Source organism: Prevotella histicola (assembly GCF_055385135.1).
In genome coordinates this window covers 980,417-1,038,087 of sequence record NZ_AP043793.1, presented here as the reverse complement: position 1 = coordinate 1,038,087, position 57,671 = coordinate 980,417, and the positions used below count along the sequence as shown (strand labels likewise).

42 protein-coding genes, 1 tRNA gene and 3 pseudogenes (1 of these 46 cut by a window edge) are annotated in these 57,671 nt (G+C 41.2%); 22 read left to right on the top strand and 24 right to left on the bottom strand.

From position 1 onward, the window contains the following. The 5 genes from ACZ48L_RS04325 to ACZ48L_RS04305 form a co-directional block, all read left to right on the top strand. Positions 1 to 447: the final stretch of a TonB-dependent receptor plug domain-containing protein gene (locus ACZ48L_RS04325; protein ID WP_025791840.1), read on the top strand. It extends 1,962 nt beyond the left edge of the window; 447 of the gene's 2,409 nt are visible here — the last part of the coding sequence; its start codon lies beyond the left edge, outside the window; it ends in the stop codon at positions 445 to 447. Between the two features lie 15 nt (positions 448 to 462). Next, positions 463 to 1,920: a hypothetical protein gene (locus ACZ48L_RS04320; RefSeq protein ID WP_025791841.1), complete on the top strand. Its 1,458-nt coding sequence runs from the start codon at positions 463 to 465 to the stop codon at positions 1,918 to 1,920. A gap of 16 nt (positions 1,921 to 1,936) precedes the next feature. Continuing rightward, positions 1,937 to 3,343 carry an acyl carrier protein gene (locus ACZ48L_RS04315; RefSeq protein ID WP_008824056.1) on the top strand — a complete coding sequence of 469 codons (1,407 nt, stop codon included), beginning with the start codon at positions 1,937 to 1,939 and terminating at the stop codon, positions 3,341 to 3,343. A 68-nt stretch (positions 3,344 to 3,411) separates the two neighbouring features. Further along, a complete protein-coding gene (locus ACZ48L_RS04310; protein WP_025791842.1) occupies positions 3,412 to 4,482 on the top strand; it encodes a DUF4876 domain-containing protein in 1,071 nt (356 codons plus the stop codon). 313 nt (positions 4,483 to 4,795) lie between these two features. After that, complete coding sequence (locus ACZ48L_RS04305; protein ID WP_148295442.1) at positions 4,796 to 5,671, top strand: hypothetical protein; 876 nt, start codon at positions 4,796 to 4,798, stop codon at positions 5,669 to 5,671. Positions 5,672 to 6,180: 509 nt separating this feature from the next. Here ACZ48L_RS04305 and ACZ48L_RS04300 read toward each other — a convergent pair. Beyond that, on the bottom strand, positions 6,181 to 6,519 hold the full coding sequence (locus tag ACZ48L_RS04300) for a MerR family transcriptional regulator (protein ID WP_008824059.1): 339 nt from the start codon (positions 6,517 to 6,519) through the stop codon (positions 6,181 to 6,183). Between the two features lie 178 nt (positions 6,520 to 6,697). Here ACZ48L_RS04300 and alaS point away from each other — a divergent pair, with 178 nt between their 5' ends. From alaS to recA, 10 genes and pseudogenes are all read left to right on the top strand, one after another. Continuing rightward, entirely contained in the window at positions 6,698 to 9,364 is a 2,667-nt protein-coding gene (alaS, locus tag ACZ48L_RS04295; protein WP_025791844.1) for an alanine--tRNA ligase, read from the top strand. A gap of 290 nt (positions 9,365 to 9,654) precedes the next feature. Next, positions 9,655 to 10,017 (top strand): BlaI/MecI/CopY family transcriptional regulator, encoded by a 363-nt coding sequence (locus ACZ48L_RS04290; protein ID WP_025791845.1) that lies wholly within the window; start codon positions 9,655 to 9,657, stop codon positions 10,015 to 10,017. 72 nt (positions 10,018 to 10,089) lie between these two features. After that, entirely contained in the window at positions 10,090 to 11,523 is a 1,434-nt protein-coding gene (locus ACZ48L_RS04285; RefSeq protein WP_025791846.1) for a M56 family metallopeptidase, read from the top strand. 106 nt (positions 11,524 to 11,629) lie between these two features. Then, positions 11,630 to 12,583 carry a tetratricopeptide repeat protein gene (locus ACZ48L_RS04280; RefSeq protein ID WP_025791847.1) on the top strand — a complete coding sequence of 318 codons (954 nt, stop codon included), beginning with the start codon at positions 11,630 to 11,632 and terminating at the stop codon, positions 12,581 to 12,583. Positions 12,584 to 12,976: 393 nt separating this feature from the next. After that, entirely contained in the window at positions 12,977 to 13,447 is a 471-nt protein-coding gene (locus ACZ48L_RS04275) for a DUF1648 domain-containing protein (RefSeq protein ID WP_008824065.1), read from the top strand. Positions 13,448 to 13,543: 96 nt separating this feature from the next. Continuing rightward, on the top strand, positions 13,544 to 14,191 hold the full coding sequence (locus ACZ48L_RS04270; protein WP_025791849.1) for a DUF6621 family protein: 648 nt from the start codon (positions 13,544 to 13,546) through the stop codon (positions 14,189 to 14,191). 160 nt (positions 14,192 to 14,351) lie between these two features. Beyond that, a pseudogene (locus ACZ48L_RS04265) lies at positions 14,352 to 14,771 on the top strand (endonuclease domain-containing protein); the annotation flags it as partial. A 102-nt stretch (positions 14,772 to 14,873) separates the two neighbouring features. Further along, positions 14,874 to 16,097, top strand: coding sequence for a saccharopine dehydrogenase family protein (locus ACZ48L_RS04260; RefSeq protein ID WP_314695404.1), 1,224 nt, complete (start codon positions 14,874 to 14,876; stop codon positions 16,095 to 16,097). Positions 16,098 to 16,101: 4 nt separating this feature from the next. After that, positions 16,102 to 16,422: a TfoX/Sxy family protein gene (locus ACZ48L_RS04255; RefSeq protein WP_025791851.1), complete on the top strand. Its 321-nt coding sequence runs from the start codon at positions 16,102 to 16,104 to the stop codon at positions 16,420 to 16,422. Positions 16,423 to 16,456: 34 nt separating this feature from the next. Next, a complete protein-coding gene (gene recA / locus ACZ48L_RS04250; protein ID WP_008824069.1) occupies positions 16,457 to 17,476 on the top strand; it encodes a recombinase RecA in 1,020 nt (339 codons plus the stop codon). 1,202 nt (positions 17,477 to 18,678) lie between these two features. Here recA and ACZ48L_RS04245 read toward each other — a convergent pair. The 4 genes and pseudogenes from ACZ48L_RS04245 to ACZ48L_RS04230 all read right to left on the bottom strand — a co-directional run bounded on the left by ACZ48L_RS04245 (position 18,679) and on the right by ACZ48L_RS04230 (position 21,471). Further along, a complete protein-coding gene (locus ACZ48L_RS04245; RefSeq protein WP_025791853.1) occupies positions 18,679 to 19,233 on the bottom strand; it encodes a hypothetical protein in 555 nt (184 codons plus the stop codon). Positions 19,234 to 19,322: 89 nt separating this feature from the next. Continuing rightward, a pseudogene (locus ACZ48L_RS04240) lies at positions 19,323 to 19,415 on the bottom strand (IS982 family transposase); the annotation flags it as partial. 37 nt (positions 19,416 to 19,452) lie between these two features. Then, the gene (locus ACZ48L_RS04235) at positions 19,453 to 19,917 is read right to left on the bottom strand and encodes a hypothetical protein (protein ID WP_242401719.1); all 465 of its coding nucleotides are present in this window, start codon (positions 19,915 to 19,917) and stop codon (positions 19,453 to 19,455) included. A 1,212-nt stretch (positions 19,918 to 21,129) separates the two neighbouring features. Next, on the bottom strand, positions 21,130 to 21,471 hold the full coding sequence (locus ACZ48L_RS04230; RefSeq protein ID WP_025791856.1) for a hypothetical protein: 342 nt from the start codon (positions 21,469 to 21,471) through the stop codon (positions 21,130 to 21,132). 272 nt (positions 21,472 to 21,743) lie between these two features. On the opposite strand from ACZ48L_RS04230, the pseudogene ACZ48L_RS04225 reads away from it, so the two are divergent. Then, positions 21,744 to 21,839 (top strand): annotated as a pseudogene (locus tag ACZ48L_RS04225) (pyridoxamine 5'-phosphate oxidase); the annotation flags it as partial. A gap of 197 nt (positions 21,840 to 22,036) precedes the next feature. Here the strand turns inward: ACZ48L_RS04225 and ACZ48L_RS04220 are convergent. The 7 genes from ACZ48L_RS04220 to ACZ48L_RS04190 form a co-directional block, all read right to left on the bottom strand. Further along, positions 22,037 to 22,795 (bottom strand): copper homeostasis protein CutC, encoded by a 759-nt coding sequence (locus ACZ48L_RS04220; RefSeq protein WP_025791858.1) that lies wholly within the window; start codon positions 22,793 to 22,795, stop codon positions 22,037 to 22,039. A 149-nt stretch (positions 22,796 to 22,944) separates the two neighbouring features. Next, on the bottom strand, positions 22,945 to 25,542 hold the full coding sequence (locus ACZ48L_RS04215; protein WP_025791859.1) for a transglutaminase-like domain-containing protein: 2,598 nt from the start codon (positions 25,540 to 25,542) through the stop codon (positions 22,945 to 22,947). Between the two features lie 397 nt (positions 25,543 to 25,939). Next, a complete protein-coding gene (locus ACZ48L_RS04210) occupies positions 25,940 to 28,420 on the bottom strand; it encodes an outer membrane beta-barrel family protein (protein WP_025791860.1) in 2,481 nt (826 codons plus the stop codon). Positions 28,421 to 28,455: 35 nt separating this feature from the next. After that, a complete protein-coding gene (locus ACZ48L_RS04205) occupies positions 28,456 to 28,836 on the bottom strand; it encodes a GntR family transcriptional regulator (protein ID WP_025791862.1) in 381 nt (126 codons plus the stop codon). Between the two features lie 172 nt (positions 28,837 to 29,008). Next, positions 29,009 to 29,812 (bottom strand): hypothetical protein, encoded by an 804-nt coding sequence (locus ACZ48L_RS04200; RefSeq protein WP_025791863.1) that lies wholly within the window; start codon positions 29,810 to 29,812, stop codon positions 29,009 to 29,011. A 20-nt stretch (positions 29,813 to 29,832) separates the two neighbouring features. After that, entirely contained in the window at positions 29,833 to 30,564 is a 732-nt protein-coding gene (locus ACZ48L_RS04195) for a GIN domain-containing protein (protein ID WP_025791865.1), read from the bottom strand. A gap of 18 nt (positions 30,565 to 30,582) precedes the next feature. Then, positions 30,583 to 31,404 carry an ABC transporter ATP-binding protein gene (locus ACZ48L_RS04190; protein ID WP_008824083.1) on the bottom strand — a complete coding sequence of 274 codons (822 nt, stop codon included), beginning with the start codon at positions 31,402 to 31,404 and terminating at the stop codon, positions 30,583 to 30,585. A 770-nt stretch (positions 31,405 to 32,174) separates the two neighbouring features. On the opposite strand from ACZ48L_RS04190, the gene ACZ48L_RS04185 reads away from it, so the two are divergent. Beyond that, on the top strand, positions 32,175 to 33,578 hold the full coding sequence (locus ACZ48L_RS04185; protein WP_008824084.1) for a C1 family peptidase: 1,404 nt from the start codon (positions 32,175 to 32,177) through the stop codon (positions 33,576 to 33,578). Positions 33,579 to 33,615: 37 nt separating this feature from the next. On the opposite strand, the gene ACZ48L_RS04180 is transcribed toward ACZ48L_RS04185, so the two are convergent. Beyond that, the gene (locus ACZ48L_RS04180; RefSeq protein WP_025791866.1) at positions 33,616 to 35,247 is read right to left on the bottom strand and encodes a RagB/SusD family nutrient uptake outer membrane protein; all 1,632 of its coding nucleotides are present in this window, start codon (positions 35,245 to 35,247) and stop codon (positions 33,616 to 33,618) included. Between the two features lie 30 nt (positions 35,248 to 35,277). After that, positions 35,278 to 38,013 (bottom strand): SusC/RagA family TonB-linked outer membrane protein, encoded by a 2,736-nt coding sequence (locus ACZ48L_RS04175; protein WP_464722027.1) that lies wholly within the window; start codon positions 38,011 to 38,013, stop codon positions 35,278 to 35,280. A gap of 163 nt (positions 38,014 to 38,176) precedes the next feature. Between ACZ48L_RS04175 and ACZ48L_RS04170 the strand changes: the two genes are divergently transcribed. Next, the gene (locus tag ACZ48L_RS04170) at positions 38,177 to 41,350 is read left to right on the top strand and encodes a glycoside hydrolase family 2 TIM barrel-domain containing protein (protein ID WP_464722026.1); all 3,174 of its coding nucleotides are present in this window, start codon (positions 38,177 to 38,179) and stop codon (positions 41,348 to 41,350) included. Positions 41,351 to 42,030: 680 nt separating this feature from the next. Here ACZ48L_RS04170 and ACZ48L_RS04165 read toward each other — a convergent pair. The 5 genes from ACZ48L_RS04165 to rsfS all read right to left on the bottom strand — a co-directional run bounded on the left by ACZ48L_RS04165 (position 42,031) and on the right by rsfS (position 47,082). Beyond that, positions 42,031 to 42,726, bottom strand: a complete 696-nt coding sequence (locus ACZ48L_RS04165) for a SprT-like domain-containing protein (protein WP_044113892.1) — start codon at positions 42,724 to 42,726, stop codon at positions 42,031 to 42,033. Between the two features lie 22 nt (positions 42,727 to 42,748). Further along, a complete protein-coding gene (locus ACZ48L_RS04160; protein WP_025791870.1) occupies positions 42,749 to 43,513 on the bottom strand; it encodes a porin family protein in 765 nt (254 codons plus the stop codon). Between the two features lie 224 nt (positions 43,514 to 43,737). Then, positions 43,738 to 44,601, bottom strand: a complete 864-nt coding sequence (locus ACZ48L_RS04155; protein ID WP_008824090.1) for a phosphatidate cytidylyltransferase — start codon at positions 44,599 to 44,601, stop codon at positions 43,738 to 43,740. An 8-nt stretch (positions 44,602 to 44,609) separates the two neighbouring features. Continuing rightward, a complete protein-coding gene (gene ftsH, locus ACZ48L_RS04150; RefSeq protein ID WP_219449310.1) occupies positions 44,610 to 46,670 on the bottom strand; it encodes an ATP-dependent zinc metalloprotease FtsH in 2,061 nt (686 codons plus the stop codon). 52 nt (positions 46,671 to 46,722) lie between these two features. Continuing rightward, positions 46,723 to 47,082, bottom strand: coding sequence for a ribosome silencing factor (gene rsfS, locus ACZ48L_RS04145; protein WP_008824092.1), 360 nt, complete (start codon positions 47,080 to 47,082; stop codon positions 46,723 to 46,725). 609 nt (positions 47,083 to 47,691) lie between these two features. On the opposite strand from rsfS, the gene ACZ48L_RS04140 reads away from it, so the two are divergent. Together ACZ48L_RS04140 and ACZ48L_RS04135 are read left to right on the top strand one after the other, a co-directional pair. Next, positions 47,692 to 47,762: transfer RNA gene (locus tag ACZ48L_RS04140), tRNA-Gln, on the top strand. A gap of 102 nt (positions 47,763 to 47,864) precedes the next feature. Continuing rightward, a complete protein-coding gene (locus ACZ48L_RS04135; protein WP_025791873.1) occupies positions 47,865 to 48,251 on the top strand; it encodes a rhodanese-like domain-containing protein in 387 nt (128 codons plus the stop codon). Positions 48,252 to 48,557: 306 nt separating this feature from the next. Here the strand turns inward: ACZ48L_RS04135 and ACZ48L_RS04130 are convergent, their stop codons facing one another. The 5 genes from ACZ48L_RS04130 to ACZ48L_RS04110 form a co-directional block, all read right to left on the bottom strand. Beyond that, entirely contained in the window at positions 48,558 to 50,453 is a 1,896-nt protein-coding gene (locus tag ACZ48L_RS04130; protein ID WP_025791874.1) for a DUF349 domain-containing protein, read from the bottom strand. 158 nt (positions 50,454 to 50,611) lie between these two features. Next, on the bottom strand, positions 50,612 to 51,538 hold the full coding sequence (locus tag ACZ48L_RS04125; RefSeq protein WP_025791876.1) for a magnesium transporter CorA family protein: 927 nt from the start codon (positions 51,536 to 51,538) through the stop codon (positions 50,612 to 50,614). 292 nt (positions 51,539 to 51,830) lie between these two features. Then, positions 51,831 to 52,961, bottom strand: coding sequence for a BPL-N domain-containing protein (locus tag ACZ48L_RS04120; RefSeq protein WP_025791878.1), 1,131 nt, complete (start codon positions 52,959 to 52,961; stop codon positions 51,831 to 51,833). Between the two features lie 629 nt (positions 52,962 to 53,590). Next, positions 53,591 to 55,045, bottom strand: a complete 1,455-nt coding sequence (locus ACZ48L_RS04115; RefSeq protein ID WP_025791880.1) for an aminoacyl-histidine dipeptidase — start codon at positions 55,043 to 55,045, stop codon at positions 53,591 to 53,593. Between the two features lie 35 nt (positions 55,046 to 55,080). Beyond that, positions 55,081 to 56,118 carry a lysylphosphatidylglycerol synthase transmembrane domain-containing protein gene (locus ACZ48L_RS04110; RefSeq protein WP_025791881.1) on the bottom strand — a complete coding sequence of 346 codons (1,038 nt, stop codon included), beginning with the start codon at positions 56,116 to 56,118 and terminating at the stop codon, positions 55,081 to 55,083. 78 nt (positions 56,119 to 56,196) lie between these two features. Here ACZ48L_RS04110 and rsmA point away from each other — a divergent pair, with 78 nt between their 5' ends. After that, entirely contained in the window at positions 56,197 to 57,003 is an 807-nt protein-coding gene (gene rsmA / locus ACZ48L_RS04105) for a 16S rRNA (adenine(1518)-N(6)/adenine(1519)-N(6))-dimethyltransferase RsmA (protein ID WP_025791882.1), read from the top strand. A 3-nt stretch (positions 57,004 to 57,006) separates the two neighbouring features. Then, positions 57,007 to 57,492 (top strand): GAF domain-containing protein, encoded by a 486-nt coding sequence (locus ACZ48L_RS04100; protein WP_025791884.1) that lies wholly within the window; start codon positions 57,007 to 57,009, stop codon positions 57,490 to 57,492. Positions 57,493 to 57,671 lie beyond the last annotated feature (179 nt).

Below are 57,671 nucleotides of genomic sequence, written 5' to 3'. Positions count from 1 at the left end.
GGTGGTGACATAGAAGCCACAGTCAAACCTATAGACAGACTGACCTTTGTTGCCAAAGGTGAATGGATGTTTGCACGTAATATCACGCATAATGACTGGTTACCTTTCATGCCTTCTGACCGTTACGGACTCTCTGCAACTTATGACCTTCCGCTGACAAAAGATTACAAATACCGTTCAACACTGTCGTTGTCAGGGATATATGTCACTAAGCAGACACGCTTTGACCCAGATAAAGACCTCGTTCCAGACTCTCCACCAGCTTACTTCTTGCTGAATGGTACGGCAGAGTTCCGCATCGCTTTACCTATGAAACGAGAATTGAAGTTCATGATTGTCGGTGAGAATATTCTTAATGCACTCTATAAAGAATACACAGACCGCTTCAGATATTATGCACATGAGCGTGGAGCAAACTTCTCTTTACGTACATTGTTTAAGTTTTAAATAGCTGATAAGAATATGAAACAGAATAAAGATATACGGCTTTTATTTGCTATAATAGCATCAGTACTTCTCTTTGGTAGCTGTTCCAACGATCAAGTAGACGACTTTTTCAAGAAGGTAGTACAGGCTCCAGCCTCATCAATAGAACGTGATGTGAAAGGACACGAGCAGATTTATGCCGTCCATGCCATCCTAAGGATGGGATATAAAGGAGGAATGATTGGTGTCGGACCTGATGGTAATGACTCTGTTCGGGCGTATAATACATATCATGTTGTCAATGGTGAACTACCAGTTCCTGTCATGCAGGAGATAGATATAGCCAAGGATGATGATGGACAGATGACGATTACTACAGAGCGTGACTGCTTTGATGTGATTGCTTCTGACGATATCTATTACGGATTGGAGCTGAAGTATTACGATCAGAATGGTATGTTGATTAATCATCAGTTCTCTGGTTATCCCTTTACGAAGGATAATGAGGGCTATAGTATCCCTGATGAGGATAACGCTACGCTGCTTGTTCATCAGCACTTCTTCGGTATTGGCAATGCTTCGCTGAATAAGGAGGTGACAGACAGCACTGCTTCAAACGACAAACAGCAGGCAACAGGATTGCAGATGGCTTATCCACGTTCGCTTTCATCGCAACCTACATATTATGATCGATATACTTTCCGTATGAAAGATGGCAATCCTGAGCCTGCTACAAAGTTCTCTACTTCGAACATCTATGCGCCAGAAGGATTTACATTAGGGCAGAATCAAGTTCCATTCAATAACAATCTCGCATGGAAAGCCATTGAAGTGTCGGGAAAACCAGAGGCATTACAGCCTTACGCCTTTGACGGAAAGACGTACCATCTCTATAAGACTATCGACCCGATGGAGCTGAACAAGATTACACCAGAGCTGTTTACATACGAGTATCGCGATACAGACCCTGTTGAAGAAGACCTTGGTAAACTCTTCACCGAGGCATATAACGATGACTTCACCGACCCTGATACTGATGCTCCACGTCAGCGTTATGGACATACCGTAGGCTTTCTCCGTCAGAAACGTAGCTTAGATGTGGGGGCAGACATGGATAGATTAGGCTTCAAAGGTATCATGCAGTTCCATATGTCAGATGTTGCTTTCCAACTACAGGTGCGTATCTGCCATATTCTGAACAAGGGACAGCAACACGTTGGTGAGTCGGAGAAACCTGCAAAGTACTGCAATACAAATAACAGTGAGCATAGTTTCTTATGGGATTTCAACCAGATACAGCCAGGATGGGATAGCTTCGACATTGATTATCCACTCTCGGTACGCGTGATTGCGAATGCGAAAGATGGGGAGGAGAAATGCTTTAATGACGTGAAGCGGTTCTATCCACAAGTTGATAAGACACGTCTTTGGCGCATGTTAACACAACCACAGGACTTCTTCTCACAGTATAGACAGAACGTAGTATTGATGTAAAAAGAGCAAAGGAAAGATGAATAAAATATTTAAGAGCATACTATTAATAGTAACTGTTGGTCTGTCCTTCACCTCATGTGACGACTTTGTATTTGGTAATGTGCATGTTGATTACAATGAGAATCCGTTAAATAGTAAGGGTGTAGCACATAGTGGGGCTGATAAATATGTGGATAGCTTGTCGAAAGTGAAGGTGTCTGGCGATATGGCAAATCCTGATGCTGATGGTGCTTTCAACGGTTGGGCAACTTGTCTGGCTATGTTTAAGGAGGGACACTCTCATGGTGACGGTATGATGCACGGTAACTTCGTTTATCAGAATGCACCCTGGAAGCAGGAAGAGTTCGTACTTATCCATAACAATACAAGCCAATGGCCAACGGTAGAGGTGCAACGGCAGAGTACAGTGACCTATCTCGAGCAGAGCGAAGGAAAGATGGGGCCTGATTATATCCGCATCATAGGTGGTAAACTAAAGCGGTGGGGCTTGTGTCTCTACTTCTTCAACAAGGAAGGAAAGCTAATGAATGATGATATTCTTGAGCATTCTGACGAATATCAGATATTCTTTACGGTGAGTGAAGTAGACGATAAAGGCAACCCATACGAAGTGATGGACTGTCGAGGAACATGGAAACCCAATAAAGATAAGTTCGGTGATTGGAAGAAAGGTGGAACAGTTGACACTACACCTGTACCTTCTCCGCTCTTTGCCAATACGTCAACATGGAAGCAAAGGGCTGAATTGACACCAAAGATATTTGAATATACTTATCGTGACACGTGGATTCATAATGCAATGGCTGACGGTGCACGTGAGTTATTCAACCAACGACTGCTGCCACCACTTACTCGTGAGGATGCCGATTGGGCTGTTGCACCTTATGATCAGGACCGTGTGGGACTGAAAGGTCACTTCAACTTTGATATAGAAGCCGATGAGAATGATGCGCTTCATCAGGAATGGCCACTCGAGATTACACGTCGAGTAGATCCAGCAACAGGTGAGCCAGGCCGCTATAGTCGTCCGTCTTATCTGCTCCCTAAGTTTTATCTCTCTGTGCGCATCATGAAATGTCCGAAAGGAAAGAAGGCTTTGATACCGAAAGATGAGTATCTCAACCGGCATTCCACCTATGTCTTCCGTAGTCCATTCATCTGTGCAGAGGCTTATAACCCCGATGAACCGAAGGAGTATGGGGCTGATTCGGAATGGAAAGAACTCTTCCGATTCAATATTCCAATAAAAGTTTTCTGTAGTAGTTTCGATACTGACCCGACAACGATTGACCCTAATGACCCTCTCTACTTCTATATGGGACACGAAATAGGCTTGTCATCGCTCGATGCATTAGAGGCTGCACAGAATGTTCAAACACATGGCATTGGTGGAGGATCAGGCTTTGGAAACTGGTTCTTATAGGTTATTGAGCAGTTTCAGGTGTTGGGACTAATCTATGATTATAGGACAAAAATATAAACGCATAAAAGATGATGAAACAAATGATAGAGAAAAAGATAACAGCATTCCTGCTTTCGGGTTTGATAACGTTGAGCTTAGGTAGCTGTACACGTAATGAAATGCCTGTCAAACAGTCTACTTCGAAGACAAAATTAGACCATCTGATTATTAAGGAGGTGTTCTATGTCGGACATTATTGGTACCGTGACGTCAGGGCCTGGGGTATGAAGAACCTGAACCAGATGTATAATGATGATCAGTATATCGCAATCTTTAACCCAACAGATGAGGTGAAGTATCTTGATGGACTGGCACTTTGTGATAATGCTATTGACCCAAGCAAGGCGATTCAGTTTGCACCGAAGGACGACTTTGTTAATCGTTATTATGGTGCATCAGGTATCTCTTACTTTCCTGGTACGGGTACTGATTATCCTGTTAAGCCTGGGCAGACCATTATTGTGGCTAAGTATGCCATTGACCATAAGGCGCAATTCGAGTCTGAACTGGAGGGAGAGGACCTTAGTATGTATGGTGGGTTGGATGCTTTTCTTGATTTGAGGAAAGCTGATTTCGAGTGGACGAATATTAATTATGATTCTGGAAAGAAGAACAATCCAGACGTTCCCGATCTTAATGCTATACTAACAGTGACGGATGCAAGCGGGAATGTTGGTCCGGAACATGAGTTCTCAAACGTTTCAGAGAGCAATGGTATCGCACTGATAAAACTTCCTTGGACACCAGAAGAGTTCAAAAAGAACCTGACTGACACCAAGGATGGAAAGGGTTATCTGCATTATATTACTGTTACGAGTAGTGCTTTTGGTGATTTCTATGCTATTGAGATACCGTTCGAGAACGTCATTGACTGTATCACCATCTGTCCACGTCGTATGTTCCAGATGCGCCCCAGCAAGCTTGATCGAGGTTATAATGCTGTTACTGACGTTTCCTTTGCTGGTTTGAAGCAGAGCGATTACCCCATTTACTCTGGTCTTTCTTTACAACGTAAATGGGATGGTAAGAAGTTTGTTGACGATAACAACACTACTGCCGATTTCGAAGTAAAGCGTGCTTCATTGTCGAGGAAGAAGTAATGAAAGCAACAATAGCAACAGGGAATATCTATTTCTCCCAACTCCCCCTCTCTGAATGGAGAGGGGGGTTGGTTGTTTATACACTCCTGCTCTTTCACTGGTGATCCAATAATTTCTTATGTACATTAGCACAGTCTTTCTACTTTCTCCACCTTCCATTGAATGTTGTTAGAGGATAATCTCGCAATTAAGGTTATTTAAGATGAAGTGAAGATGAGAAACAGAAAATCGTGCATATCTTTGTTAACAATTAGTTTCTCTTGAAGAAACACATTAGCTATTGACCAACTATTATTAACAGAAAAATATTATTATGAGACTTAAAAGCATTTTGTTTGCAACTATGTTGCTTTTATGTGGACTATCGTTCACTGCATGTGATAATTCTGACCCTGATGAGCAGAAGCCATCTCCCATTGAAACGCCATCTTATACAATGGATGCTGCAAAGTATGAAATAACAGATGCCAGTTCCGCTTACAAAGCAGTAGAGCTAACAGAAGCTGGCCGTTATATCATTGTCATGAAAGGGGCTTCACCAAGTAATACAGATTCTGACGACTTGTATATAACAGGGCATTTCTCAAAGAATAATAATGTATATGTTTTACAAGAATTAGGCGAATTAACCATTACTAAAGCTGGTAATTCCTATTCTTTACTCCTAAATGTAAATGGACGACAGGTACAACTTTCTGCTACGAAGGTTACACCAATACCCTCTGGTCAAGCTACAGATTATCTCTGTCGTACGTGGAGATTTATAAAGATGCACATTGTAGTAAAGTATGATGGTCAAACAGTGTTTGATGGAACTTCATCATCAAGCGCAGAACTCAGCAATGCACTTAGAAAGGCGATAGATAGGTTTGAGAAGTCAGATAAACTTAAAAATACCAAAGAGGTACAACTAGGCTTGGCTGAGGAGGAATTCCCAAAGACCATTACTTTCACCCATGCTGGGACATATTTCATAGCCTATAAAGATCCAAAAGAGAACATATTAAATTATTGGAATTGGCTTAATGTTGAAGAAAAATTAATAGGATTCTCTGAAGAAAAGGTAGATCTCTCTTCTAAAAGTGCAATCACAGCTGACTTTACCAACAATCAGTTGATATTAAGCGAAACTGAAAAAGAAAGAAACGAGACCATAATAACAACCGTTACACTCAATCAAGACAAATGATATAGGAATAATCATTTAGAATGATAGGTATAAACATTGTTGTGTAATTATTCTGAAATCTCTGCAAAATTATATTCTAGAATAGAAGGTGCAATACAACTTACTGATGTATGAGTATTGTCTTACTGTATAGATTATAGTTCTGCAGAGATTTCTGTTTGAACTTTTCATGGGTATATAATGAAAAATCCCTCCCTGGTGCGCTGTCCTATGGGAAGTGTGGCGGCTTCAAATACTCTAAAGTTAATCTTTTATTTCTATTTCCTATAGTTTCTATGATAAAAGTATTTTATGAGCTTTATAATATAGAATTATAGAGAATCTTAATACCTAATATTATTTTAAAATTCACTTGCGCCACTAGTTTTGCTATCATAAGTAGCCTAATATGTGCTTTTTACACTATGTGCAAAAAGTGATAGCAACCAAAAATAAAAAAGGGTAGGAGATAAACAGGCTGTGAGGACCTGTACTAAGCATGAAAAAAGCTCAGTATGATAAGAGCCTTTTTATACCAAACTGTCAAGTTGTTTCTTGAGTTCTTGTAGTTGATCACGTACTGAAATGAGTGATTCCATTACCTTCTGGCTCTTGTCAGCACCCTTACGGTTTTCCTGGATCATCTTGCGTGCAGCAGCAATCTTGAAGCCACGTACTTTGACAAGATTATAGATGACTTTTATCTGTTCAATATCCTTCTCCGTATACTGTCGTACACGGTTGCCCGTAGTCTTAGGGCGGAGGTGTGGAAATTCCGTTTCCCAATACCTTAGCAGACTCTCCGTAACGTTTATTTGTTGCGCTACTTCTTTTATTGAATAATACAATTTATGTGGATTCTCTGCCATGTCTTAGTTTCTTTTAAATCAATTATTTACACAAATCAGCTGCTATATGCTATTTAGTAGTTTACTTCAAAGCGAAGTTTTTCCATATTCATCAGCTTAATTGTTTGCAAAAATACTCAAAAGTCAGTATCTTTGCAACACTTTTAGGTAGAAAAATTGAATTAAATATAAAATAAAGATGATGACAGCAAACGAAATCCGCGACTCTTATTTGAAGTTCTTTGAGTCGAAAGGACATGTTATCGTACCGTCTGCCCCAATGGTTATCAAGGACGACCCTACGCTGATGTTTACTAATGCTGGTATGAACCAGTGGAAAGATATTATTCTTGGAACAAAGGAACCAGAGCCACGCCGTCGTACGGACTCACAGAAATGCTTGCGTGTAAGTGGTAAACATAACGACTTGGAAGAGGTGGGGCGTGATGCAGCACTTAGCCATCACACAATGTTTGAAATGTTGGGTAACTGGAGTTTTGGCGACTATTTCAAGGAAGGAGCTATTGATTATGCTTATGAGTACCTTGTTGATGTGTTGCATCTTGACCCTAAGGACCTTTACGTAACAGTCTTTGAAGGCGACAAGGCAGAAGGTATCTCACGTGATGATGAGGCTGCCAGCTACTGGGAGAAGCACTTCCCCAAGAATCATATTGTTAATGGTAACAAGCATGATAACTTCTGGGAGATGGGCGATACAGGTCCTTGTGGTCCATGTTCAGAGATTCATATTGACTTCCGTTCTGATGAAGAGAAGGCAAAGGTATCTGGAGAGGAGCTTGTAAACAAGGATCATCCACAGGTAATTGAGATATGGAACATCGTATTCATGCAGTTCAACCGTAAGGCTGATGGCAGTCTTGAACCTCTGAAGATGCATGTAATTGATACGGGTATGGGTTTTGAACGTCTGGTTCGTTTGATGCAAGGCAAGAATTCAAACTATGATACCGATATCTTCACACCTGTAATTGAGGAGATTGAGCGCTTATCAGGAAAGAAATACAACCACACTTTCCCAGAAGGTCCTAACGGTGAAGGCATCAATGAAGAGCAGAAGGTAGATATCGCTATGCGTGTTGTTGCCGATCATCTGCGTGCTGTTGCATTCTCCATTGCTGACGGTCAGTTGCCAAGCAATGTCAAAGCAGGTTATGTTATCCGTCGTATCCTTCGTCGTGCCGTGCGTTATGCTTATACGTTCCTCGGTCAGAAAGAAGCCTTTATGTACAAGCTGATCAATGTTTTGGTGCATGAGATGGGTGTCGCTTACCCCGAATTGACTGCACAACGTGAGCTGATTGCACGTGTGATGAAGGAAGAGGAAGACTCTTTCCTCCGTACTTTGGATAAGGGTATTAGCCTGTTGAGTGGTGCTATGGACGAGTTGAAGGCACACGGTAAGACCGAGTTGGATGGTAAAGAGGCTTTCCGTCTGTTTGACACCTATGGTTTCCCACTCGATTTGACAGAACTTATCTGTGGAGAGAATGGCTATACCGTTGATGAAAAGCAGTTCAATGAGGAGATGGCACAACAGAAAGCGCGTGCCCGTAATGCTGCTGTCGTTGAGAATGGTGACTGGGAAGTGCTGCGTGAAGGCGAACAGGAGTTCGTTGGTTACGACTATACCGAGTATGAATGTCACATCCTCCGTTATCGTAAAGTGACACAGAAGAAGAATAGTTTCTACGAGCTTGTTCTTGACTACACACCATTCTATGGAGAGATGGGTGGCCAGGTTGGCGACCAAGGTGTACTTGTTAGCGAGGATGAGACCATCAATGTCATCGATACTAAGCGTGAAAACAATCAAAGTATCCATATAGTAAAGGAATTACCAAAGAATGTTGAAGCCGACTTTATGGCTTGTGTGGATGTAGAGAAGCGTGATGCATCTGCTGCTAATCACACTGCGACTCACCTGTTGGACTATGCTTTGAAACAGGTTCTTGGTGATCATGCAGAGCAAAAAGGTTCTTACGTTAGTCCAGACACGCTCCGTTTTGACGTTTCTCACTTCCAGAAGATCACCGATGAGGAACTTCGCCAAGTGGAGAGACTTGTTAACGGAATGATTCGTGCTGATTTTCCTATGGACGAACACCGTGACACACCTATGGAAGAAGCAAAGAAGATGGGTGCTGTAGCCCTCTTCGGTGAGAAGTATGGCGATAAGGTTCGTGTTGTTCGCTTCGGTCCAAGTTGTGAGTTTTGTGGTGGTATCCACGCGAAATCAACAGGTCGTATCGGTTTCTTCAAGATTGTTGGAGAGAGCAGTGTGGCTGCTGGAGTACGCCGAATAGAAGCTATGACAGGTGAAACATGCGAGAATGCAATCTATGCACTCGAAGATACGCTGCGTGATTTGAAGGCAATGTTCAACAATGCTAAGGATCTTAAGGCTGTTCTCACCAAGTTTGTTGAGGAGAACGATGCCATGAAGAAGGAGGTAGAGCGCTTCCGTGCACAGGCTCTTGACCGTGCTGCTAAGTCCTTGGTAGAGCGTGCTGAGACGATGAATGGTGTACATGTCGTTAAGGCAGTATTGCCAGTTGATCCTGCTTCAGCTAAGGATATTGTTTTCAAGGTGCGTGAAGCATTACCAGAGAACTTGGTTTGTGTACTGGGATCAGTATATGAAAATCGTCCTTTACTGTCTATCATGCTCAGTGATGATATGGTAAAGAATCACGATCTCAATGCTGGTAAAATCATCCGTGAGGCTGCTAAGCTTATCAAAGGTGGTGGTGGTGGTCAGCCACACTACGCACAAGCTGGTGGTAAAGATGCTGATGGTATCAATGCGGCAGTTGAAAAAGTAGTGGAATTGCTCGGCTTATAATCACATTATTATATATCGGACAAATAGAGGATATTCCTGTTTTGGAGTATCCTCTATTTTTTATTCTTCGTATTTATGGGCTCAATGGAGAATGAGTCGTCTGTCTATTCCCTTATATTCATAGTGTAAAACAGCTTTTTTATCTTGTCTTTAGTGGTTACTAATAATTCGTATTAATCTGAGTTTTAGCCTAAAAAGTTTCTTTGTTAGTAATCTTTAACGTTGTGAACTTGACTTTGTTACGAATTAATCGTAAGTTTGCAGCAGAATAATAGAAACGTATTTTGATGATGGAAAAACTGACTAAGCAAGAAGAAGAAGTAATGTTGCATGTATGGAAGTTGGGTAGTTGTACCACAAAAGAGATCCTTCAGCAGTTGGATGAGCCCCGTCCGCCTTATACAACGATAGCTTCTGTGATGAATAATCTAAAGCGAAAGGGTTATTTGAATGCAGAACAGCACGGTCTTACGTATCATTTTTCGCCACGGATAGCCCAGTCTGAATATAAATCTGATTTCATGCGTAGTTTTGTTGGTAATTACTTTAAGAATTCTTTCCGTGAGATGGTTTCATTTTTTGCGAAAGAAGAGGATCTCTCTCCTGAAGATTTGAAAGAAATTATCAATGAGATAGAAAGCGGCAACGACTAAGCTTATCAGGTGAAGGGAGAACTCCTACAGAACAAACCGATATTATTTACCTAAAATATAACATACAGAGCCATGTATTTTTTGAAGTTAAATATAGCATTTATCATCCTATTTGCTTTTTATAAGCTAGTATTTTCGAATGATACTTTTTTCTCTTGGAGAAGGATTTCACTGTTGGGACTGTATGTTGTTGCCCTCTTAGTGCCAGGCTTAAACTGTTCTTATTGGTTGAATAAGAGCGTGGAAATGTCCTCTGTGGCTAATGAATATGCCAACGTTGTACTTCCTGTAGTGACTATAACACCCAATAATGGCACATTACAGAATTGGGAAGCTATCGTTACAATAGCTTATTGTGTGGTAGCTTCACTATTGTTTTTACGCTTTTTGTGGCAGTTGTTTTCCATATTTATGCTAAGACGCAGATGTAAAACAGAAGAAGTGTGTGGCGAAAAGGTTTATTTATTAGATCAAGGAGAAGGTCCATTCTCATTCTTCAGTTGGATTTTTATGGACCCAAAGAGGCATAACCCAAAGGAATTAGACGAAATTATCACACATGAATTGCTTCATTGTCGACAATATCATTCCCTTGATATTCTTATTACGGAGCTGTTTTCCATTGCTTTTTGGATAAATCCATTTGTCTGGTTACTGAAACGAGAAGTGAGATTAAACCTTGAATTCCTTGCGGATAACAGTGTCTTGACGAGTGGTCTTGATAGTAAGGAATACCAATACCACCTGTTAGGGTTGGCTTATAGAAAGAATGTAGCTACAATTTCAAATAATTTTAATGTTTTACCTCTTAAGAAACGTATTAAGATGATGAATAAAAAACGAACCAAAGGAGTTGCGAAAGCAAAGTATGTACTCTGTATTCCAATGGCAGTCATGCTGCTTGTTGTGAGTAATGTTGAGATTATTGCGCGTGAGATTGCAGCTGCTGCGAATGACAGAGAAGTACCAATAGTCAGAGTTGAAAGGCAAGTCACTAAACCATTGACGACTCTGGAAGAAAAATCTATAAAGGTTGTGAGCAATGATATGCCTTCTTCTATAGAGAAAGAGACGGTAGAGAAGGAGACTGTTGTACCACAGGTGAAGGAGAATGAACCGTCAGCTGTGACGGATGACGAGTCCTTTGTGGAGTCGCCAGAAGATGAACTGACTGATCAAACGCAAAAGAAAGGGAAGCAGGTAGTCTATACTGTTTCTGAAGAAATGCCTACTTTCAAAGGGAATTTGCTATCATGGCTGGCAGAAAACATAAAGTATCCTGTTGAAGCAGCAAGCAATGGTGAACAAGGAACAGTAATAGTGAAATACATCATCACCGCCAATGGTGAGGTAAAGGATCCTGTTATCGTACGCTCAATATCTCCTTCACTTGATAAGGAAGCGCTGCGTGTTGTCTCTGTAATGCCAAGATGGAACCCTGGAAAGAACAAGGGAAAGGCTGTTTCGGTGTACTATACTATACCTGTTCGCTTTAAATTGCAATAAGATTTATAACTTGGTTTCCATGAGACTGGGCTGTAAAGCTGATCGCCTCATGGAAATCCTGTCTTAAATGTATGGTGATTTGTTAACTTTAAATGTATTTTGTACTATGCGAAAGCTCTTTCTGTTCCTTCTGATCTTATTCATAGTTCCCTTGCATGTGGCAGCACAGAGTTATCAAAGGTCGCTTGACCGGGGCGACAGTTGTATGAAAGTGTATGATTATTATAATGCTTTGTCATTCTATAAGCAGGCACAGAAGCAACGTAATGACAATATAATCAAGATGAAAATCGCCAGTTGTTATTACTTTCGTGCATCATATAAGCAATGTATTGGTCTTCTTAAGACTGTATCAACGGACAGTTTAACCCATGATTCGTTCCGTGAACTGTATTATTCTTTGGGTGCTATAGGCGATGTTGCCCATCAGGTGTTCTACGGGATGACATTAGTGAGAACCTTTCCAAGGGATAGTCATATAGTAGCCGACCTCATGAATGTTCTTGTAAGTCCTGATTATGATCATTCAGATATGGCAATCTATTATGGAGAAGACTATTGCAAAACAGATTCTTTCAATACAGAAGTGAATCGTGCCTTGGGAGAAGTGTATTTCATGGAGCGTAAATTCGAGCAGTGTATCAACACTTATAGAAGAGTTTTTGCCGTTGGTGACACGACTTATAATTCACTTTATTACACAGCAGGAGCTTTTGCATATATGGAGAGACTTGATTCTGCCGTGTATTACTTTGCCAAAGCTGTGAAGATGAAGCCTAAGATGGCTGTGGGATTATATAGATTAGGAGTGGCGGAGACCCAACTTGGGCGTTATGAGGATGCTGTCTTACATTTGAAAAAGGCAGCAGAACTCTATGAACCCGATAAGTCACTTATGTTCACAATATATAAGAATATGGGGGAGTCAAGGCTCTGTCAGAAGAACTTTAAGGAGGCTTATCTCTATTGGGGATATGCTTTAGCTTACGTGGATGATAATGACTTGGCTGAAAAACGAAAGGTTTTGGGGAAACGAATTGGTGCTTCTTTTGTGAAATAAATTCATAGTTGGTTTTTAATAGGGCATCTATTGCATTCTAAAAGGGCGTCTTTTGCATTGTAAAAGATGCCCTTTTGATGTGTAAAAGGTGCCCTTTTGCATTGTAAAAGATGCCCTTTTACAAGCCCCTTTGTAACTGTTTGATAATCTGGATACTACAAAGTGCGAAAAAGATGACCATCCTCTGTTTTGGTCTTCCTGGTGTATTTGGTAATGTAAGATCATTTTATCATTGCTAATACCTGCTCACCTATGTTTCTTCACATCCTTTCGCATGTTACTTTTTTTATCTAAAACTTGTCCTTTTTGTTTATTATTTATATCTTTGTAGCGTAGAGATCATTAAGAAATCGTTATTTCTGGTGGTATTCAATCTACTTTATAAAAACCTAAATGTTTATAAACAGTCGTAACATGATAAGCAGAATCATCTCGACAGCAATCGTTGTTGTCACCTCAATTATAGCCTTGATGTGTGCATTAAGTGGTCCCGATCAGATTATTCTCCATTGGAATCTGTCTGGTGATGTGGACAGTTATGGTCCTAAATACTTGATCCTTACGCTTCCTATCATCTCGTTTGTTATTTTCCTAATGATGATAGCCAAAGAGAAGACTCCCAGTGACAGAGGTTCTTTGAGGGCATTGATGCGTACGGAACAGTATAACAGTAAACATGCAAAGGTTATTCGGATAATAACCCCATTGTTACTCTTGGCGATTTTGTATGTAACAGCGTGCTCAGCAGGCTTGTTTAGGATGTGTACTATGATCCCTTTTGCGATTGTTATCTTAGTGGCAATCATTTGTATTTATATGTCTCATAAGTCTGGACATACTGAAGACGGCAGTATGGTTCGCTGATGAGGGGATGAGAACGTCACTTATTGAGTGGGTAAAAACACCAAAAATCAATCTGTTTATTTTGCCTTTTGCCTGATTTAATGTATCTTTGTGGCTATGAACGCACAAGAAGCACAGAACATTAAATGGAGTGAAAACATCATCATTGCAGATGGTGATTATATTGATCATGTAGCTTTCGACATTATCGTGAACTTTGAGCGCATGTTAGATCGGCGTATCCCTGCAGCTGATTTCAGTCAGTGGGCAGTGGATGTAGCGCTTGACGGTCGGCTGAAACCAGGGGATCACGAAACGCAAGTGGTTCTTCTGCACGATAAAAAGAATCTGAAGTTGGAGAATTTTGCTCCTTCTGATTATGAAAAAGAACTCAATGGACAGGCGTTTAGAGATGGTCACTTCGGAGAGTTTATCATCAATAGTATAGCAACTGGTGATGAACATACCGCGAAGGAAGCAGTATTGCTCGACCTTCTTAAGACACTTTGCAATCATGAAGAGGTTAAACGTATCATGATTGTGCCGAATGCAGAGGATGCTTCGCTGCTGAATAGTATTCGTTCAACCCTCAGGGACGTGGATGATGAGCTAAAGCACATCACATTGTTTGCCATGCAACCGATAGAAGGTGGCAACTTCAAGCAAGCAATTTTGGGGTATTCGATAATGCATGCAATGGGGATTAACGGAATAGAAGCCTCCCCAAGCCCCTCCGAAGGAGGGGATGTTTACCTAGCGGAATAGGAAACATTCCCCCAAATCATCTAAGAAGGGGATATACTTAGCAGTATAAAAGCCTCCTTAGAATCCCTCCAAAGGAAAGTATATGCTTAGTAAATAGAGCCTTATATTGTTCCTTTGGAAAATGAAGAGGTAAAGGTAATGGAAGAAGACATAGGTCATTATGAATACGAAAGCATCCCATGATAGCAATCAAACACCCTCTTCCTTAGAGGAGTGTGGGGAGACTTCCCCTCCTGGTTACCATCATGCTGATCCTTTCCTTTATCGAATATTGGAAGAGGAAGCAAAGAGAATGAGGAGATTTCCCACTGAGGCAGAGTCAATTTTGTGGGAGACTGTTAGAAAGAAACAGTTGGGATTTCGGTTCAGAAGACAGTTTGTTATCTATGATTATATAGTAGATTTCGTCTGTTTGCCGCTAAAATTGATTATAGAAGCTGATGGAAAGTATCATTTTACAGAGGAACAGAAAGCTGCAGACAGTGTTAGAAATGATTTCCTGATAGGTAAAGGATTCAGTTTACTCCGGTTTACGAATCAGGAAATATTAGCAAATATAGAACAAGTAAAATATAAAATAATAGAAAAGATGGAAGAACTGAGAAGTAAGACGACTGCAGTAGGCGGTGGTAATCAGACAACCCCTCCTTCGGAGGGGCTTGGGGAGGCTGGACGAGTGTTAATGATTGGCGCAGGAGGCGTTGCTACTGTAGCTGCTTTTAAGATTGTCCAGAACCAGGACGTGTTTACAGATTTTATGATAGCCAGCCGTCGTAAGGAGAAATGTGATGAGTTAGTTAAGGCTATTCATGATAAGGGTTATAAGGCTGATATCAAGACTGCACAGGTTGATGCAGACGATGTTGAGCAGTTGAAGGCACTCTTCAATGATTTCAAACCAGAGTTAGTTATCAATCTTGCTTTGCCTTATCAAGACCTGACAATCATGGATGCTTGTCTGGCTTGCGGTTGTAACTATTTAGATACAGCTAACTATGAACCAAAAGATGAGGCTCATTTCGAGTACAGTTGGCAATGGGCTTATAAGGATAAGTTCGAGAAAGCTGGACTGACAGCTATCCTCGGCTGTGGCTTTGACCCAGGAGTATCACAGGCTTATACGGCATATGCAGCCAAACATCACTTTGATGAGATTCACTATCTTGACATTGTTGACTGTAATGCAGGTAACCATCATAAGGCTTTTGCAACGAATTTCAATCCTGAAATTAACATCCGTGAGATTACCCAGAAGGGTCTTTACTATGAGAATGGTAAGTGGACTGAGACAGAACCATTGGCAGTACATCAGGATTTGACCTATCCAAATATTGGTCCACGTGACTCTTATCTGATGCATCATGAGGAGTTGGAATCATTGGTTAAGAACTATCCAACTATTAAGCGTGCACGTTTTTGGATGACATTCGGTAAGCAGTATCTTACTTATCTCGACTGTATTCAGAACCTTGGCATGAGTCGTATTGACGAAATAGAGTATGAAGCACCGTTAGCTGATGGTTCTGGTAAGACTACTAAGGTGAAGATTGTTCCTTTACAGTTCCTCAAAGCAGTACTGCCTAACCCACAGGATCTAGGTGAAAACTATGATGGCGAGACTTCTATTGGCTGCCGTATCCGTGGTATCAAGGACGGTAAGGAGCAGACTTATTACATTTATAATAACTGTAAGCACCAGGATGCCTATAATGAAACTGGTATGCAGGGTGTCAGCTATACTACTGGTGTACCTGCAATGGCTGGTGCAATGATGTTCTTCAAGGGACTTTGGCGTAAGCCAGGTGTATGGAATGTAGAAGACTTCGACCCAGATCCATTCTTGGAGGTGCTCAACAAGCAGGGACTTCCTTGGCATGAGGAGTTTGGAGGAGACTTAGAATTATAAGAAGATGGCTTGCTCTTTGGATTTTATAGAATTTGTTAGTAGTCAGATAGCTACTGCAGGGACTGTAAGATACAGGAAGATGTTTGGCGAATACATGATTTATGTTGACGAGAAGCCTGTCGTCTTAGTTTGTGACAATATACCTTACGTCAAGGAACACGAGGCAATTAAGTCAATGATGCAATCTGCTGAACGTGGCTTCCCATATAAAGGAGCTAAGGAACACTATGTTTTAGATGTTTCAAGGTCTGATTTTGCAGTTAGAGTTGTTAAGACCTTAGTTGAGGTCTTACCTTATCCAAAGAGTAGAAAGAAGAATAAATAATAGTATATCAATCAGAAAACAAGATAATAGTTATATGACAAAAGAAGAGACAACATCAGCAGCTGAAGGCAAATTGAAAGCCTTGCAGGCAGCAATGTCTAAGATAGAAAAAGACTTTGGTAAAGGGTCCATCATGCGTATGGGCGATGAACAGATAGAGAATGTAGAGGTAATTCCTACAGGTAGTGTGGCTCTTGATACTGCACTCGGCGTTGGTGGTTATCCACGTGGTAGAATCATAGAGATCTATGGTCCTGAGTCATCTGGTAAGACTACGCTTGCCATTCATGCCATTGCAGAGGCTCAGAAGCAAGGTGGTATAGCTGCTTTCATTGATGCAGAGCATGCTTTTGACCGCTTCTATTCTGAAAAACTTGGTGTAGATGTTGATAATCTCTGGATCTCTCAGCCTGATAACGGTGAGCAAGCGTTGGAGATTGCTGACCAGTTGATACGCTCTTCAGCTATCGACATCCTTGTGATCGACTCTGTTGCAGCACTTACTCCGAAGAAAGAAATAGAAGGTGATATGGGTGATTCAGCTGTCGGTCTACAGGCAAGACTGATGAGCCAAGCTCTGCGTAAGCTCACGTCAACCATCTCAAAAACCAATACCTGTTGTATCTTTATCAACCAGTTGCGTGAAAAAATCGGTGTAATGTTTGGTAATCCAGAGACAACAACGGGTGGTAATGCCTTGAAGTTCTATGCTTCTGTACGTCTTGACATCCGTCGTGTGACTGCTATTAAAGATGGTGATCAGGTTATCGGTAACCAGGTTCGCGTGAAGATTGTGAAGAATAAGGTTGCTCCACCATTCCGTAAGGCAGAGTTTGAGATAACCTTTGGTGAGGGAATTTCAAAGATTGGTGAGCTCGTTGACCTTGGTGTTCAGTATAACATCATTCAGAAGAGTGGAAGTTGGTTCAGTTATAACGGAACAAAACTGGCACAGGGACGTGATGCAACCAAGACAATGCTCAAAGATAACCCTGAATTAGCTGAAGAAATAGAGGGCTTAATCAAGCAGGCAATAGCTGCAGAGACGAAGTAAAACGTTCATCGGAGATAGCTCTAATGATATAAACGGTAAGAGGGTATGCCAATCGTGGCATACCCTCTTGTCATTCGTCGAACTCACGTTAATAAAGTTTTGTTTTTAGTTGCTGTCACTTTTAACACTTCGGGTAATGGGTTTATATTCAGTAGATTAAAAGCAAAAGAAGAGTGATAGAAATGACAGCAAAATCAGGAATGGTATACGGTAGGCTTTTGTCCTTGGGTGGGAAAGGGCGACTGATATAAGATACGCCTGTTTGTGGTAAAACGCCCCAGCGAAGATCCTTGTAAACTTATCTGTCCCGACGCATACCACCGCACCATTACGAACTAAGCAGAAATATGTTTACAGAGAAATGAAGCTGCGTGTCCACAAAATCAAAAGAAATGCACAGTATTCAGACTTGTATACCATTCTCTATCAAAGACTTACAAATGCTGTTCCAAAAGGTACCCTTTTACGCTGCAAAAGGGCGTCTTTCACACCTCAAAAGAGCATCTTTTACCATGCAAAAGGGCATCTTTTACCGTATCAAAGCTCACCTACTATTTTCAATTTATGAATCTTTATTACAACCTTTCTTATGCCCTTTTTCTTTTCATAACAAGCAAGTATCTCTCCCTCTGCATAGTTAGTCGAACATCATAAAAACACCTGTTTTTCAATTTTCCTGTCACTTCTGTCACTCCTCCCCACATCACAACACATTGATAACAAGTCGCTTATACGAAATGTTAAAAGTGACAGCAACTAAAAACAAAAACTAACTTGGGGTTTAGAGTAATAATAAACCATATAATACCAAAGACTGTGTCCGAAGAAATATGTATCTTTCCTCATGATTCTAGGCGTTCTTTACATTGAAACAAAGAGAACCAAAAGGCAGAATCCCTTAATAGGGATTCTGCCTTAAATTATATCTAATAAAAAGATTTAGTGGACAACGATATTATTCTATCCTATTGTGGTTAGATGTCATGTTTTTGTATTTTCTAAACCACCTAATCATAAGAAGTATCCTTCGTCTAATGAGAGTTCTTTTAGCGCCTTATCATTTATTATTTCTAACTTGATAGGATAAGGGAAGTTCCATAAGATGAAACTGTGCATTCCTATCAATGATTCTTCTGAGCGTCTAATCTGTTCATACACACAATTATAGTTTGATAGTTGAGAACCTATTAGCGGATTATAAATTAAGGATGTGCTGTACTAATCACCTTATAATCTTCTTCATCATTTATGACCTTTGCAGTAATTTCTCGGTTCTCAAATCTTATGACAATCTTGTATGGCGTCTCTTCTGAATTCGTATAAAAGAGACGTCTGAATTTTATCCGTTCTCCAATACCCTGTCTATCACGATCATTTATAGACTTAACGAGCTCTGCAATATTTGAAGAAGATAAATAAGAATAGTCACCTCTTCCGTCTGAAATTGTACCTTCCAAATTCGAGTTCCACCCCTTAAAATGGGAGGAAATAGTCTTACCATTACGTGTATAAATATCAATGGATTTGATATTCTCGTCAATTCCCTTTAGCCCAGGTTCAACTCCTCCACCAAAAAGGGTAGATTTTGGATGACATAATACGGTGGTAAAGTCTATCAAAAAATATCTCTTCTTTGATCTAATGGAATCGTTAAAAGTGACTGTGTGCATATTTATTCCTGTGATCTTAAAGTTATCATACTGACGATCACAAGAGAAAAATACTATTGCAACCAATAAACAAACTATCTTTCTCATATAAACTACCGTTTAATCATATAGATTTGATGGATACCATGCATCAATCTGAAAACATGAGATTTACGAAGTCTATTTTCTTCCCATACCCAAACTCTACTTCCCCTGTCATCAACATTAGCTCCTGTAAGGCAGAATATTATTACTTTAGCAAAATCCTTGCAAAAGAGATGTAGCGTGAATCATTGAGCTATAAGTATATCTCAGAAAATATTAGAGTTATTTCTCCTTTATCAATATGTCCATATATCTTGCCTCTACAGAAATAAAAGGATATAGTTTCTTGTATTTCTCAAAAGAATCTACCCATAATTTACTCTGTTTTAGCGCACTCGAAGTTGCTGCTGAATAAGTGATCAGTTTAGAACTATACATATGGTTACTTAATTCACTGTATCCATCACTATATGGTTCTACAAATATATATAAGCTATCTTTAGGCACTAGAAAGATATAGGCAGTACCAATATTAGATAGTTTGAGATAATTCTTCTGAGGTGGAAGAATCCCATAATACGAATATGGTATGACAAAACATCCACTATTCGTCTTCCAAACGGTTAAAGTTCTATCTCCTATCTTATAGAAGTGTCTAGTTTCATAAAAAATTATCAGAACCCCTATAAATATAGTTATAAGACTAATATGTCTTCTCATTTTAACTTCTTTTATTTTGATTCCCATTCGTGAGATAGTAAATCCATAATATGACATTCAAACATACATAGAAAGCAAAGAACTTTAACAAACAAATCTTTGATGTAAGATAGTTCTCAGCGACAGAAATGTTTATCCACTTTGTGGAATAACTAAATTCTTGTATTTCATATTTGTAACTGATACTACTATCTATATACTCATAGCATATTACACCCAAAAGCAAAACAGATAATACGATCTGTGTAACTATAATTTTTCTTTTTATCTTCATCAGTGACTACTCCTTTTAACTACACTATTTTTATGCCTAGATTGTACATTAAGGTAATGTTGCATTGAAGCAGGAATGATAATTCTATTTCGTGTTGTAAATGATGTGAATGTCCCAAAATTACTTGTTGGAATTATTTGTTCATAAACTAGAGCTTTAGAGCCTAAAGTATTTAAGACATCACAAACGACAACTACCCCTACTGTGACTCTCCATCACAGCACAAAGAGACCTAGTTCTCCGACACCACGACATCTCCTCCACCGTAAGACCTAATGTCCGCAGACTCCTATGTCATGTATATTTCTAAGGCAAATATACAACATTATTTTGTAAATGTATCCGTACAAAGAAGAAAAGCAGTAATAGCTATGCAATGCCCTTTGGTAGAATCTAAACACAAAGCTGATGTATTTCATTTTAATTTGTACCTGCAGCCGTTCATAGGTTCAAACCATAAAGAGGGAGTGCCTTTAACTTTCCTGTCACTCCTGTCACCATTTTACACATTACAATGCATTGATAACAAATCGTCTACGCAAAGTGTTAAAAGTGACAGCAACTAAAAACAAAAACTATGTTAGGGTTTTAGAGAGATAATGTAATTCCTAAATTCATTCTTTTGATAATAATAATATCTTATTTGTAGACATCAGTTGTATAAACTTCAAACGTTTGCACTCGTAAGTAGATAAACGAGTTTACTTCTTCATGCTTTCACTAGAAAACTTAGAGACATGAATGCAAATTGTGAAGTCTAATCGGTAGCCAAGAGTTCCATATAAAGTATATTTGAAATTCACAATGTCCCATAATAAAATCTGAACAAAGATATGAAACTACTGATAAAGAAAATAGTATTACCCAAAAATCCAATATATTTCTTCAAATTAGCGTTCTTTTTTTATTTTACTTAAATAGAACATGTTTCACTTTAAAATTATTTAGAGATAACTTAATTATCTCTATAATGGTAATTCTGGGATAAGGATTATAGTCCTATGTTTTTTTATTACTTTTATTTTATAACTATTTCTTTCTTTTATCAAACTATCTCCTATTTCTATCATATGTAAATCCCATTTGGGAGAAATTACTATGTTAATAAGATGTCCCTTTTCATCAATACCTTTTATATAATATTCGCGTACTTTTTTTAGGTCCAGAACTTTTATCTTATAATATTGCTCTTTAACATCTTCATTATAACGTGAATTATTTAGTTTATCATTATTTGTAAACACGAGGAAAAGAATGAGGCATAGCCCTCCCCATAAGATATATCTCCTTAAAAAAACGGTATCCATGTATGTCCTCCTCCCCTTGACATATCAACTCGTACAGGATTGACATTAAACCCCACCCCATATGATCTTGATAAATTAGTTTCGTAATATTCATTTTTGCCTTGTGCAGCACTACTACCGTACGAAAAGCCTAAATTTCCTATAGATAAAGTATTCAATATTCCTAACCCCCTGTAATTATCAAATGAATTCACATCGGTACTATCTTAAAAAAGTGTGTAAGTCCATATTTGTCTTATCTTTGTATTTGGAAACATTAAAATAAAGAAACAATGGAACTTACACAATTACAAATTTCGGAAATTCTTTCGAATTACACAAACAGCAGCGAAGGTTTTGTTACCCTTCAGTCTTTAATCGTGAATACTTGTAATGAATAATTACGCCTAAATATTAGGAAATATAATCTTTTCGTTTTTTTAGAAAGATACTATTGTTCCTCTTTATGCGGGTGCAAGTGTAGCTTCTTTCCATTTAATATGGAAATAATTGGTTGTAAAAATTCCGAAGACAAGTGGTTTTTTAACTAAAATCAATTAGGTTATTAACATCTCTATGCTAATCACTACGTATTGATTGACAAGGCTTTCATGGTTTCTCTTATCCTTCTTTCGGAGCTAACCATGATCATATCTTCGCATACATCGTTGTTCCCCATGTAGACGTTATTATTAAAGAACTTCATTTTACTTGGTTGTGGCTCACGTGCAGAGAAGTGGAAAGAAGTAATCTTTGTCTCTTTCTGGATTTTAGCAATGTTCTCTTCGTTCACTCCGCAGCCAGCCATAATGTCTATTTTCCCTGCTGATAGCTCTTTCAATCGGCGTAACAGAGGTATTCCTTGTGCAGCTGTGGGCTGTTGACCAGAGGTAAGTATCCTGTTAAAACCGAGCTCTAAGATTTCATCTATTGCTTGTTCAGGATGTGAGCAACGGTCGAAGGCGCGATGAAAGGTAACATTCATCGTGCCAGTATGTGCCATTAAAGTCTTGTTTGCATTGTGATCAATCCTCCCATCTGCCGTTAGACAACCGAAGACCACCCCATCAACTCCCAGCTCTCTGCACATGTCTATGTCGTAAGTCATACGCTGAAGTTCTTCAGGAGAATAGAGAAAGTCACCTCCCCGGTTACGGATAATGACATGAAGGTGTGTTCTTTTCAAAACCTCTCGTGCCATCTTTATCTCTCCATAGGAAGGAGTTGTACCGCCTTCTGGTATCCCCATACAGAGTTCTACACGGTTGGCGCCAGCTCTTTCTGCGGCAATACAGCTTTCAACACTGTTTGCACAGACTTCAAATTCATAGTTTTCTTTGTTCATGTAGTAAGGGATTGGAAGAGGTATCATCCCCCAATCCTTTTCCAAAGGGATGGGGGAGTGATTACTCTTATTAGAATATATTATACCACAATCAGTTTATTTACATGCCAACTTATCTACTCATAAAACATTCTTGAGAATGTTTGATCTTACAATTTGCTACTTACTTTCACCAATTGCTCACCCAATCCGATGGTATATCCTTGTGAAAGGAAGACAACACGGTTGAAGGTGTCAGCGATAATGAAGATTGGTAACTGGTTAGGATTACGTAGTTTCATCTCTTTAGCAATCTCTTTTACCACCGTTCCGTCCTTGTCAATACCGAAGATGGTATTCTTCAGCAGGTTCCCAAACTCTCCCTTTTGTGTTTCAAACTTGTCTTTCTCAGCCTGGTTGGTAAAGAGCAAGACCATTGGTCGTCCCCATTTGTCGAGTTTCTCTTTCATCTTTGCTATGTCATGCAGTGCATGATTGGTTGGCTCTTGTCCCATCCCCAATACACCCAAGACATAATACCCACGACCAGTCTGGCTGAGGATGGATACTTCTTTACCATCTTTTTCTATTAGGTTTTCACTGTTGAAGCTTCCGATGACCTTTATTCCTTCCGATTCCTGTCTTACATCGAGCTTTTGTCGGGTTGTCTTTCCAGGTTCAATGGTAAAGAACTGTGTGTGTGCCATGACACTTCCATCAGCCATTCGTTGACCTGTAACTAGTAGATAAGTACCCTCGTCGAGTGTGGCACCCTTCTTAAAGGTGTTGGCCCAGGTTGCTCCTCCTCCCATATCAAGTTGCCCTTCTTCAAAGTTCATTATCCATGTACGCCCGTAAACGATCTTGCTTATCGTGAAATGTGTGTAATATTTAGGGTCATCCAAGTACTCTGTTGGAGAATAATCCAATATCAGTTTCCCAGTCTTGGCAGCTTCCTGTACGGATGTGTCGAAGTCTACGTCTACCCAATCTTTCCCTTTCTTATATTGTAACTTCCATGTCACGAGGTCTTTCTGGGCTTCAATTCCCAGACTGCGAGCCACGTCTACGAAGAAGATGTCTCTACCCCTGTCATCTGTTATGCGGCTTTCCCACACACTGATAGGTGTCTGTGGAATCTGCATAGCTCGTGTGTCAGGGTTCAGCTTAATGTTCTTTTTAACCCAATCCACGAGTAGTGAAGGGTCATTGCGGAACTTCTGTGCATCTTTTCGGAATACTTTTGCGAAGAATTTCTTATAAGGTTTAAGGATCATCTCATACTCCACACGGGGTGATACCTCGTTGCTTGTGGCGTTCATATTGTCTTCTAATATGTCCATCGGCATATCCCGTAGGTCCTTATCGGTTAACGTAGAGAGCAGCTTCAGAGCACGATCAATGTTTCCTTCGTGCTTTTCTACGAATGTTTGGATGGTTCTCCAGTTCCCACGTGCCTTTATTATATAAGGTATAGCGGCTGGGATACGATAGTTTTTCATACTCTCTTCGGTTGGGAAGGTTGCTATGTAGGCATTCCGTAAGGCGTCCTCTTGTGCCAGTCGCTTGTTGTTTTCTGCTTTCTGTGCACTGGTTACCGTGGGGATTATTGCGTTTTCAGTTGGTGGGATAATGTCGAGGTCCTGCTCCTTTGGTGTATGTTTCTCGTCATAAGCAAGCTGAATGGTAACGTTTTTATCTTTCCCGAATGACACTTTCGTGTATCCGAAGCGACCATCTTTGGATGCCCATACAATCATATCTCCCTTACCTGCAGAGAGGAAGGTGTCTCCTTGACGATCGGTATATTTGGAAACTGCAGTCACAAACTCGGCATAATTATATATCTTGAACTCTACTTTAGCGTCATCAACGGGTTTCCCTTCCATGTCAATCACCTTGAAGTCAACACGTGCTGCACTTCCATAGTTGTCTATAAGGTTGATTTCTGTGAAGTTGTTCGTCCGTAGCATTACTTCCTCAGGTCCTTGGTAGTCACCGAAAGCACGTGTATGCATGAGCATGGCACGTGATGCTGGTGCATTGAACCATCCTAAGTTCAGAACAGGTTCGGGCTCACACGCTCCAAAGAAATACCATTTTCCGTCAGCCCATGCTTCCACCCATGCGTGATTGTCGTCCGTGTGTGCCCAGCGGGGCGTGTATACCTGACGGGCTGGAATACCGATGGCACGTAGTGCACTTACTGTGAATGTACTTTCCTCACCACATCTTCCACGTCCTGTGCGGATAGACTGGAGTGGGGAAGAGGTGCGTGAATCGGAGGGTTCATAGGTTACTTTTTCGTGACACCAATGGTTTACTTCAAGTATAGCATCCTTCATTGAGAGCCCTTTTACACGCTCTTTCAGTTCGCGATAGAATATGGTGCGGGAGCTGTCTAATGGTTCATTGTTCACGCGCATGGGCAGAACGAAGTGCCGGAAGAGTAGTTCTGGAACTTTATTGCCCCATGGCATCTCCTTTCTGGTGCGTAAAGCAGTGCGCACATTGTTAAGATGATAAGCTTTGGTGTAGTCGGTTATGTCGGCAATAGGCATGTAAGCATACAGGAATTTGAGTGCTTCCTCTTCTTCATTCGTTGGCTTTTCACCTTTTGTCTGCCAGAATTTCCATCCTACAGTATTCATCTTCTCCTTCCATGCTTGTTCCACTTTCTGTCTATATGCAGTGTCAGTGATGAAGTGTTGTGCATGAGTTGAGAGACTGATAAGGGCAATCAGTAGGATTAGTAGGTTTCTCTTCATAGATTTGTTTTTAGCTATTAGAAATGTGATTTATAACGTTTGGCTTGTTGGCTGTAACGTTTTCCATTTGCAATATTCGTGAAAAATATTGGATTATGCAAGTATTTAACAAGTATTTAAAAGGTAAATCATCCTATGTAAAGCAGAATATATCAAGTTGATTGTAGTCAGATGATAAGGGATTTTCTGAAGGAAGGTAGACCTTTTTCTCAAAAAGGGTTGACCTTTTTACCCAAAAACGTTAACCCTTTTGGAAGAGAAGGTTGTCCTCTTTTGTGAAATTCCTCTACCTTTAATTCTTTAAAGCTCTGCTGAAAGTAAAAAATAAGGAGAGAGATTGTTTTGAAAATCTCCCTCCTTCATGGTTTTTATATGCTGTGTTCTTCCTGTTGAGATGTTACATTCCACTTCCAGTTCCCATTCCCATGCCGTTCATTTGCTGATTATCATTCTTCTCTTGGAAGTCATTTGATATCTTGCTCTTATGGTCTTGGAATGTTTTCTTCGTGTTACCGAAATTCCATTTCAGTGTTAAGGCAATCTGATGTACAGGAATTCTGATGTTCATATGATTCTCAAAGTCAGCTCCCCGGCTATACTGTTTGATGCTTATCTTGCCTGTCAATGGGACGAAATACATCAGACTGATGTCTAACTTGTCCTTGAGCAATGTCTTTGATAGCGTCGTGTTGAACATATTGAAGCCCCCTCCATAGCCTTGAAGCGTATATTTCTTCGTCATTCCTCCAACGAAAACACTCCATTTCAGTTCCCATGGAAGTGTCTGCTGCAGTCCAAGGAAAGCCGAAGCCTGCCATCCATGGTTGTATTCCTGCAATCTTTCTGAGCGTATGTCTCCATAATCAAGTCCAGCATTGAGCATGATTCGGGTATTCTTCGTCATGGCATAGTTCATGAAAGTGCTGAATTGAGTCCATCTACTACGGACAATATTATCGTATGTCGTGTTCAATACGCCATGACTGAAGTAAGAATACTGTTCAATCTGGTTGTTAGCAAAGTTCTCACCGAGGGTTAAATTAATCATGAACTTAGGTGTAAAGGAATTGAAAACCAAGCTAATGTTGTGGCTTTTCTCCACTGCAAGGTCTGGGTTACCATAACTTAACACCGTAGGGTTCGACCTATCCACGTATGGATTTAGGAAACTGATACCTGGGCGACTGATGCGCATGGTGTAGTTAACGCCCAAGTTTGTCCCGGCAGAGATGTTATACGTAAGGCTTGCAGAAGGAACCAGATTGCCATAGTTCTTCTTGAAGTTGGCAGAAGGGTTCTGTTCATTCTCCACTTTCTCCCAGGTATATTCGTAACGTAAGCCTGCTTTTGCTCCGAGTTTCCCCATTGTGGCGCTATATTCAGCATATTCTGCAAGAACGTTCTGCGTATTTGTATAGTTCACACTGTTCGTTGCATTATATACTTCGTTCCCACCAATGATGTCATAGAACTTAGAATCGGACATGTTACGGCGTGATATGTATTTCAATCCAGTACTTAGTGTCTGTCCTTTCCCCACAGGTGTAGTGAAATCAGCCTGCGCTGTGTGTTCAGTTCCCCGTGTATCAGCATGCGAATAGAGGTCGGAAAGCGTCAGTGGGATACCTGTAGGCAAAGGGTCATAAGTCCTTCTGTTATTATTTTCAGCCGGAGAGGTTGAGAATAGATAACTCAGAGTTAGACTACTGGTACGTTCTTTATTGAAGAAACGTTGGTAATCAATGCTCCCATTGAATGACTTGTTGACGTTCTCCATCGTCATTTCATTGCCATAAGAGAACCCTGTAGAGCCGTATGCACCACCAATGAAAGTCGTTGTAGGATGTCCGTCATTCTTCATTGTAAACCCTGTGAAGCCCAGTGACGCCCCAATGTTGCTCATAGAGTCAAGTTCATATCCCAGACTGAACTCTGCCATGGTGAAGTTCATGTGTGTATTCCCTTTCTGGTAATACTTCATCTGTGAGCCGTCAGAGGCAGTACGTGTCATCTCTGTTTCTGTTCCGCTGCTCTTTCCTTGGTTAAACATGACATTGGCACTGTATGTTAGCTTTCCTTGTTGCCCACTCAGAAAGGCTGATGGACGCCAACCCATATTGCTGGCAGTGACACTAATGTTGCCATTAAACCCATTCATATTGATTTTTCCCTGCCCATCAGCATGATTCATAACAATGTTCAGTACGCCACCAACACCTTCTGCATCATATTTAGCACCAGGATTCGTAATCACTTCAATGTTCTTTACCGCTGATGCTGGCATTGATTTGAATATCTGAGAGGGGTTGGAAGAGAACATAATGTTTGGTTTTCCATCCACATATACCTTGAAAGAGCTTTGTCCGTTGACGGTGATATTATCCTGTCCATCCACTGTTACCATCGGTACTTTGCGTAACATGTCAAGTACAGTGTTCGACTTTGCATCGTTATCAGCCTGTACATCATACGTCATCTTATCTGTTTCCATCTTCACAAGTGGCTTTTGTGCTACGACTTCCACACCCTGCAGTTGCTTTGTATCATCCTGAACAAGGAGAGTCCCGAGGTTGATGGAGCCACCAGCAGCCGTCAGTTTCACCTTACGTGTAATCTCCTTGCGTCCCATAGAACTGAAAACAACGAGGTAATCTCCTTGTCCTGTCACAGTCTGAGAGAACTTTCCCTTCATATCAGTGGTTGACATTGCAACGGGTTTCTCACTCTTCTTCCCCTTATAGACACGTATTGTCGCATAGGGTTCACCCTCATGTGTCAGTGAGTCGAGCAACTCTCCTGATACGACTGACGTCTGCCCATGTGCTGTTATGGCAGCCATCATGAGTCCAAGGGCAATGATAATCTTATTATGTTTCATGATTTTTGTAAATTGATACCTACAAAAGTACAGTTTTATTGTTTGTTTTCAGAATAATTTACTTCTTTAATTTGCCATTCTTTTTCTACATCTTCGATACTGATTCCCAGTAGTTCCATCTCTCGGAAGAGGGAAGGAAGCGTCTGATGAAGGAATGTCTTGCGTCGTGAAGTCATGATTTGTTCACGTGCATTGGGAGCAACAAAGTAGCCAAGTCCACGTCTGTTGTAGATGATTTCCTCTCTTGAAAGTAGTTCGTAAGCCTTCACAGCAGTGTTCGTGTTCACTTGCAGCATGACGGCATACTCCCTTACAGATGGTATCCTGTCGTCGGCTTTGTATGTTCCAGCTATGATCTCGTCGCAAAGGCGGTCTGCCATTTGCTCGTAGATAGCCTTGTTATTTTCGAAATCCATAATCTTTCCTTTACTATTTTTGAGGAGTTAAAGATGTGTGAAGTAGTCAGAAGGAGTTTAGTCATTAGCTCTTTTTCTGGAGAAATACTGTGGAATATGTGCTATAGGCACAACTCCTTCTATCTACTTTGGTTCCTTTAACTTCTTCATCTATTGAGATGTAATCTCCTTTTTATACGTTGAACCAACGGTTATTGATGACCTGTAGGCGTGCGTATATCTTGTAAGCAAGCCAATACATGAGGCCTGCGATAGCCCAGAGGGTCACATGTCCTGCGATGTCTGCGCCCAATCCTGTTGGCATATAAATCTCATAATCCGTTTGTGAGTCTATGTAATAAGCTACAGCAACTAACAAACCCGTTAGCAAGGAAGAGATAACGCTGCCTGCAATAAGGCTCTTTATCCATGCATACTTGCGGAAGAAGACACCTCCAAGGACGATAAAAGCATTGAATACAAGCATGGTCTCTAAGCTGAACAGCCATGATATACTGGGCTCCATATGTGAGATGTTTCTTAAAATAACACCTATCAAAGAGGCTCTGCCACCTTGATGGATGATCATAGAGACGATTTGCTGTAATACATCACCCACAACGAGGGCTGCAATGCATAGGACAAGATAGCCAATAGATACGTAAAGAATACGTGCAACAAACTTCTCTAGATTGGTTGCTGGTAACATGATCTCACCGATACGGTCCTGTCGTCGTTGTAAATCAGACATAATATTACTGACAAAGAAGAAGTATCCTATGGAGAAACACATGGTTATAGGTTCAAATGCTTGGATTATTCCGAAGAAGAGCTCACCATTTGTCATCGGCTTCATGGTGAAAGGCGAAGTAAAACCCAATAGAATGAAGAAGGTTGCAGCTGCAAGTCCCAGAAAAGTATATAGAGTCGTGCTACTACGAACAAGCATTAAGCGTTTGAATACTTGCCAAAAACGATTTAAATTGAACTTTTTCATCTTTTGTTTCCTCCTTATTTTTATTTTATTCTTGTTGTATTGTCGGTTATACCAGCATTGCCTGATACGTTCTGTTGGATGGGTTGACGGGTTGTACCAGTAAGTTTGATACCCGCATTGCCTGATACATCCAGTTTAACTCGGTTGCTTTGGTTGAAGTTTATCTTTACTGCTGCATTACCACTGATATCCAAGTCTGCATCGTTTGTAGTAAGATTCTTGACCTTTACGGCTCCATTACCAGACAGGTCTATGCCAAGTTGATTCACTTTCATACTGTTTATCTTTACAGAAGAGTTACCATTAAGCTCTAAATCTAACTTGTCGAGTGTGATAGAATCAGGGAATTCCATAGAAGAATTGCTGTCTTGAGTAATCTTAGTGTAGGTTGGAGCCGTAACATAAACATCTATTTTGTTTCTGTCTCTGCTATCACCAAAATCAAAATGGATTTTATTTGAGAGGTTTGGCATGTCCTTTTCGTCAATTATTAACGTGCTACCCTTTACCGATATGTGCATGTGAGGTAGTAAATCTTTGCTTCCTCTAACTTTCACAGAGAAATCTTTTCCTTGTAAAAAATGCACTGCTACTGACGCATCCACTTGTACATCTTGAAAATTCCCTACAGGAATGTTTTGGGTTATAGCATTTCCTAAGGGCTGTTTCTTACGAATACAAGAACTGAAGAAAAATATACTGGCAGCCAAAGTGAGGCTAAGAATGATTTTATTTGTTGTGAATTGTTTCATAATTGGGGTCTCCTTCTTTTATTTTAGTTTACCGAGAACAACTGCATTGAACAGTAATTCAAGATTGATAGTCGTCTCATTGTCACCTTCCTGACGCTTGGCAATGACAGCATTGCCCTGAAGTGAAGGTTCAGCATACAGCACTTGATCATCCATTTCACTTGCCTGACGGAGTGAGAAGGTGTATTGTTTCGTCACTTCCTCGCTTGAAGCGTTGAGAAGAAGCTCTGAATTGTTCATGATAAGGATGTGGTCAAGGAGCTGCTCAATATCATGTACCTGATGGGTAGAGATGATCAATGAAGAATCTTCTGCCATATTGCCTGCTACAACCTTGCGGAAAAGGGTCTTTGAAGGGATGTCAAGCCCATTTGTTGGCTCGTCCATAAGGAGCAGGTGGCAACCCGTTGCAAGTGCAAAGCTCATGTACACCTTCTTTTTCTGTCCCATAGAGAGTTGCTTCATGTTGATGTTTGTAGGCATCTCAAAATCCTCTAAGCATTTGTTTAGTGTCTCTTTGCTGAATCGAGGATAGAATGTTTCGTGAATCTTCGTATAGTTTGCGAGTGACATGTTCGGCAGATTGTATTCCTCTGGTACGAGGTAAATCTCCTGTAACATCTCTGGATAGCGTTTTGAAGCGGTGAGTCCGTCAACCAGGATACTACCTTTCTTTGGTCTCAGTAGTCCAGCAATGAGGTAGAGTAGGGTACTCTTTCCTGTTCCGTTCTTACCTAACAAACCATAAATGTGGTTGTCTTTCAAGTTGAGGCTTAGTCTGTCAAACACTTTGTGCTTGCTCCCTGGATAGCTGAATGTGATGTCATTTACTTGAATCATAAGGCTTTTTCTCTTTTAAAGGGGTTGTTTTTATATGTCTTTTATTACTAATTTCGTTCATGTTATAGTGTACTACCTTAATAGAACACTGCAAATGTAAGACAAAAGAATGATACTTGCAAGCTTTTTGGCAAAAAAATGATGTGTAAGTGGTAATTTTCTGTTTTTCATGTCTTCGGAGAATCAGAATTATAGTGGTTTGATTACTGATTCAGAAGCTAATGAACCTTACACCTATTTATATATATAAGGCAGCCGGAAGAAGTGACATTGATTTTGCTTCTTTTCTCTTCTCAAGTCCAGTTAGCTAGCTTTATATGTAAAGAAATATCACAACTCATTTTTAAAAGGGCATCTATTGCATTCTAAAAGACGCCCTTTTACATTGCAAAAGGGCATCTTTTGAGTGGTAAAAGGGCGTCTTTTACATTGCAAAAGGGCACCTTTTACTTTGCTATCTCTCAACTATTTGATAGTCTGGAGGTTACAAACTCGGTGTAAACTCACTTTTTCCCACTTTTGATAGGTGATAGTTCTCTTGTTTTGTAAGGATTTTGGAAGTCCTTATAATATGACTTTATAGCTTTGAAGTGGGGGAGAATCCTGCAAAGTTATTTCTGTTTTCGAACGTCAATAAGCCCCGTATTACAGTGAAGAAACTAAGGGTGGTGAAGAATTTCCGTTATTCTTGTCAGTATAATAAGAAATAAATCGTATCTTTGTCAGTGGTAATACTTAAATAACCCTTTACCTAATAATATACAGAAACAATGAAAAGAAACATGTTCATTGCCTGTGGTCTGTTGAGTTGTGCGCTCACATTACAGGCTCAAACGCGAGATGGTGGTATTGATGTGCAGATGATGCAGCAGATTCGTAAGGCTGGTTTGACGCCTTCCGACCGTGCTTTGTCAAATGCTATTGCAACCAATTCTATTGACGATCTGGCTCGCAACTTCCGCAATGCAGGTCCTGTGGATACTTACTTCTCTGTAGAAACGCCTAAACAGAACATCCAAGACCAGAAGAGTTCTGGTCGTTGCTGGTTGTTTACGGGCTTGAATGTCCTGCGTTCGAAGTTCGCCCGTCAGCATAAAGACAGTCTTAAGATAGAGTTTTCACATGTTTATCTCTCCTTTTATGACCAGTTGGAGAAGGCAAACCTGATGTTACAGGCAGTAATTGACAATGCTGGGAAGCCTTTTGAGGACCCTCGCGTACAGGGTTTCTTCAAGAATCCTATTAGTGATGGCGGTACCTTCTGTGGTGTTTCCGACCTAACAGCGAAGTATGGTGTGGTACCTATGGAGGTGATGCCTGAGACTTATTCAGCTGAAAACACCTCACGCATGGCAAAAATTGTGTCATCAAAGTTGCGTGAGTATGGCTTGGAACTGCGTAAGATGGTTGCTGATAAGAAATCAAAGGCTGCTATCAAAGCAAGAAAGACGGAGATGTTAGCAAATATCTACCATATTCTGAGCCTCTCTTTGGGTGAACCAGTGAAGACTTTTACCTATGCTTTCAAGGACAAAAACGGTAAGCAGATTGGTAAACCTAAGACCTATACACCGCAGCAGTTCTATCAGGAGACGGTGGGAAGTCCGCTGAATGGAACATTTATCATGGTGATGAATGACCCACGCAGACCTTACTACAAGACGTATGAGATTGAATACGACCGTCATACCTATGATGGTCATAACTGGAAGTACGTGAATCTGCCAATGGAAGACATTGCAAAGATGGCTATCGCTTCATTGAAAGACTCTACAAAGATGTACACCAGTTATGATGTTGGTAAGCAACTCGATCGTAAACGGGGCTATCTTGATGTAGATAACTATGATTACGGGATGCTTTATGGCACTTCTTTCCCAATGACAAAAGCTGATCGTATTGCGACATTCGACAGTGGTTCAACACATGCAATGACGCTCACAGCTGTTGATTTGGATGAGAACGGACAACCAAAGAAGTGGAAAGTGGAGAATTCGTGGGGACCTAATTATGGCCAGAACGGTTATTTAATTATGACAAACCCTTGGTTCAACGAGTATATGTTCCGCTTAGTAGTAGATAATAAGTATGTTCCTGAGAACATAATGAAGGTATCTCAGCAGAAACCTATCATGGTTGTGCCAGAGGATCCATTGTTCCAAGAGGACAAATAGACGGTCTGTTACATAGAAAAAGAAACTCCTGACTTCATTAATTGAAGTCAGGAGTTGTTGTTTTATAGCCTTTGTTCTGTTTCATATTCTTGTTAAGTTCCAGTATTCTGGACGGTATTGGGAAGACAATCGTGTGCCGGTCAGCCTCACTCTGTGGTGCTGTTCGCTGGTCATACGACTGGTGGAAACGTCCGAAACGAATAAGATCATTGCGTCGCCAGCCCTCCCACATCAGCTCCATGAGGCGCTCGGAGAGAATATTGTCAAGTGTTGCAGACTTGTTTCCCATACCACTACGACTGCGAACCTTGTTCATTTCAACATCACCACTCTCTCCATTACGGACCTCTGCTTCTGCTTTCATGAGCAGAACATCGGCATAACGAAAGAGAACAATATCATTGTCTGGGCTTTTTCCGTCATTGTAAGCATTGCGGTCTACCTCATATTTAGCCATTCTGGCGCCTGCTGTCTTTATATAAGGGCTGTTTGTGAGATTGATTTCAGCCGCCAGAGGATGATAAATGAGTGGATCTCCATTCTCCAAACGTACTATCTTGCCATCTACACGTACCGTGTCTGAATAGAAGTTGTAAGCATAACGCTTGTCAACATTGCTTGATCCATAGCCAAAGGTACGTACAGTGGAGACCGTTGCACATGCTCCGTTCTCTGAAGAAGTGCCCACTGCGCCACCATGTGCATAGTGCCGAGAGCGGAAAAGATACTGGAACTGATTCCGATAGATAAGTTTGTCCATAGGAATAACAAAGATATTCTCCATGGAAGTCTCATTGTGTACGGTGAAATTGTTAAGGTAATCGGCTGAAAGATTGAAGCCATCAGCAGTTACTTTATCACAATAAACCTTGCAAGCCTGCCATGCGTTAAGCTGTTGTCCGTCTATATTGAAGATGATTTGTGAACCATCAGGCTGCTGATTGTCGGTCCAGTCACTGTCAGAATACACCTCTGCATTGAGCATAAGCTTTGCTAAAAGGAAGTTAGCAACGGAACGTGTGACGCGTCCATAGTATATTCCTTCCTGGTTACTATGCCCTTCAGGAAGAAGAGGCTCAGTCTCCTGCAGTTCTTTTACAATGAATTTATATACCTCAGGGCGACTCTTCTGGTCGTTATTCTGTACATTCTCATTAACAGTTGTAGCCAAAGGAATGTTCCCAAACATGTCCATGAGGTAGAAATAGTACAGAGACCGCACAGCTCTTGCTTCTGCCTGATAGTGCTTGTATTGGTCTTCTGTGAGCAGATGTTTGTACTTGTCAATAGTGCTAAGTGCCTCATTGCTAAAGACAACCACCTTATAAAGGTATTTCCATGTCTCATAAAGGGCAGCATCATCAGCCTTCCAACGGTGGAGATACAGGTTTTCCCAGAAGCCACCATCGTACCAGTCACCTCCACGAATAGGTATCATAGCCTCGTCAGTAGTGAAGGTGTTATAGTCATACACGCCTTTGTAGGTGCCTTGTAATCCCTGACTGTCGGCATCTCCACCTATATAATTATATAAGTTGGCTACGGTGTTAAGGTAAACGTCCTTAGCTGACGTGTATACTTGCTGATCATCAAGGCTGCTTTTGGGGCTTTCATCTAAGCAGCTTGCAAACATGAAGGTCGTGAAAAGGAGCAGATATGCGTATCTCATATTGTAGTATGCTTTTAAAATCGTCGTAGTTTAGAACTTGATACTTACCCCAATGGAATAAGTACGATAAGGGAAATAAGTGCGTTTGTCGTCAATACCCATTGTGCTGTCAAACACATAGCTGTTCACCATAGGGGTTAGACCACTGTAACTGGTGATGGTTGCAAGGTTATTGATGTTGAAAGAGAAACGCAGTGCAGTGATATATTTGTTCTTGATGGGTGTGTTCCATCCAATAGTAAGGTAATCAAAATTAAGATAATTACCACTTTCCAACCAGTAATCGGTAACATTCTGATCGACGATGTTCCGTCCTGGAGCTTCTTTAAGCACATTGTAGTCGGGGAAATTCGACATGTTTAGATAGGAGAGTGTCGTACCATTGAATACCTTATGACCGAACGCTCCATTCATTTGTAGGGATATATCGAAGTCCTTATATCGGAAACTAATGTTTGAACCCAGTGTCATTTTAGGTGTAGCCTGCCCTGCTATGTAACGGTCACCATGGTCACTGAGGTCTATAACACCATCGTTATTGAGGTCGGCAATGTCGTATTTGTAGTGTCCATGTCCATTATCAACGATTCCTTTGCAATGAGGTAGATAGAAAACACCCAATGGTTGCCCGACAATCTGATAGAGAATGTGGTTGTCACCACCATGGAATCCGGCTCCATTCATCTCCCCGATTGGGGTGATAGTAGGTGCAGTCATCTCTCTACCACGATAGTTTCCACTCAGAGAGAGCAGTTTGTTCTTCTGCCATGACATGTTTACGTTGATGTTTAGTTCCATATCTTTGCGTGAAATGGGTACTAATCCGATTCCTAACTCAAATCCGCTGTTCGACATAGAGCCTATATTGGCGAGTAATTTATCAAAGGCAAAGGTCGGAACAGGCACGTCATACTCGTAAAGCATGCCTGTTGTCTTTGAATAATAGTATTCTGCTGTGAGTAAAAGACGGTTGTTGAATAGTCCAAGGTCCGTTCCTATGTTGAATGTACTGCGTGTTTCCCATCTTAAATCAGGGTTACTATTCCGCAAAGTACCTAATGTAACGGTAGGGCTACCATTGTAGGATACGACGCCAACGGGCATGAACTGTTTCATGGTCAGGTAGGAACTGATGGCCCCGAGGTTTCCTGAACGACCGTACCCCATACGTAAATCAAGTAGACTAATAGCTTTTACATCACGTAAGAAACGCTCTTTCTTCATGTCCCATGTTGCGGATACGGAGGGGAAGAAGCCCCATGTATGGTCATCACCGACCATAGATGAACCGTCAGCACGCGTCGTTAGGTTTACAGTATAGCGGTCTAAGAGGGTGTAAGTAGCTGTAAGCATGACAGAACTAAGGCTTGATGAAGTATAATTACTACCTGTTCCGCCATAAGGACGAGCTACTCCAGCAGCAAGATTGTTGTATCCGAAGGCGTTATTAGCCAATCCTTTTACCTCAGTCCAGAATGCTGAGCGTTTGTTTTGTTGGTATTCAGCAAGTGCAGTTGCCTCTATGCGATGTATGTTCCACTGTCTCTTCCAGTTTAAAGAGATGTTCCCAAGAAGGTCTTCACTCTTGTTTTCGCCTCTATATGCCATCCCTTGCGCCCATACCCAGGTTGGTGCAAAGCGTGCATTCTCCGTAGATGCATAGGAGTAAGAGCCCAAAGCAGACAGCTGTAAGTCATGTGAAAGCTGTAAAGAGAGCTGTAGATGGGTATTGAAAGAAAGGTTCTGTTCATCATTTCGTTCTAAAAGCAGGGGTGCAGGAGCAGCTATCTGTGAGGAATTACTGTTCCTTTGCCATCCATCTCCAACCTTATTAAAAGATAAGGTGGGGTTCATGGCAGCAGAAGAGTAGAATAACATTTGTGAATTATACAGCTTATCATCTTTCTGTGATGCGCCGAATACACCAAAATCAATCTTTAGTTTCTCATCAAAAGCCAACTGTGAGATGTCGAGTTTAGCTGTAAAATTGCTGTAGTTCTTGTCTTTTATAACGGTCTCACCACGCATATAACCTAATGATGCACGGTAATTAGACTTCTCATTACCACCACTGAACGCCACATGATGGTTGTTTACGAAGCCTGTTTGGGTGATTTCTTTCTGGAAATCAGTGTCGAATCCTTGGTCATTATAGACAAGTCCTAATGCTTTTGCAGCCTGAATATATTCTTTTGCATTAAGCATTTGCAGGCGTTTGCTCACCTTTTCAAAGCCAATAGTCCCATCATAGGCTATCTGAAATGCACCTCCACCTCCACGTTTGGTCTTCACTACGATGACACCTGATGCTCCGCGGGATCCATACTTTGATGTTTCTGAAGCGTTTTTGAGGATAGTAAAGCTCTCAATGTCCGCAGGGTATATGGTTGATAGTGTGGATAAGTCGGACGAAACACCATCAATAATTACCAAAGGGTCATTACCTCCGGTCAGAGAGGTGGTACCACGCACACGGACACTTGCTAACATAGCCATCCTGTCTTGACCTCCTGCAACAACATTGACGCCCACAACTCTACCAGACATCGCACTGAGAGCAGAGTTTACCAGACCTTTATTCATCTGTTTCTCGCCTAGTTTTGCCATAGAACCTATGACAGGAAGCGTGTCTTTGACTTGGAATATGGGCTGTTTGGGCGTCTTCTGGTATCTCTTATGTCGATTTTGAGCACTGACAGAACCCGCGGAAACTATTAAAAACAGGCTACAGAGAAGGGCTTTGGATATGATGTTACGTCCGATCATAGTAGGGATAGTAATATGTTTGAATGCTTATTCTTTTAGCAAATATACGCCTTTTTTATGAAAGATATTGTAGGTTATCCTTTTTTTTGCTAAATTTGTCGGTGTTTTTCCTATATATTGCTAATATATGGGGCGTAATTAAAGACCTAAATAACAATTCTATATGAATAATAAGACTATGTTTACCGCTCTGTTGTTGGGTTTATCTGTGTCTGGACTCCATGCGCAGAATGGTCAGACGGAGCCTACTTTTACAGAGTGGCATGACCTTCAGGTTAATGCTGTTAATCGTTTTGCGACGCATACAGACTTCTTTGCCTTCGCGCCTACAGATGATTTGCAGGCTAAGAGGTGGGATAAGAAGCAGTCAAAGAACTATCTATCACTTGATGGAGAATGGAAGTTCAACTGGGTTGAGAACGCTGATCAACGACCTAAAGACTTCTTCCGTACGGATTATGATGACTCCAAATGGAAGGCTTTCCCAGTACCGGGTATATGGGAAGTGAATGGCTATGGCGACCCTGTTTATGTGAATGTAGGCTTTGCATGGCGTGGAAATTTTGTGAATAATCCGCCCGAAGTACCTATCAAAGAGAATCATGTGGGTTCTTATCGGCGTACGATCCGTATCCCAGACAGCTGGAATGGGAAGCAGGTCATTGCACATTTCGGTTCCGTAACATCCTGTATCTATTTATGGGTGAACGGTAAGTTCGTTGGATATAGTGAGGATTCGAAGATTGGACCAGAGTTTGATATTACACGATACTTGAAGAAAGGTGATAATCAGATAGCCTTCCAAGTGTTCAGATGGTCGGATGGTAGCTACTGTGAGGACCAAGATTTCTGGCGACTTAGCGGTGTTGCGCGCGACAGTTACCTCTATGCACGTGATGCACAGAAGCATTTGGAGGACATAAAGGTGACCCCTGACCTTGTCAATGACTATAAAGACGGAACATTGAACGTCAATTTGCAGCTTGCAGGCAGTACAAAAGCCTTCTTAGTATTGGAAGATGCAAATAGGAATCTTGTCTATAAGACAGTTGTTAAGCCTGATAAAACGGGACGTGCTATGGCTTTCATAGAAGTGAAAGACCCAAAGAAGTGGACGGCGGAGACTCCTTATCTCTATAATCTCTACGTAAATGTTGAGGATGCTAAGACGGGTAAGGACCTTGAAACCATACCTCTTCGTGTGGGATTCCGTAAGGTTGAGATAAAGAACTCACAGGTTTTGGTCAACGGACAGCCTGTTCTCTTCAAGGGAGCAAACCGACATGAGATGGATCCAGACGGTGGATATGTTGTTACACCAGAACGTATGATTCAAGATATCAAGGTGATGAAGCAGCTAAATGTCAATGCTGTGCGTACCTGTCACTATCCTGATGACCCTCTCTGGTATGACCTTTGCGATGAATATGGACTCTATGTCGTTGCTGAAGCCAATCAGGAGAGCCATGGTTTTGGCTATGGTGATGATGCAATATCGGGTACTCCACTCTTTGCTAAGCAGATAATGGAGCGCAATCAGCACAATGTTGGTACGAAATTCAATCATCCCAGCATCATATTCTGGAGCCTTGGCAATGAAACTAAGTACAGTAAGAACTTTGATGATGCCTTTGATTGGGTTAAATCGCAGGACAAGAGCCGCCCGGTTCAATATGAACGTGCAGAAAAGGAAGGCTATGCTACGGAGATTTTCTGTCCGATGTACTATTCACCAAAGGCTTGTGAGGAGTATGCAACGAATGATAAATACAAGCGACCTCTCATCCAATGCGAGTATAACCATACGATGGGAAACTCTGGAGGTAACCTGAAAGAGTACTGGGATCTCATCCGTAAGTATCCAAAGTATCAAGGAGGTTTTGACTGGGACTTCGTAGATCAGGGGCTACATCGTACTCCTCACTTTGATGCTTCACGCTCTTTGGAGGACTATGAGCGCGCTGCAAAGGAGGTAAATGTGAAGACTGAGTACACCTATGGTGGTGATTATAACAAGCATGATCCATCAGATAATAACTTCAACTGCAACGGAATGATTGGACCTGACCGCCAGTTGAACCCACATGCCTATGAGGTGGGATATGAATACCAGGACATCTGGGCTACACCTGTCAACCTCCGAGAGGGTAAAATACAGGTTCGGAATGAGTATTTCTTCCGTAATCTGAGCAATTATCGCATGGATTGGGCTTTGGTGAACGAAGGTAAAGTGGTTAAGAGTGGTACGATTGATGAGCTGAATATCGCCCCACAGCATACGGCTGAATATACTTTACCTATCACGGGTAAGCAATATGACGGTGAAGTCCTACTGAATATCGACTTCAAACTCAAGACTGCAGAACCTCTTATGGCTGCTGGACAAACAGTAGCTACGGCTCAAATGGAGGTACAGTCATGGAAACCGATGCCTAAGATGGAGCCTGTTGCAGGTAATAAGTTGAAGGTTACGGATGATAAGAAGGACAATCAGGTTAGTTTTAAGGGTCAAAACTTTGACATAACCTTTAGTCGGACGACAGGTTTCCTCACTCGTTACCAGGTAGGAGGACATAGTTTGCTGGGTGAAGGAGGTACACTGAAGCCAAACTTCTGGCGTGCTGTGACAGATAACGACATGGGTGCCGAGTATCAGAAGAAGCTTGGAGCATGGCGTAATCCACAGATGAACCTCAAATCACTTGTGGTTGAGAAGAAAATGAATAGGCTTACTGCTGTTTATGACATGCCTGGTGTTGGTGCAGAACTGAACCTTATTTATACTGTAGCAGCTGATGGAGCACTGCATGTTAGCATGGAAATGAATCTGAAGGAGGGCAGCAAGGCACCTCACATGCTTCGGTATGGCATGTTGATGCAGTTGCCTTATGACATGGATAAGTCTGTTTTCTATGGTCGTGGTCCTATTGAAAGCTATGCAGACCGTAAGCTCTCGCAGCGTATCGGACTGTATGAGCAGACGGCAGACGAACAGTTCTTCCCTTATATCCGCCCACAGGAAACTGGTACGAAGGCAGATATTCGCTGGTGGAAGCAGACGGATAAGAATGGAAATGGCTTCCGTATACAGTCTGATGAGGCTCCATTCTATGCCAGCGCATTGCATTATAACATCTCTGATCTTGATGAAGGACTGGAGAAACATCAGCGTCACAGCTATCAGGTACCGTTGTCAAAGTACACGAACCTTACACTTGACGGTGCTATGATGGGTGTCGGTGGTGTGAATAGTTGGGGGGAAGAGCCGTTGAAACAGTATCAGCTGCCAGCTGAAAACCGCTCAATGCACTTCTGGATCATACCCGTAGCTAAGTAATTAATTACAAATTTCATAAACCCAAAACGCCTTTGCAGTTCTTATGCAAAGGCGTTTTTTCTTATTGGAACATATACTTCGTATTAGTGACTCATATGTATCAAGTCATTGACTTATATGTGTCAGGTTGTTGACTCATATGTATCAGCTCATTAGAACATAGAAATCAGATATATTTCATCATGATGGAACAGTTGTCTTGCCAATGATTTCCGAATATTAATGCTCACAAAACCTTTTATAAGTAGGGCTTATGGATGAGCTCCGCATGCGGAATTCTACTTCCATAGACTTATCTCCGATTGCTAATCAACGCTTATCTTACTTTTAAAAGAGCGTTGCAGGCAATCCCTTAATTGGCATTACAGAAAATTACAAGGCGTCTGTAATCTTTCTACAAGGGCTTTGTAATCTTTCTACAAGGCGCTTGTAATACTTCTACAAGGCCTTTGTAATTTTCTGTAATGCCCTATAAACATATCTGAAAGGAATGAGAAGGGCAAGAGGAAGACGCCTTATTTGATAATACAAGGGGCGAACTTGCTATTTCACCATGGTGAAATTAAGATAAGACCATAGAGAAAGCGAACAGAACCATACGATTAAAGCTTAGCAAACCCACGGTTAGAGAAAATCGGAATGCTAAGCTTTAATCGTTTAATGGGGTCTAATTTCGAGACTTAGAGGATGGGAGTCATTTTGTTTATCATCTCTTCATAGACCGTCTTTGTTACTGGTCGACCCCGTAGAGTACGTACACGTGGCATGTTTCGGAAGAACTCGTCCTGTGTCTGATACCATCTATAAGAGTTAATTTCAGACAGACGGGATAACATAAGAGTGATCTTTCGGACTGCATTAGGGTTGACAGAAGAGAAGTAATGTTTGCCGTTCCGCATCTCAAGTGCCAATACGAGATAGGTCTTTGGTGCTTCTGTCACACGCGGTTCAATACTTCGCGTGCGTGCAGAGATAGTTATATTCCTGCCGAATCGCTGATTGATGTCGTTCATCATGCTGCGAAATAGAGTGCCGTGAGCTGATGAATCCCTCTGTCCAGTATAAGCAATGAAGTAGTGAATCATCTCATGGATAAGCACATCATCAATCTGTTCTTCTGTCAGATTGTAATATCTTGAAACGGAGATGGTGTAGTCATAGAATGTTGTTCGTCCCCAACTTCGCTTTCTTTTGCATGCCATTTGTCCCAATCGGGTCTTTCCTCGTGACCATTTCAGTCGTGGAATGGGTAGCTTACTGCTGAAGATGAGGTCGTTGTATTTGTTGAATTTAGTGGTTAAGCTCTCCTCTTCGCTCATCATAGGTTGCGTTGAGGAGAGCTGTTGGGATGATTCTGTCTTGTGTTGGTTGAACATATATCGTGTTAATAGTTTGGACTTAGAGCCCGAACCGATAGCCTAAGGTGATGGCAAAGGTGCTGTTCTTCAGGTCTTTGTCATTCTTATCCTTCGTATCAGCAACCTTACTGATACCCCAAAGGTATCGGGCGTCAAGCTCAATGTTCTTATATGTGTAGGACAAACCTACAGGAATAGAGAAGACACAGCTATGCAGTTTGTCCTTAATGTCGGTATTGGACTTCTTAAAATGTGTCACACCATTATACTTTACCTCCTCGTTTGCTTTGGAACGTGCGCTTACCAGCACATCAGTCTGTATACCGAGCTTTGCTGTAAGGCCTTTCCATACATGTGCTTGAGCAAGAACTGGAATGCTGATGTAGTTCAGATCAGTTCTGAAATCAGTCAGATAGATATAGCTACCAGCGTTTCTGTCAAAGTCGATGTGGGCATTCTTGCCAATGACTTCAGTTATTCCCGTAGTGGATGGGTTAACAGGAGAGAACTCAAAGTCATTTGTTGACTCTTTGATTGGTATTAATACTGCCGCATTTTCTTTGGCTCCCTGCATGTTATAGAACACGCCTAATGATACTCCGAACAGCTTACTGAAGTTATATTCGGCATCTACACCAACGACAAAGCCAGCCTTCGGGCTGTAAGCTTCTTTGAGTTTACTACCTGAGAAGTCGGAGACGGTCATGCCAATACGTGGTGTAATGGTGAATTTACTGTTTGAGTTTTGTGCGTTTGTTACCCATGGTATGAGTGCTAGAGCTGCGATTAAGAATAAATTTTTCATTGTTTGTATAAGCTTTTAGTTTGTTATTAATAAACTTTTGAGTATTGTTCGATAGACGTTTTAATGACACAAAGTTACGAAATTAATCATAGAACAGCAACTCTATGCTTGTTTTTCGGTATAGAGTAGGGGGTGATGATTGCATAAAACAATAAAGGCAGACGTTATTGTCTGCCTTTATGTGTGTTGTATGTTATGTCTTAAGACTTTATAATGTATAGTCTTTAGAAGAGTGTCAGTGTGTAAAGATATACCACTGCAGCAGGTATTGCCATCAGTGAAGAGTCAAATCGGTCGAGCATTCCACCGTGTCCCGGTAGGATATTACCACTGTCTTTGATACCGAGTGTGCGTTTGAAGAGACTTTCAACAAGGTCGCCCCATGTACCGAAGACCACAACCACCAGTCCTAATCCTATCCATGCAGGAATGCTCAGCATATGTGGATCGGTGTCAGTATTGGTGAAATATCCGATAACTCCAGCAACAATCAATACAAGGAGTCCGCCTCCTATGCTTCCTTCCCAGCTCTTCTTAGGACTGATACGCGGGAATAACTTATGCTTACCGAATAGTGATCCACAGCAATAAGCACCTGTATCGTTCGTCCAAAGGAAGATAAATATACTCAAAGGTAGGAGCATATCAATCATGATCTCACCTCTTTCGTTTGTCTGGAAAGCAAGAATGTTGATCATAGAGAAGGGGAGAGCGAGATACATCTGTCCCAACATGGTGTATGCCCAGTTGTTGATTGGGTTCTCATTCTTGAGATAAAGCTCTGATACAAACAGATAGATGATGGTCAGAATGTAAGGTACGAAGATGCTGAAGCCTTCTACGAACCCTAAACGATGCCCTGCTATTGCGAGGAAAAAGTAGACTCCAGCAACGGTAGAGATGAACCGGTTGATCCTGACACCTTTTATTTCATTTACCAATCCTGTGTATTCCCAAAGGCTCATACCTGTGATGACGGCAAAAAGCACGACCATATAATGTGGGCGAAGGAACCCTGCTACCATGATGGCAACGAAGAGTGCACCTGTAATAGCCCTGACTATTAAATTCTTTACTTTATCACTCATGATAGATTTTATTCTGCCGTATTGTTTGTTTCAGCCTCTTCAGACTGCTCTTTTGCTTCTTGAGCGAGCTTAGCCTCGTGTTCAGCCTGTGCCTTTTTCACCTCTTCGGGCATGTCTTCCAGCTTCGGTTGAGACTTCTCTTCCTGTTCCAGAAGTTCCTGTGTACGACTAACCCATGGACGTTTACCGAAGATCTCTTCAACATCTTCAGCCATAATGACCTCACGTTCCACAAGAAGCTGTGCCAAACGGTTGTGACCTTCCTTGTGATCAAGCAGTATTTGCTTAGCACGATCGTACTGATCGTTAATCATCTTCAGCACTTCTTCGTCAATAGTCTTTGCTGTTGTCTCTGAATAAGGCTTCTGGAAGTTGTATTCATCATTGTTATAATAGCAAATATTTGGCAGTCTGTCACTCATACCAGCGTATGCTATCATACCATAAGCGCTCTTTGTGGCACGCTCAAGGTCGTTCATAGCTCCCGTAGAGATATGACCTGTGAAGAGTTCTTCGGCTGCTCGCCCTCCTAAGAGTGAACACATCTCATCGAGCATCTGCTCTTTTGTCGTGATTGGACGCTCTTCTGGCAGATACCATGCGGCACCAAGCGCTTGTCCACGTGGTACTATACTTACTTTTACCAATGGATTTGCATGCTCACAGAACCAGCTAATGGTTGCATGACCAGCCTCATGGAGTGCTATTGTACGCTTCTCATCAGTTGTCATCACCTTGGTTTTCTTCTCCAAACCGCCGATGATACGGTCTACGGCATCAAGGAAGTCTTGCTTTGTAACCTCCTTGCTGTTGTGACGGGCAGCTATAAGAGCTGCTTCGTTACAGACATTGGCGATGTCAGCGCCTGAGAACCCAGGTGTCTGACGCGCTAGAAGGTCGATGTCAAGGTCCTTGTGTAGCTTCAGATTGCGCATATGAACGAGGAAAATCTCCTTACGTTCAGGCAGGTCAGGGAGGTCAACGTGTATCTGACGGTCGAATCTTCCAGCACGAAGAAGAGCCTTGTCAAGCATATCAACACGGTTGGTTGCCGCAAGAACGATTACTCCTGAGTTCGTTCCGAAGCCATCCATCTCAGTTAAAAGGGCGTTGAGAGTGTTCTCTCTTTCATCGTTTCCACCCATAGCAGGGTTCTTTGAACGAGCACGACCAACGGCATCTATCTCATCAATGAAGATGATACAAGGTGATTTTTCCTTTGCTTGACGGAATACATCACGCACACGACTGGCACCAACACCCACAAACATCTCAACAAAGTCTGAACCACTCATGGAGAAGAAAGGTACACCTGCCTCGCCAGCAACAGCCTTTGCAAGCAGTGTTTTACCTGTTCCTGGGGGACCAATGAGCAATGCTCCCTTTGGTATTTTACCACCTAAATCAGTGTATTTCTTTGGATTCTTGAGGAAGTCAACAATCTCTTGTACCTCTTGTTTAGCACCTGTCTGACCGGCAACATCCTTGAAAGTGATACCCATTTCGTTGGCTTTCTCATAGAGTTTGGCTTTTGATTTACCAACATTGAATACCCCGCCTGCTCCATTAACACCACTACTCATACGGCGCATGATGAAGTACCAGATCGCAAAGATCAGTATCCATGGCCCAATAGAGAATAGGATGTCCATCAAACCACTATCCGACTTGTTCTCATAGCTATAGCTTGCTATCTTCTTGTGTGCTACAGCCTGATCCAAAAAGCTCTCTACTTTGTCAACAGAACCAATCTGTACGGTTACGTATGGTGCTGTTCCGACCTGGTCAGTACCGCTTTTGAAGATGTCACGGATATGGTCTGGGCTGACGAACATGCGTAGCGTGTTATCATCTTTATTAATGATAACCTTCGTTCCATAGCCTTTCTCAACATATTGTTTGAATGTTGTGTAGTCTCTATCTACGCCAGCGCTGGACGACATGAGGCCGTTTCCTCTGGCAAAGAATACTACTCCGAGTGCAATAATGACGAATATGTATAGCCAAGTCATGTTAAACTTTGGCATTTTCGGCATATTCGGCTTGTTGTTGGAGTTTGAATTGTCCATATTCAAGTTTTGTTTTGTTTCTAAAAAAGTGATGACTAAACCCTCTGTCGGCTTATTCTATATCTGGTAGATATGTCAGTTTGGCGTCTTCCCAGAGATGTTCGAGGTCATAGAACTCACGGACTTCAGGAAGGAAGATGTGGACAATGACATCTACGAAGTCTATTGCTACCCACTGATTATTGCCAAGGCCGGCACAATTGACAGCCTTCTCGCCAGCATTTTCGCGTACATAGTCGCTTACAGACTCTGCTATTGCTTCTACTTGTTGCGGAGAATTACCCTGACAGATAATGAAGTTGCGGCAGATTGTACCATCAATCTTGGATAAATCTGCAATAACTATGCCACGTCCTTTTTTATCTTGAATGCCTTTTGTTACTAACTCTACTAATTTCTTTGTCTCTTCCATTAAGTTTCTTTATGTTATATGAGTTGCAAAGGTAAGGGAAAAGCGATGAAGAGCAAAATAAATTGGTTCTTATTTTGTATTTATAAGGGTGTGTAATCGTTATTATAAAATGTTGCTGTCGGGAGATTTTAAACTGTATGAAACTATCTTCCGGATGGTATTAAACAATTTGCTACCTATTGTTCTGCAAGGAATATTTCCTCAATAATCGAGTAATTATTGTTCAGCAGTGGGACTTTTAACTGTCTTCCGACTGAAAATAGCTCTCATGATTGTAGTCTCTTGTATGGTGTTTAGCCCTTAGCACGGTTGGTGCGGGGCATCAACTCCATTGGTGTTAAGCCTCAGCACTATATGTGCTAGGCTTCCGCACATAATCATAAAACGTACGAGTGTATGCGGATCTGACATTATCAAAGACGTAATAAGGCATTATTGACCAACAGAAATGAAATAGAATCGCTGGTCAGTAATAGCTCAAAGAGCTGCATAGGAAGCCATAATGCCCTAAATTCTTACTGGTAATGAAAAAAAACAGTAAAAGTTTTGTGAGTTCAGGAAAAAGCTGTAACTTTGCACTCGCAATTCAATTATGGGTTGTTTGGTCATTGGGATATGGTGTAATGGTAACACTACAGATTCTGGTCCTGTCATTCCTGGTTCGAATCCGGGTATCCCAACAGAGTAAAGAGAGTTGATTTTTTTCGACTCTCTTTTTTGTTTTCTTATCTATAAGATTACAGATTACATGTTTTTTGTTAATATATTATTGTTATAAACAGATGAAAAAAGTTTTTTTAGCATTGTTGGCTGTATTGGGATTCCAAGTAAATGCAGCCGCTCAGAATAGCTTTGAGAATGTTGATGTTGAGCATTTCGAGAGAATTATTAAGTCAGATTCTGTTCAAATAGTGGACGTTCGTACTCCAGAAGAGTATGCTTCAGGGCATATTGCAGGTGCTTTGAATTTGAATGTACAGGATTCTACTTTTAAGAGTCAGGCACTTGCGAAGTTGGATAAGGCTCGTCCTTGTGCTGTTTATTGTCGTTCTGGGAAACGTTCGGCTCTTGCTGCATCAATATTGGCAGCTGAAGGGATGAAAGTAACCAATCTTTTGGGCGGCATTATAGCATGGGTTGAGGCTGGAAAGCCTACCACAAAGGATTAATATGTTGCTGATATAGTATCTCTAAGCCTAATACATATATTATAATGTGTGTTGAGATTTAGGGCTAAGGCATGTCTGAAAGGGGTGGGTCGTAGCTCCTGTGTAGGTCTGGAGATATATAAAGTGAATATGACAGTCCTATTGTCAGTATGCAATAGGAGGTGTTGTTTGTTAGAATACGCTTCTGTTAATAGGCAGAAACGAAGAAAGGGACAGTTCTTTTAACGAACTGTCCCTTTTCTTTTTCATTATGATTGGCTATAAAATAGCTCTAACTTGTCTTGTTTTTGATGATAGAACAGAATGTTACTTGTTCTCTGCATCAATCGCTTTTATCTTCTGTTTCACCTCTTCCATATCGTCTTTCAACTTCTGGATACGGCGATTCATATCATCAATAAGGCTGTTTCCTTTCTTTGAACTGATGTTTAAGAAGCCCAGATTGTTCTCATAAGTGTTGATTTCCTGCTTCAATTGTTCAAAGCGACGCATGAGTTTACCGCGCTCATTATCGAGTGCATCAGCCCCACGGTCGGCAACTTTCTTCAGATTGTTGCGGAAATTATCAACGCGTTTGCGTGCAGCACTGATGTGAAGGTCTTTATATAGCTTGTCTAAAACCTCATGATAATCCTTATATAGCTTGTCTTTCTCCTTGTAAGGAACGTGCCCAATCTTATTATATTGGTCTGTTAGCTGTTGTACTTTTTCCTGTACTCCTTCTTTAGCAGACTCTGCGAGCTCCTTTAATTGTGCTATAATCTCATTCTTTTTGCTCAAGTTCTCACGCTCTTCGTTGTGAGAATCAGCATGAACAGCATTACGTGCTTCAAAGAAATGGTTGCATGCTGCAAGGAAATCATTCCATAGTTGGTCACCAATCTTCTTAGGAACCATGCCGATAGTCTTCCATTCTTTTTGCAAAGCAATGAGCTTATCTGATGTTGCTTTCCATTCAGTAGAGTTGGTAAGGGCTTGTGCTTTCTCAACAAGAGCCTTCTTTTTCTCTGTATTCTCAGCAAACTGGGCTTTCATTTCTTTGAAGAATTCACCTTTACGGTTGAAGAATTCATCACAAGCAGCACGGAAACGTTCGAAGATTTTGACGTTCATCTTCTGTGGAGCAAAGCCTATACCTTTCCATTCTTGCTGTATACCGATAATCTCTTTCGTACGTTTTTCCCAGTCAGATGCCGACTTATTCTCCTGTTTTGCTAGTTCTTCAACCTTCTCACAGAGTGCAGTTTTCTTCGTAAGGTTCTCCTCTTCACGGCTACGAAGAGCCTCAAAGTGCTGTTGATGACGCTTATTTATAACTGTACTGGCTGCTTTGAAGCGTGTCCAAACCTGTTCTCTGAGGTCTTTTGCTACTGGTCCCGTCTCGCGATATTCCTGATGTAGCTCCTGTAACTGGTGGAAAGCACTGATAATATCTTCTTCATCCGCCAGCTTTTCGGCTGCTTCACAGAGCTTAGTCTTCTTTTCTAGATTCTTTTTGAAGTCATATTCGCGTGCTTCTCGGTTGAGATTGAGCAAGTCATAGAACTGTTCTACGTAGAGTTGATAGTTACGCCACAGTTCATTTGCCTTCTCTGCAGGGATCGTTTTTATCTCCTTCCATTCCTGTTGTAGGGCTTTTAACTCTGGGAAGTTCTTGTTTGCTTCCTCAGGTGTTGTCGCCATACCTTTTATTTTCTCTATGATTGCTTCCTTCTTCTTTAGGTTTTCTTGCTTTTCTTCCTCAAGTGCAAGGAATGCTTTTTGTCTTTTCTCTTTGATGATGGTCATCTCCGCCTTAAAGGATTCCTCATCCTCATCAGGTAAAACCTGATATTTCTCAGGGTCACCACCAGCTTCAAGATATGCTTTTTGCTGTGCTTCACGGTCTGCGAAATGAAGCTTATAGAACGCAGTCTTTAAGTGATCGATCTCTGCTTTGACAGGGTTTTCATCACTATCAACGATAGCTTTCAGGCGTTCTAATATTTCTTTTTTGCTGCTGTACACCTTAGCTGCGAGGTTTTCTATCTCGTTTTTAGGCTGTGTTTCAGCTGGTTCGTTCAGATTTTCGGCTGCAGTTTCAGCAGTTTCAGCCTTTACTTCGGCCTTATCACCTGTAGATGTGGCATTACTTGTTGCTTCTTCTGGCAGCTTTACTTCTTCTACACCCTGATTAAGGGTTTTCTCTTGAGAGTCTATCATTTCACTTTTTGTTTGTGATTCGGGTTTTTCCGTATTTGGAATGACGGTCAGTAGTTGTCGTATTATTACTGATTATCACTCTGTATCATATCATTTGCAAACTTAGATAAAAAGTTTGAATATACCTAATTTTACTTTATCTTTTTTCATTTCTGTGCTTAAAGCAGGCGTTTACGTCGTAGATACCACCATGAAACTCCAGATACTATGAATGACATGAGCAATGCTATGGGGAATCCCAATGGGTTATCTTCCATTCCATTGACGAGGTTCATACCAAAGAGGGAGGATATAAGGGTAGGCAACATCATGATGATTGATACCGAAGTAAGCGTACGCATCACGGTATTCATGTTGTTATTAATGATGCTTGAGTAGGTATCCATCGTTGATTCCAAGATGTCCGAGTAGATACTTGTCGTCTCACGTGCCTGCGACATCTCAATGTTTACGTCTTCAATGAGGTCGGCATCCAACTCATCGACCTGTAATTTGAACTTCAGTTTTGCCAAAAGATTCTCATTACCACGGATAGATGTGATGAAATAAGTGAGTGAATCCTGCAGACGACTCAGTCCGATAAGACTCTCATTGTTGACATCTTTATCAAGATTACGCTTTGATTTTTCTATAAGAGTACTGATTTGTTTCAGACGTTTCAGATACCATACTGCAGAAGAGAGGAAGAGTCTGAAGATAAGGTCTACATAATCAGTGAATCCCACACCGCGTTTCTGCTGGTAACTAACGAAGTCGAGCATCATATTTGTCTCAAAATTACACACGGTAATCGTAACATCTTTTTTGTGGATGATACCTAATGGCACCGTGGTGTAAGGCGTACGTGAGCGTATTTCCTTAACGTATGGTATACGAAGGATGATAAGCATCCATCCATCATCGTATTCATAACGGGCACGCTCATCGGTATCGCTGATGTCCGAGAGGAAGTAATCAGGGATATGAAATGTATCTTCGAGTTCTTGTTGATCCTGTTCTGTCGGGCAAGTAACTTGAATCCAGCAGTTAGGCTGCCACTCTTTAATGGTATTCAGGTTACCGCTAATGTTCCAATATGTTTTCATTTGCTAATCTCCAAAAGTTAAGATAGGTAGTGGGGATTAGCAATCTTATTGCAATCCTCACGCCTACAGATTGAAATTTTCCGCGTGATAATCGTCCATTTAATAATTAAATATTGGTTTCGTGTGTGCAAAATTAGGTAAAAATTTCCGTTATGGCAAACAAAATTGTAAGTTTTTGCCCTTTGGAAAAGGGGTAGAGAGAATCAGGGGAGTCCGCCTTTTCTTTGGCTTCCCCTGATGTTCTGTATACTTTTCTATGGTGTGTTTGAATCTGTTTTCTGCGTATATTATACTATTTTGCAGGCAGAAGGTCTTGCAAACTCTTCAGATAAATCTTCATTTGCTTCTTGGTTTGTGGGTCGCGTTCTGCTTTGCAAGCTGCCTCAAGGTCGTTGAGGAAGGGGAGATAATCAGTCTCTGCTATGAATTTTGCAGTCCGAATCCTTACGTCAGCATTGTTGTCAAAAAGCAAACCTTGCACCCATCGTTTGGCTTCCCATGACCTACATTGCTGTAACCAGTCGAGTGCTGCAATCTTTTCTTGTGGTGTTCCGTAAAGGAATGTGTAGTAATAGTTATGCTCTTTCTTCAGGTCTGCCTTCGTCATGAGTATCTCTCGGTTGTATAAATCGGGGTTAATGACTCTTTTTGAGTAAGAGATAATGGGCATTTTCAGCGTCCATCGTACCATTCTTGGTATCATCCACATCATTCCTGGTGTGGCTTCAGGATGTGAGATACTACTGAACACACGTCCTTTCCCGTATTCATTGGCGATAAAGAATGGGCGATTGGTAGTCATGTTGGCTGGTGCGTTGCCTTCTTCATGCACGTCGGTTAGCATTGTTGCCATGGTTTTGTAAGGGAGTGGTAGACTGTCACTCTTCACAAGTACGGGACCTTCATAGTACATCACATATGATTTCTCTCTGCCAGCAAGTTCCGGGAAGAGTTTCTTACCCTCATCTGTGAGTGAAAAAGCTGATATTCCATGTCCACGGTTATCATGTTCGATGTCTATAGCCTTTGCTCCGTTGATGTGCATGCAGGCATAATTAGGTGTATCTGTGAACAGATAGGCTCCGGCACAGATTCCAACTGCTCCCTTTCCCGACCTTATGAAGGCTCTGATCCGGTCCATATTCTCTCCTCCGAGGTTCATATATTCCGTTGTTCCTCCACCACCTGGGATGATGATAGCGTCTAAATTGTTGAGTACTCCGTTGGAAATGTCACTGGTGGAGATACCTTGTACGGTCATGTCTGGGTCCATTTGAATGGAGGCAATGGTCTCCCAGATACATGTTTGTGCTGCTCCGTTTCCAGTGAATACACCCACACGTACCTTCTTGTCTCCTTTTGCAGCCCATGTACTGAGTACAGTCAGGCACATAAAGACGGTAAAAATGATCTTTCGTAGCATAGCTTTTGTTTTTAGTTTGTATTTCTTTTGATAGTCAGATGTCTTCATGATATGCGTAAACATATCTCTGGCAAAGATACAATTATTTTCTTATATTAATGGTTCTCCGTGTATTTATTGACCTCTAATTATTCTTTTTAAGTTTATGGGTTAAGGTCTGTAGGAGGCATGGTGGGATATTTAAGTGAATGTTCGTGGTGATATAGGAGATGGAAAATAATATTACATAATTTCTGTCCTTTCCGTTTACATTATAAGGTATAATGTCTTTTTTGTGGCTTTGTAACTGTCAGATTCTCAATGGATTATAAATTGCTTTCTAAAAGACGCCCTTTTACGTTGCAAAAGGGCGTCTTTTACATGTCAAAAGGGCATCTTTTACCATGCAAAAGGGCACCTTTTGGAATGCAAAAGAGCATCTATTGTTCTGCGTTTGTGAAATTATTCAACATCAGGTGGGGTGTTATTGTGTTTTCTTTCATTATACTATAATAAAAGAAAGGCAGTAAAGTCTCTGAAAGAACCTAAAGGTCTTCAAAGGACTTATACTGCCTTTATTATTTATTATAGGTGAAGAACGATACTTTTCAAGTTTCCTTTGTGCTGCTGTTCTCCAACTTGTTATAAGTTTACTTTACAGGAATCTCCTCCAATGTCTGTACAAGTAGATTCCAGAAAGGCTCAGCTGTGGCTATCTCAAAGCGTTCCTTAGCTGTGTGTGGACTACGGATCGTAGGGCCAAGGCTCACGACATCCATGCCAGGATACTTGCCAAGGATGACAGAACACTCCAGTCCGGCATGGTCAACCTGCACAATAGCCTCCTTACCGTTCTGCTCTTTATGGATCTTCTGCAGCAGACTGAGGATCTCACTGTCTGGGTTTGGATCCCAACCACCATAGCTTGCACTGAGAGTAGTCTTCATCCCTGCCATGTTGAAGCAACTTTCTAATTGCGTTGCAATGTATTCCTTCATATCTTCACGGCTTGAACGAGCAAGAATCTTTATGGAAGCTTTGTTCGGTTCAATGTTGATGATTGCAAGATTAGATGAAGTTTCAACAACATCAGGGTAAGAAGGAATCATGCGCAGTACACCATTATGGCACGCATAGATGGCATCGATAAGATTGTCCTGTATCTCTTCTGGAACCAAAGTCTGTGGCTTTTCTACGTCTTCTACGAAGAACTCAACATTCGACTCAATCCCTTTGAATTCATCTTCGATAAGTTCTTTCTGTTTAGCAACGAGTTCCTTCAATGCAGCAACATTGTTTTGAGGTAGGGCAAGTACGACTTCTGCCTTGAAAGGAATGGCATTACGCATGTTACCACCTTGCCAGCAAGCCAGTCGGGCATCCAGTTCTGTGATAGCTTTGCGTACAAAACGAACCATTTCCTTATTGGCATTGGCACGTCCTTCATTGATTTCAAGACCAGAATGTCCGCCACGCAGACCTTTCAATGTTACCTTTACGGCAGCTTCCTGGTCGTTCTCAACCTCTTTATATTCCAATGTTGATGTAACATCAACACCACCTGCAGAACCGATAACGAACTTACCCCATGTCTCAGAGTCAAGGTTCATGAGGATATCACTATGTAGTTCGCCTTCTGGAAGTTCGTTGACACCAAACATACCAGTCTCTTCATCACGTGTTATAATAGCCTCAATGACACCATGTTTCAGCGTCTTATCTTCCATAATACCCATGATAGCAGCAACGCCAATACCGTCGTCTGCGCCTAAAGTAGTGTTGTTTGCATATACCCAACCATCCTCAATATGTGTCTCGATAGGGTCAGTTTCGAAGTTATGTTTGCTGTCTGGTGCCTTCTGAGGTACCATATCCATGTGTGCTTGTAGGAGAACAGTCTTCCGATTTTCATATCCTGGTGTGGCAGCCTTGCGCATAACGACATTGCCACCAGCGTCAACGTATGCTTCAACGCCTACCTTTGCGGCAAAGTCTAACAGGAATTTCTGTACTTTCTCTGGGTAACCTGATGGGCGTGGGACCTGTGTTAGGTCATCAAAGTTTCTCCAAAGACCTTCTGGTTTAAGATTTCTAATTTCACTCATAATGTTGATTTTAAAAGGTTATTATGTATTGTTTATTAGTTTGTTTCGTTGGTTGGATATGTAAGCTTTGCTGGACTTGTCAGTGCAACGGCGCCTTTCGTAAAACTTAATGCTATCCATGAGTAGACACCTAACAGGATAACGAGAAGCGTTTGTACCGTGTGAACAATCAAAACGAAGTAAAGTGCCTGCGTATCTGCAACCCCATAGAGGATAAGCATAGTCTTAACGGCAAAATGCCAAGGGCCAGCACCATTCGGAGTAGGTACGATAACTGCTATAGAACCTACCACAAAGCTGACGAGAGCACAGGAGAGTCCAAGTCTGGATGTGGCATCAAAGCAGAAAAACGTCAGGTAATAATGCAAGAAATAACAACCCCATATCCCGAGACTGTAGCCTAAGAATAACGGAATATTCTTCACACTGCGCAGAGAACTGATACCTTGCCAGATGCCAGTCAGCATCTCTTTCACCTTATTATATATGGAAAGATGACGCAGAACAAAATAAAAAAGAATAAGAGAAGCTATCGCGCATATTCCAGTTACAATCCATCCTGTTGTTGAAAACATTCGGAATATGTCGTCAATACGGGTTCCTGTCTTTGAAAAGAAGTTCACAAAGACTCCTATTTGCATCAGGAATGCAATTGCAGTGATGAGCATTACGATGATCGTATCAACGACTCTTTCAGTCACAACCGTACCAATTGCTTTCGAGAAAGGTACTTTGTCATATCTGTTCAACACACCACAACGTGCAAATTCACCAATACGAGGGATCAATAGACTGACAGCATAGGAAAGAAAGATGGCATTTACACACACAGATGAGCGTGGATGTTCGCCAATTGGTTCTAAAGTCTGCTTCCAACGCCACCCTCTGAACGCCTGTGCAAGTATTCCGAAGGGAAGAGAAAGAATCATCCAAGTCCAGTTCATCTCATGGAATAGCACATGCTTGATGCTGGAAAAGTCGAAACCACGGTACATCCAATACAAGATTGCACTTCCAAGTAACAAAGGTAATGCAATCTTTATGATGTTATTCCGTAGCTTTTTCGTTTTCATATCTTCGAGCAAAGATAACTAAAATGCTTCTAAATGCAAAATAAAATCCCTAACTTTGTAGGCAAATAAATAAAAATTATGAAATCAGTCAAGCCGAAAAAGAATCTCGGACAGCACTTTCTTACTGACTTAGGGATTGCTCGAAGAATCGCAGATACGGTAGATGCTTGCCCAGATATCCCCGTTTTGGAGATAGGACCAGGTATGGGAGTGCTTACACAGTATCTTATTGAAAAGCCACGGGAGGTGAAAGCTGTGGAAATTGACGCTGAGAGTGTTGCATATCTCTATGAACGCTTCCCTAAACTACGGGAGAATATTCTTGGAGAGGACTTTCTTCAGATGGATTTGACAAAGATATTTGATGGAAAGCAGTTTGTTTTGACAGGTAATTATCCGTATGACATCTCTTCTCAGATATTCTTTAAGATGCTTGATTATAAGGACTTGATACCTTGTTGTACGGGTATGATTCAGCGTGAAGTGGCACTTCGTATGGCTGCAGCACCTGGTTCGAAGGCTTATGGAATTCTTTCTGTATTGATTCAGGCATGGTATGACGTGGAATATCTGTTTACTGTGGATGAAAATGTCTTCAATCCGCCACCTAAAGTGAAGAGTGCTGTCATTCGAATGACTCGCAATAAAGTGACAGATATTGGTTGTGATGAGCGACTTTTCAAGCGTGTTGTAAAGACAGTCTTCAATCAACGACGTAAAATGTTGCGTGTTAGCCTGCGCCAGATATTCAATGCTGGTAAGCCAATGGGTAATTTTTACGAGCAAGATATCATGACAAAACGCCCAGAACAGTTGTCTATCACACAGTTCGTGGAGCTGACAAACATGGTAGTAGAGCAGTTGGTGAAGTTGGAAAATAATTGAAGTATGACACGAAAAGAGCAGTATCAGCAGCTGATACCACAGATTGCAGCATTGATAAAGGGTGAAACTAATGTGGTAGGGATATTGGCAAACGTGTCGGCAGTACTTCATGAGAGCTTTCCTGAACGCTTTTTCTGGGTTGGTTTTTATCTTCAACAGGATGGTGAAGTACTTCGTTTAGGGCCTTTTCAAGGGTCAGTCGCATGTTATACTATTCCGTACGGAAAAGGAGTTTGTGGCAAGGCTTGGGAAGAAGGACGAACCCTTATAGTTCCAGACGTAGAAAAATTCCCTGGGCATATCGCTTGTAGTAGCCTTTCACGTAGTGAGATTGTTGTTCCGATGTATGATTCTTCTCGTAGATTCTATGGAGTTCTCGATGTTGATAGTATGCATATAGATGACTTTAATACTGATGATAAAGAAGGATTAGAGCGTATTGTTGCATTGTTAATGGCTGAAGTCAGGGAAGTAACGATGCAACCATAGTGCTGAACGATTAGTGATATATATACTTGAAAGTATTCTTTCAAATTAGAAAAAGACTGAATCCGTATCTTAATGGTTCAGTCTTTTTTTATAAAGTGTATAATCGTTTCTGGTCTGTAAGATTCTTGCTTTTTTATAGGATAGGGGATCTTCTTTGTTAAATAAATTCCTTATTGGTT

Coding starts and splice junctions, on each gene's coding strand:
- ACZ48L_RS04120 (WP_025791878.1), bottom strand. CDS start 52,961: ATGCTACGAAAGATCATTTTTACCGTCTTTATGTGCCTGACTGTACTC.
- ftsH (WP_219449310.1), bottom strand. CDS start 46,670: ATGGACAATTCAAACTCCAACAACAAGCCGAATATGCCGAAAATGCCA.
- ACZ48L_RS04125 (WP_025791876.1), bottom strand. CDS start 51,538: ATGAAAACATATTGGAACATTAGCGGTAACCTGAATACCATTAAAGAG.
- ACZ48L_RS04185 (WP_008824084.1), top strand. CDS start 32,175: ATGAAAAGAAACATGTTCATTGCCTGTGGTCTGTTGAGTTGTGCGCTC.
- rsfS (WP_008824092.1), bottom strand. CDS start 47,082: ATGGAAGAGACAAAGAAATTAGTAGAGTTAGTAACAAAAGGCATTCAA.
- ACZ48L_RS04280 (WP_025791847.1), top strand. CDS start 11,630: ATGCGAAAGCTCTTTCTGTTCCTTCTGATCTTATTCATAGTTCCCTTG.
- ACZ48L_RS04155 (WP_008824090.1), bottom strand. CDS start 44,601: ATGAGTGATAAAGTAAAGAATTTAATAGTCAGGGCTATTACAGGTGCA.
- ACZ48L_RS04220 (WP_025791858.1), bottom strand. CDS start 22,795: ATGAACAAAGAAAACTATGAATTTGAAGTCTGTGCAAACAGTGTTGAA.
- ACZ48L_RS04195 (WP_025791865.1), bottom strand. CDS start 30,564: ATGAAACAATTCACAACAAATAAAATCATTCTTAGCCTCACTTTGGCT.
- ACZ48L_RS04180 (WP_025791866.1), bottom strand. CDS start 35,247: ATGAGATACGCATATCTGCTCCTTTTCACGACCTTCATGTTTGCAAGC.
- ACZ48L_RS04115 (WP_025791880.1), bottom strand. CDS start 55,045: ATGAGTGAAATTAGAAATCTTAAACCAGAAGGTCTTTGGAGAAACTTT.
- ACZ48L_RS04300 (WP_008824059.1), bottom strand. CDS start 6,519: ATGGCAGAGAATCCACATAAATTGTATTATTCAATAAAAGAAGTAGCG.
- ACZ48L_RS04210 (WP_025791860.1), bottom strand. CDS start 28,420: ATGAAACATAATAAGATTATCATTGCCCTTGGACTCATGATGGCTGCC.
- ACZ48L_RS04275 (WP_008824065.1), top strand. CDS start 12,977: ATGTTTATAAACAGTCGTAACATGATAAGCAGAATCATCTCGACAGCA.
- ACZ48L_RS04100 (WP_025791884.1), top strand. CDS start 57,007: ATGACACGAAAAGAGCAGTATCAGCAGCTGATACCACAGATTGCAGCA.
- recA (WP_008824069.1), top strand. CDS start 16,457: ATGACAAAAGAAGAGACAACATCAGCAGCTGAAGGCAAATTGAAAGCC.
- ACZ48L_RS04205 (WP_025791862.1), bottom strand. CDS start 28,836: ATGGATTTCGAAAATAACAAGGCTATCTACGAGCAAATGGCAGACCGC.
- ACZ48L_RS04230 (WP_025791856.1), bottom strand. CDS start 21,471: ATGGATACCGTTTTTTTAAGGAGATATATCTTATGGGGAGGGCTATGC.
- ACZ48L_RS04110 (WP_025791881.1), bottom strand. CDS start 56,118: ATGAAAACGAAAAAGCTACGGAATAACATCATAAAGATTGCATTACCT.
- ACZ48L_RS04165 (WP_044113892.1), bottom strand. CDS start 42,726: ATGTTCAACCAACACAAGACAGAATCATCCCAACAGCTCTCCTCAACG.
- ACZ48L_RS04260 (WP_314695404.1), top strand. CDS start 14,874: ATGATTGGCGCAGGAGGCGTTGCTACTGTAGCTGCTTTTAAGATTGTC.
- ACZ48L_RS04170 (WP_464722026.1), top strand. CDS start 38,177: ATGAATAATAAGACTATGTTTACCGCTCTGTTGTTGGGTTTATCTGTG.
- ACZ48L_RS04285 (WP_025791846.1), top strand. CDS start 10,090: ATGTATTTTTTGAAGTTAAATATAGCATTTATCATCCTATTTGCTTTT.
- ACZ48L_RS04175 (WP_464722027.1), bottom strand. CDS start 38,013: ATGATCGGACGTAACATCATATCCAAAGCCCTTCTCTGTAGCCTGTTT.
- ACZ48L_RS04245 (WP_025791853.1), bottom strand. CDS start 19,233: ATGAGAAAGATAGTTTGTTTATTGGTTGCAATAGTATTTTTCTCTTGT.
- ACZ48L_RS04215 (WP_025791859.1), bottom strand. CDS start 25,542: ATGAAGAGAAACCTACTAATCCTACTGATTGCCCTTATCAGTCTCTCA.
- ACZ48L_RS04305 (WP_148295442.1), top strand. CDS start 4,796: ATGAGACTTAAAAGCATTTTGTTTGCAACTATGTTGCTTTTATGTGGA.
- ACZ48L_RS04160 (WP_025791870.1), bottom strand. CDS start 43,513: ATGAAAAATTTATTCTTAATCGCAGCTCTAGCACTCATACCATGGGTA.
- ACZ48L_RS04310 (WP_025791842.1), top strand. CDS start 3,412: ATGATGAAACAAATGATAGAGAAAAAGATAACAGCATTCCTGCTTTCG.
- ACZ48L_RS04255 (WP_025791851.1), top strand. CDS start 16,102: ATGGCTTGCTCTTTGGATTTTATAGAATTTGTTAGTAGTCAGATAGCT.
- ACZ48L_RS04130 (WP_025791874.1), bottom strand. CDS start 50,453: ATGATAGACTCTCAAGAGAAAACCCTTAATCAGGGTGTAGAAGAAGTA.
- ACZ48L_RS04200 (WP_025791863.1), bottom strand. CDS start 29,812: ATGAAAAAGTTCAATTTAAATCGTTTTTGGCAAGTATTCAAACGCTTA.
- ACZ48L_RS04290 (WP_025791845.1), top strand. CDS start 9,655: ATGGAAAAACTGACTAAGCAAGAAGAAGAAGTAATGTTGCATGTATGG.
- ACZ48L_RS04315 (WP_008824056.1), top strand. CDS start 1,937: ATGAATAAAATATTTAAGAGCATACTATTAATAGTAACTGTTGGTCTG.
- ACZ48L_RS04235 (WP_242401719.1), bottom strand. CDS start 19,917: ATGGGAATCAAAATAAAAGAAGTTAAAATGAGAAGACATATTAGTCTT.
- ACZ48L_RS04190 (WP_008824083.1), bottom strand. CDS start 31,404: ATGATTCAAGTAAATGACATCACATTCAGCTATCCAGGGAGCAAGCAC.
- ACZ48L_RS04270 (WP_025791849.1), top strand. CDS start 13,544: ATGAACGCACAAGAAGCACAGAACATTAAATGGAGTGAAAACATCATC.
- ACZ48L_RS04135 (WP_025791873.1), top strand. CDS start 47,865: ATGAAAAAAGTTTTTTTAGCATTGTTGGCTGTATTGGGATTCCAAGTA.
- alaS (WP_025791844.1), top strand. CDS start 6,698: ATGATGACAGCAAACGAAATCCGCGACTCTTATTTGAAGTTCTTTGAG.
- rsmA (WP_025791882.1), top strand. CDS start 56,197: ATGAAATCAGTCAAGCCGAAAAAGAATCTCGGACAGCACTTTCTTACT.
- ACZ48L_RS04320 (WP_025791841.1), top strand. CDS start 463: ATGAAACAGAATAAAGATATACGGCTTTTATTTGCTATAATAGCATCA.